The 55463-nt window shown below is 62.3% G+C and carries 55 protein-coding genes, 1 tRNA gene, 1 pseudogene and 1 riboswitch (2 of these 58 only partly in view); of the genes and pseudogenes, 32 read left to right on the forward strand and 25 right to left on the reverse strand.

All coding sequences use genetic code 11. The features are described from left to right. The 4 genes from J5M71_RS11880 to J5M71_RS11895 all read left to right on the forward strand — a co-directional run. Positions 1-1023, forward strand: partial view of an MFS transporter gene (locus tag J5M71_RS11880; RefSeq protein ID WP_207832404.1) — the 3' portion only. The gene continues 192 nt to the left of window position 1, outside the view; the window shows 1023 of its 1215 coding nt (coding positions 193-1215); the start codon falls outside the window, past its left edge; the stop codon is at positions 1021-1023. Positions 1024-1437: 414 nt separating this feature from the next. Then, positions 1438-2340 carry a LysR family transcriptional regulator gene (locus J5M71_RS11885; protein ID WP_207832406.1) on the forward strand — a complete coding sequence of 301 codons (903 nt, stop codon included), beginning with the start codon at positions 1438-1440 and terminating at the stop codon, positions 2338-2340. A 95-nt stretch (positions 2341-2435) separates the two neighbouring features. After that, positions 2436-3044, forward strand: coding sequence for a DsbA family protein (locus J5M71_RS11890; RefSeq protein WP_207832408.1), 609 nt, complete (start codon positions 2436-2438; stop codon positions 3042-3044). A gap of 166 nt (positions 3045-3210) precedes the next feature. Then, the gene (locus tag J5M71_RS11895) at positions 3211-3855 is read left to right on the forward strand and encodes a hydrolase (protein WP_207832410.1); all 645 of its coding nucleotides are present in this window, start codon (positions 3211-3213) and stop codon (positions 3853-3855) included. Between the two features lie 39 nt (positions 3856-3894). On the opposite strand, the pseudogene J5M71_RS11900 reads toward J5M71_RS11895, so the two are convergent. Then, a pseudogene (locus tag J5M71_RS11900) lies at positions 3895-4181 on the reverse strand (AraC family transcriptional regulator); the annotation flags it as partial. A gap of 57 nt (positions 4182-4238) precedes the next feature. On the opposite strand from J5M71_RS11900, the gene J5M71_RS11905 reads away from it, so the two are divergent. From J5M71_RS11905 to J5M71_RS11915, 3 genes are all read left to right on the forward strand, one after another. Next, a complete protein-coding gene (locus J5M71_RS11905) occupies positions 4239-4598 on the forward strand; it encodes a response regulator (RefSeq protein WP_207832527.1) in 360 nt (119 codons plus the stop codon). 101 nt (positions 4599-4699) lie between these two features. Beyond that, positions 4700-5680, forward strand: a complete 981-nt coding sequence (locus tag J5M71_RS11910) for an MBL fold metallo-hydrolase (protein ID WP_207832412.1) — start codon at positions 4700-4702, stop codon at positions 5678-5680. 290 nt (positions 5681-5970) lie between these two features. Beyond that, positions 5971-6876 (forward strand): LysR family transcriptional regulator, encoded by a 906-nt coding sequence (locus J5M71_RS11915; RefSeq protein ID WP_207832414.1) that lies wholly within the window; start codon positions 5971-5973, stop codon positions 6874-6876. A 39-nt stretch (positions 6877-6915) separates the two neighbouring features. Here the strand turns inward: J5M71_RS11915 and J5M71_RS11920 are convergent, their stop codons facing one another. From J5M71_RS11920 to J5M71_RS11970, 11 genes are all read right to left on the reverse strand, one after another. Beyond that, positions 6916-7356 carry a DoxX family protein gene (locus tag J5M71_RS11920; protein WP_207832416.1) on the reverse strand — a complete coding sequence of 147 codons (441 nt, stop codon included), beginning with the start codon at positions 7354-7356 and terminating at the stop codon, positions 6916-6918. 69 nt (positions 7357-7425) lie between these two features. Continuing rightward, the gene (locus tag J5M71_RS11925; protein WP_207832418.1) at positions 7426-8049 is read right to left on the reverse strand and encodes a DedA family protein; all 624 of its coding nucleotides are present in this window, start codon (positions 8047-8049) and stop codon (positions 7426-7428) included. 117 nt (positions 8050-8166) lie between these two features. Then, complete coding sequence (locus J5M71_RS11930; protein WP_207832420.1) at positions 8167-8811, reverse strand: hydrolase; 645 nt, start codon at positions 8809-8811, stop codon at positions 8167-8169. Positions 8812-9698: 887 nt separating this feature from the next. After that, positions 9699-10799 (reverse strand): redox-regulated ATPase YchF, encoded by a 1101-nt coding sequence (ychF, locus tag J5M71_RS11935; protein ID WP_063911218.1) that lies wholly within the window; start codon positions 10797-10799, stop codon positions 9699-9701. Between the two features lie 23 nt (positions 10800-10822). Continuing rightward, positions 10823-11407: an aminoacyl-tRNA hydrolase gene (pth, locus tag J5M71_RS11940; RefSeq protein ID WP_008099045.1), complete on the reverse strand. Its 585-nt coding sequence runs from the start codon at positions 11405-11407 to the stop codon at positions 10823-10825. Positions 11408-11486: 79 nt separating this feature from the next. Then, complete coding sequence (locus tag J5M71_RS11945) at positions 11487-12080, reverse strand: 50S ribosomal protein L25/general stress protein Ctc (protein ID WP_087502895.1); 594 nt, start codon at positions 12078-12080, stop codon at positions 11487-11489. Positions 12081-12201: 121 nt separating this feature from the next. After that, a complete protein-coding gene (locus tag J5M71_RS11950) occupies positions 12202-13143 on the reverse strand; it encodes a ribose-phosphate pyrophosphokinase (protein WP_016391678.1) in 942 nt (313 codons plus the stop codon). Positions 13144-13190: 47 nt separating this feature from the next. After that, positions 13191-13265: transfer RNA gene (locus J5M71_RS11955), tRNA-Gln, on the reverse strand. Positions 13266-13285: 20 nt separating this feature from the next. Next, entirely contained in the window at positions 13286-14146 is an 861-nt protein-coding gene (gene ispE / locus J5M71_RS11960; protein ID WP_207832422.1) for a 4-(cytidine 5'-diphospho)-2-C-methyl-D-erythritol kinase, read from the reverse strand. Between the two features lie 3 nt (positions 14147-14149). Beyond that, positions 14150-14767: a lipoprotein insertase outer membrane protein LolB gene (gene lolB, locus J5M71_RS11965; protein WP_207832423.1), complete on the reverse strand. Its 618-nt coding sequence runs from the start codon at positions 14765-14767 to the stop codon at positions 14150-14152. A 4-nt stretch (positions 14768-14771) separates the two neighbouring features. Further along, entirely contained in the window at positions 14772-16493 is a 1722-nt protein-coding gene (locus tag J5M71_RS11970; RefSeq protein WP_207832425.1) for a tetratricopeptide repeat protein, read from the reverse strand. Between the two features lie 519 nt (positions 16494-17012). Here J5M71_RS11970 and hemA point away from each other — a divergent pair. From hemA to J5M71_RS12000, 6 genes are all read left to right on the forward strand, one after another. Beyond that, complete coding sequence (gene hemA, locus J5M71_RS11975; RefSeq protein WP_063911223.1) at positions 17013-18290, forward strand: glutamyl-tRNA reductase; 1278 nt, start codon at positions 17013-17015, stop codon at positions 18288-18290. Further along, positions 18287-19369 carry a peptide chain release factor 1 gene (prfA, locus tag J5M71_RS11980; protein WP_013970909.1) on the forward strand — a complete coding sequence of 361 codons (1083 nt, stop codon included), beginning with the start codon at positions 18287-18289 and terminating at the stop codon, positions 19367-19369. The genes hemA and prfA overlap by 4 nt, the downstream gene beginning before the upstream one ends. After that, positions 19369-20199 (forward strand): peptide chain release factor N(5)-glutamine methyltransferase, encoded by an 831-nt coding sequence (gene prmC, locus J5M71_RS11985; protein WP_207832427.1) that lies wholly within the window; start codon positions 19369-19371, stop codon positions 20197-20199. The genes prfA and prmC overlap by 1 nt, the downstream gene beginning before the upstream one ends. Next, positions 20193-20948 carry a molybdopterin-synthase adenylyltransferase MoeB gene (locus J5M71_RS11990; protein WP_013970911.1) on the forward strand — a complete coding sequence of 252 codons (756 nt, stop codon included), beginning with the start codon at positions 20193-20195 and terminating at the stop codon, positions 20946-20948. The genes prmC and J5M71_RS11990 overlap by 7 nt, the downstream gene beginning before the upstream one ends. After that, positions 20941-21738 (forward strand): glutamate racemase, encoded by a 798-nt coding sequence (murI, locus tag J5M71_RS11995; RefSeq protein WP_207832429.1) that lies wholly within the window; start codon positions 20941-20943, stop codon positions 21736-21738. The genes J5M71_RS11990 and murI overlap by 8 nt, the downstream gene beginning before the upstream one ends. Positions 21739-21839: 101 nt before the next feature. Further along, positions 21840-22358 carry an acyloxyacyl hydrolase gene (locus J5M71_RS12000; protein WP_207832431.1) on the forward strand — a complete coding sequence of 173 codons (519 nt, stop codon included), beginning with the start codon at positions 21840-21842 and terminating at the stop codon, positions 22356-22358. 123 nt (positions 22359-22481) lie between these two features. Here the strand turns inward: J5M71_RS12000 and J5M71_RS12005 are convergent, their stop codons facing one another. The 5 genes from J5M71_RS12005 to J5M71_RS12025 all read right to left on the reverse strand — a co-directional run bounded on the left by J5M71_RS12005 (position 22482) and on the right by J5M71_RS12025 (position 27555). Beyond that, the gene (locus tag J5M71_RS12005; protein ID WP_207832433.1) at positions 22482-23180 is read right to left on the reverse strand and encodes an SDR family oxidoreductase; all 699 of its coding nucleotides are present in this window, start codon (positions 23178-23180) and stop codon (positions 22482-22484) included. Continuing rightward, entirely contained in the window at positions 23177-24619 is a 1443-nt protein-coding gene (gene phrB / locus J5M71_RS12010) for a deoxyribodipyrimidine photo-lyase (RefSeq protein ID WP_207832435.1), read from the reverse strand. Before phrB ends, J5M71_RS12005 begins: the two co-directional genes overlap by 4 nt. Further along, on the reverse strand, positions 24610-25509 hold the full coding sequence (locus J5M71_RS12015; RefSeq protein ID WP_207832437.1) for a MerR family transcriptional regulator: 900 nt from the start codon (positions 25507-25509) through the stop codon (positions 24610-24612). Before J5M71_RS12015 ends, phrB begins: the two co-directional genes overlap by 10 nt. After that, the gene (locus J5M71_RS12020) at positions 25499-26467 is read right to left on the reverse strand and encodes a DUF523 and DUF1722 domain-containing protein (RefSeq protein ID WP_207832439.1); all 969 of its coding nucleotides are present in this window, start codon (positions 26465-26467) and stop codon (positions 25499-25501) included. The genes J5M71_RS12015 and J5M71_RS12020 overlap by 11 nt, the downstream gene beginning before the upstream one ends. Before the next feature lie 101 nt (positions 26468-26568). Next, entirely contained in the window at positions 26569-27555 is a 987-nt protein-coding gene (locus J5M71_RS12025; RefSeq protein WP_063911231.1) for an NAD(P)/FAD-dependent oxidoreductase, read from the reverse strand. A gap of 187 nt (positions 27556-27742) precedes the next feature. Here J5M71_RS12025 and J5M71_RS12030 point away from each other — a divergent pair, with 187 nt between their 5' ends. Together J5M71_RS12030 and hemH are read left to right on the forward strand one after the other, a co-directional pair. Further along, a complete protein-coding gene (locus J5M71_RS12030; RefSeq protein WP_207832441.1) occupies positions 27743-28648 on the forward strand; it encodes a TIGR01777 family oxidoreductase in 906 nt (301 codons plus the stop codon). A gap of 13 nt (positions 28649-28661) precedes the next feature. Continuing rightward, on the forward strand, positions 28662-29675 hold the full coding sequence (hemH, locus tag J5M71_RS12035; protein ID WP_207832442.1) for a ferrochelatase: 1014 nt from the start codon (positions 28662-28664) through the stop codon (positions 29673-29675). Positions 29676-29807: 132 nt separating this feature from the next. Here the strand turns inward: hemH and J5M71_RS12040 are convergent, their stop codons facing one another. Both J5M71_RS12040 and upp read right to left on the reverse strand, forming a co-directional pair. Then, the gene (locus J5M71_RS12040; protein ID WP_046616023.1) at positions 29808-31082 is read right to left on the reverse strand and encodes a uracil-xanthine permease family protein; all 1275 of its coding nucleotides are present in this window, start codon (positions 31080-31082) and stop codon (positions 29808-29810) included. Positions 31083-31084: 2 nt separating this feature from the next. Then, positions 31085-31723: a uracil phosphoribosyltransferase gene (gene upp, locus J5M71_RS12045; protein WP_063911234.1), complete on the reverse strand. Its 639-nt coding sequence runs from the start codon at positions 31721-31723 to the stop codon at positions 31085-31087. Positions 31724-31883: 160 nt separating this feature from the next. Between upp and J5M71_RS12050 the strand changes: the two genes are divergently transcribed. From J5M71_RS12050 to J5M71_RS12065, 4 genes are all read left to right on the forward strand, one after another. After that, positions 31884-32441: a hypoxanthine-guanine phosphoribosyltransferase gene (locus J5M71_RS12050; protein WP_003256346.1), complete on the forward strand. Its 558-nt coding sequence runs from the start codon at positions 31884-31886 to the stop codon at positions 32439-32441. 2 nt (positions 32442-32443) lie between these two features. Further along, a complete protein-coding gene (locus J5M71_RS12055) occupies positions 32444-32917 on the forward strand; it encodes a WbuC family cupin fold metalloprotein (protein ID WP_207832444.1) in 474 nt (157 codons plus the stop codon). Positions 32918-32994: 77 nt separating this feature from the next. Beyond that, positions 32995-33465, forward strand: a complete 471-nt coding sequence (locus J5M71_RS12060) for a hypothetical protein (protein ID WP_013970925.1) — start codon at positions 32995-32997, stop codon at positions 33463-33465. A gap of 68 nt (positions 33466-33533) precedes the next feature. Further along, the gene (locus tag J5M71_RS12065) at positions 33534-33824 is read left to right on the forward strand and encodes a PA4642 family protein (protein ID WP_063911237.1); all 291 of its coding nucleotides are present in this window, start codon (positions 33534-33536) and stop codon (positions 33822-33824) included. A gap of 174 nt (positions 33825-33998) precedes the next feature. On the opposite strand, the gene mqo is transcribed toward J5M71_RS12065, so the two are convergent. Then, the gene (gene mqo / locus J5M71_RS12070) at positions 33999-35507 is read right to left on the reverse strand and encodes a malate dehydrogenase (quinone) (RefSeq protein WP_063911238.1); all 1509 of its coding nucleotides are present in this window, start codon (positions 35505-35507) and stop codon (positions 33999-34001) included. A 600-nt stretch (positions 35508-36107) separates the two neighbouring features. Beyond that, on the reverse strand, positions 36108-36341 hold the full coding sequence (locus J5M71_RS12075; protein WP_063911239.1) for a hypothetical protein: 234 nt from the start codon (positions 36339-36341) through the stop codon (positions 36108-36110). Between the two features lie 145 nt (positions 36342-36486). Between J5M71_RS12075 and J5M71_RS12080 the strand changes: the two genes are divergently transcribed. Both J5M71_RS12080 and J5M71_RS12085 read left to right on the forward strand, forming a co-directional pair. Beyond that, the gene (locus J5M71_RS12080; RefSeq protein ID WP_013970929.1) at positions 36487-37071 is read left to right on the forward strand and encodes a YajG family lipoprotein; all 585 of its coding nucleotides are present in this window, start codon (positions 36487-36489) and stop codon (positions 37069-37071) included. Positions 37072-37351: 280 nt separating this feature from the next. Beyond that, entirely contained in the window at positions 37352-37612 is a 261-nt protein-coding gene (locus J5M71_RS12085) for a hypothetical protein (RefSeq protein WP_207832446.1), read from the forward strand. A 34-nt stretch (positions 37613-37646) separates the two neighbouring features. Here the strand turns inward: J5M71_RS12085 and J5M71_RS12090 are convergent, their stop codons facing one another. Beyond that, positions 37647-38813: a 1-acyl-sn-glycerol-3-phosphate acyltransferase gene (locus tag J5M71_RS12090; protein WP_024086266.1), complete on the reverse strand. Its 1167-nt coding sequence runs from the start codon at positions 38811-38813 to the stop codon at positions 37647-37649. Positions 38814-38938: 125 nt separating this feature from the next. Between J5M71_RS12090 and J5M71_RS12095 the strand changes: the two genes are divergently transcribed. The 4 genes from J5M71_RS12095 (at position 38939) to J5M71_RS12110 (ending at position 41035) form a co-directional block, all read left to right on the forward strand. Further along, positions 38939-39124, forward strand: a complete 186-nt coding sequence (locus tag J5M71_RS12095) for a CPXCG motif-containing cysteine-rich protein (protein ID WP_063911241.1) — start codon at positions 38939-38941, stop codon at positions 39122-39124. Further along, the gene (locus J5M71_RS12100) at positions 39124-39384 is read left to right on the forward strand and encodes a DUF2007 domain-containing protein (protein ID WP_133970277.1); all 261 of its coding nucleotides are present in this window, start codon (positions 39124-39126) and stop codon (positions 39382-39384) included. Before J5M71_RS12095 ends, J5M71_RS12100 begins: the two co-directional genes overlap by 1 nt. Positions 39385-39399: 15 nt before the next feature. After that, on the forward strand, positions 39400-40020 hold the full coding sequence (locus J5M71_RS12105; RefSeq protein ID WP_207832449.1) for an SOS response-associated peptidase: 621 nt from the start codon (positions 39400-39402) through the stop codon (positions 40018-40020). Between the two features lie 199 nt (positions 40021-40219). Further along, on the forward strand, positions 40220-41035 hold the full coding sequence (locus J5M71_RS12110; protein ID WP_207832451.1) for a M48 family metallopeptidase: 816 nt from the start codon (positions 40220-40222) through the stop codon (positions 41033-41035). 36 nt (positions 41036-41071) lie between these two features. Here J5M71_RS12110 and J5M71_RS12115 read toward each other — a convergent pair whose 3' ends face one another. The 3 genes from J5M71_RS12115 to J5M71_RS12125 all read right to left on the reverse strand — a co-directional run bounded on the left by J5M71_RS12115 (position 41072) and on the right by J5M71_RS12125 (position 43941). After that, positions 41072-41656, reverse strand: a complete 585-nt coding sequence (locus tag J5M71_RS12115) for a TMEM165/GDT1 family protein (protein ID WP_207832452.1) — start codon at positions 41654-41656, stop codon at positions 41072-41074. 88 nt (positions 41657-41744) lie between these two features. After that, positions 41745-41884: riboswitch (yybP-ykoY riboswitch) on the reverse strand. 39 nt (positions 41885-41923) lie between these two features. Then, entirely contained in the window at positions 41924-42922 is a 999-nt protein-coding gene (locus J5M71_RS12120) for a class I SAM-dependent methyltransferase (RefSeq protein ID WP_207832454.1), read from the reverse strand. A gap of 53 nt (positions 42923-42975) precedes the next feature. Beyond that, entirely contained in the window at positions 42976-43941 is a 966-nt protein-coding gene (locus J5M71_RS12125; protein ID WP_063911246.1) for a 2-hydroxyacid dehydrogenase, read from the reverse strand. 312 nt (positions 43942-44253) lie between these two features. Between J5M71_RS12125 and J5M71_RS12130 the strand changes: the two genes are divergently transcribed. From J5M71_RS12130 to J5M71_RS12160, 7 genes are all read left to right on the forward strand, one after another. Further along, complete coding sequence (locus J5M71_RS12130; protein ID WP_207832456.1) at positions 44254-45936, forward strand: fatty acid--CoA ligase; 1683 nt, start codon at positions 44254-44256, stop codon at positions 45934-45936. Between the two features lie 332 nt (positions 45937-46268). Then, a complete protein-coding gene (locus tag J5M71_RS12135; protein WP_207832458.1) occupies positions 46269-48152 on the forward strand; it encodes a DUF1302 domain-containing protein in 1884 nt (627 codons plus the stop codon). Positions 48153-48177: 25 nt separating this feature from the next. Beyond that, positions 48178-49542, forward strand: coding sequence for a DUF1329 domain-containing protein (locus J5M71_RS12140; protein ID WP_207832460.1), 1365 nt, complete (start codon positions 48178-48180; stop codon positions 49540-49542). 338 nt (positions 49543-49880) lie between these two features. Then, entirely contained in the window at positions 49881-52592 is a 2712-nt protein-coding gene (locus J5M71_RS12145; RefSeq protein ID WP_207832462.1) for a LuxR C-terminal-related transcriptional regulator, read from the forward strand. A gap of 159 nt (positions 52593-52751) precedes the next feature. Further along, the gene (locus J5M71_RS12150) at positions 52752-54359 is read left to right on the forward strand and encodes a response regulator (protein WP_207832464.1); all 1608 of its coding nucleotides are present in this window, start codon (positions 52752-52754) and stop codon (positions 54357-54359) included. Next, positions 54356-55048, forward strand: a complete 693-nt coding sequence (locus tag J5M71_RS12155; protein ID WP_063911252.1) for a HAMP domain-containing sensor histidine kinase — start codon at positions 54356-54358, stop codon at positions 55046-55048. Before J5M71_RS12150 ends, J5M71_RS12155 begins: the two co-directional genes overlap by 4 nt. Before the next feature lie 146 nt (positions 55049-55194). Next, on the forward strand, positions 55195-55463 hold the 5' portion of the coding sequence (locus J5M71_RS12160; protein WP_063911253.1) for an MBL fold metallo-hydrolase. It continues 376 nt past the right edge of the window; 269 of the gene's 645 nt are visible here — the first part of the coding sequence; its start codon is at positions 55195-55197; its stop codon lies beyond the right edge, outside the window.

Here is a 55463-nt window from a genome sequence, read left to right on the forward strand (position 1 = left end):
ATCGTTTCGCTGACCCAGTTCGGCTATGCCGCTGGACTGCTGTTCTTGGTTCCACTGGCCGACCTGATGGAAAACAAGCGTCTGGTGATCGGCTTCACCCTGGTGGTAGGCGCATTCCTCGCAGCAGCAGGTTTCGCTGATTCGCCGTCGCTGTTCCTGATTGCCTCTCTGATGATCGGGCTTACTTCTGTCGCTGTGCAGATCCTGGTGCCGCTGGCCGCCCACATGGCGCCTGAGAGCAGTCGAGGCCGCGTGGTGGGCAACATCATGAGTGGTCTGTTGCTCGGAATCCTGCTGGCTCGCCCTGTTTCAAGCCTGGTGTCGGAGTATGTGGGCTGGAGGGGCGTGTTCTTCAGTGCCGCCGTGCTGATGGTCGTTATCGCGGCCCTGGTAGCGGCACTACTGCCTAAGCGCGTTCCGAATCATCACACTACCTACGCCCGCTTGATTGGTTCCGTCTTCGGCCTGGCTAAGCAATATGCTGTGCTTCGTGAGCGTTCTCTGTATCAGGGGTTACTGTTTGCAAGCTTCAGCTTCTTCTGGACTGTCGTACCGATCGAGTTGATCCGTCACTACGGCTTTACCCAGAACGGTGTAGCGCTCTTCGCTCTTGTGGGTGCCGTGGGCGCCATTGCAGCCCCGATCGCAGGCCGTCTGGCTGATGCAGGTCATGGTCACGTGAGTACACTGGTAGCCTTGGTTATGGCACCGGCTGCGTTGCTCATCGCCGGGATCCCTGGGCTGGGTTACCTAGGCTTGGTCGCTGCGGCGATCGCTCTGGATTTCGCCGTGCAAATGAACATGGTCCTTGGCCAGCGTGAAGTCTACGCCCTGGACCCCAACAGCCGTGCACGGCTGAACGCAGTGTTCATGACCAGCATCTTTGTCGGTGGTGCGTTGGGTTCGATGGTCGCGAGCCCACTCTACGAGAGCTTTGGCTGGGCGATTACCGCTTACGCTGCCGCAGCGATCCCCGCCTTGGCACTGGTGATTTTCTTCGCGAAGCACGTCGGTAAGCGTTGATCCGAACACATAGCTGCAAAAAAAACCGCGATCACCTGGAGCATCAATGCACTAGGTGTCGCGGCCCAAAGGGAGGACGTATCGGATTGACCAGGCGGACCTTAAATTGGGGAAGAATCTGCCCAGTCAGGCTTGGAGCCCAGGATTCATCACTATCGATTCGAAACCGTGGGAGGGTCGACAAAGGATAGCGAAGAGAGATCACACCTCTGTCCTCCAAGTGCAACAAAAAGCCTTAAGTTGCCTCAACAATGCTAATGGCATCTGCAACACGATTCTTGAATTTAGGTGCTCCTGCGACAGCACGCCTGTCATATCTCGAAGCCAGGCAAGTGGCTATGATCCAGATTGCCTGCCCCGTTGACCGGTGGCGACAATGGCTTCCCCTCATGGATCATCAGCTGAGTCGAATACATGGATAAGTTTCTCGCGTTGAGCATGTTCGTAGAGACCGTGCGTTGTGGAGGATACTCTGCAGCAGCGCGAAAGCTAGGCGTGGCAACATCGTCTGTAGCACGGCAGGTCGCTGCTCTGGAGGCGGATCTTGGCACTACACTCATTACACGTAGCACACGCCAGAACAGCCCGACCGATCTCGGCCAGGCCTATTTCGATCACGCCATCACCATCCTCGACGCTCTCGCTGCAGCAGATAGCATGGTTACCGACAGGGGAAGTGAAGCGAAAGGCAAGCTGCGGATTAGCGTTCCAGTGGAATTTGGTCGGCGCCTGATTTCGCCGCACCTTGGGCGGTTTCTTGCTGCCCATCCTGAACTGGAAGTGAGCCTGAACCTTAGCGATGAAATGGTCGATCTGTACAAGGATCGGATAGATTTAACGGTCCGACTCGGCTCAACCGTTTCCAGCGAAGAGGTGATCTGCACTACGGTTGGTCATTTTCAGCGTTGGTTAGTGGCTAGCCCTGCCTACTTGGAACAGCATGGCGCCCCAACGCAACCTGGTGATTTATTGGATCACTCGTGCATGCGCTTCGATTACGGAGGCCCCATGAGGGACTGGCATTTTGAAGTCGAAGACGAGACGGTATCCGTGGCGGTACAAGGCCGAATGCAAAGCAATAATGCCGACATCCTCAGGCATGCGGCAGTCGCTGGGCAGGGCGTGGCGCTGTTAGCTGATTGGTTGGTTGCAGAGGATGTGCAGCATGGACGGCTCACCCGCTTGATGCCTGAGTATGAGGTGAATCCAACGTCCGTGAATTCCTCTATCAATATTATTTACCTGCCTATAAATCGCGAGTCCACCCGCATTCGGGTCTTCGCGCAATTCATGAAAGAGTTACTGAATATTGCATAGCAGCTTACGCAATGCTCTATTGCGTGACGCGGGACTTCTGCTGTCTTGAGTAACTCCTTACCCTTAAGGTGAATAAATCCTTCAGGGTATCGAGCATGAATACTTCACCAATATTAGCGTTTGACTTTCTCGATCCCTGGGGTTGGATTGGGGTGCGTCGGCTTGCAATGGCGATGAATCAGGCCGGAAAGGCTTTCGACGTTACGTTCCAACCGTGTCGGTCTTCGCTGAGCCGGATAGCAGCAGGGATGTCATACGCTGAATTCTTGGAGCGCCGCTTCGGCACACAAGCTCTGATTCATCAGTCTCTCGTGACGACCGAGATGCAAAAGCTGGGCATGGAGCCTGCTTTTAGCCAAATCCGCAGCGTTCCTGATACCCGTCCCGCCCTTGCTGCTGTGCTGTGGCTGCAGCGAAATGAGAGATCTGCCGAGGCATTCGTGCAACGAGTGTACGAGGCTCTGTATTGCTACGGTGAGAACATCGGTGATGATGCCGTTCTGGAAAAGCTACTGAGCCAGGAGGCAGTGGCTTTTAGCGACATTAAGTCCTTCCTGCTTAGTGACTTGTTTAGTAGAGAGCTTCAGGAAACCGAAACCTCAGTCGCAGGTTGGGCCGGGCGTGTGATTCCTTCCTTTCGCATTAACGGCACTGTTGTCTTCGGCGCGCAGACTCCAGGTGTTCTGGCACCTATGTTTGCCTAGCGAATCACTGGTTCCATTTTGGAAACAGAGAAATCGAAATTGCTGTAATTGTGCACTTGGTTAGGTCGAAACAGAATGGCACCCATACCGCAGACAACGCCACCGGCATAGCGCGGTGACCCATTTAAAACCCATGGCTTTCAACCATTCTGAAGAGATCACGACCATGTCCAAACGCGAACTGCTGAACCCAACCAACTCCGCTCTGATCCTGATCGACCACCAGCCGCAGATGGCTTTCGGTGTCCAGTCGATCGACCGTCAGACCCTGAAGAACAACACCGTTGGCCTGGCCAAGGCCGCCAGGATCTTCAACGTGCCGACCATCTACACCTCGGTCGAAACCGAAAGCTTCAGCGGTTACATCTGGCCCGAACTGCTGGCAGTGAACCCGGGCGCCAAGCCGATCGAGCGCACCTCGATGAACAGCTGGGAAGACGCCAAGCTGGTTGAAGCCGTGAAGGCCACCGGCCGCAAGAAGCTGGTCATGGCCGCGCTGTGGACCGAGGTCTGCCTGACCTTCCCGGCTCTGGAAGCCATGGAAGCCGGCTACGAGGTGTACATCGTCACCGACGCCTCGGGTGGCACCACTCAGGAAGCACACGACATGTCGGTGCAGCGCATGATTCAGGCCGGTGCGATTCCGGTGACCTGGCAGCAGGTTCTGCTGGAGTACCAGCGTGACTGGGCACACAAGGACACCTACCAGGCGGTCATGGACCTGGTCGTGGAACACAGCGGTGCCTACGGCATGGGCGTTGATTACGCCTACACCATGGTGCACAAGGCGCCACAGCGAACCCTGGGCTGAGCCCTTTAATGAAAGGAACCCGCACACTGCGGGTTCTTTTCATTGTGATCCAAACTGCTGTCGATACTGGCTTGGGGTCACTCCGATACGCTCGCAGAACACCTTGCGCATGTAGCGAGCACTGCAAAAACCGCATCGCGAGGCGATGGTTTTGAGTGGCCAACGACCAGCAGCACCTTCGCCACTTCCAGGGCTAATTCTTTGCCGTGATCCTCTGCAACGATCGCTAGCGCCATGTCGATTTCAGCGGTGATACCGCTGCTGGTCACAAGATTGCGATCCATCACAAAGATCTGCTCTGCTTCGACCTTAGGATCAGGAACTGCATGAATAGATATACTGAGTGCAAAGCACTCAGTCCTGATCCGTCGGATGCAATCGTCATATGCATTGTCGATGACGATTCATCTGTGCGAAAGAGCCTCTCGAACCTATTGCGCTCAGCAGGATTTGATACCCTGGCATTCGCGTCAGGGGAGGACTTCCTTGCCTCGCCATCTGCTTTGAAGGCCGGTTGTGCCTTGCTCGACCTCAAAATGAAAGGCCTGTCGGGTGCGGATGTGCAGAAAGAGCTGTGCCGGCTGCAAAGCCGCTTGCCGGTTATCTGCATGTCAGCTCATTGGGACGATAGTGCTCTATCAGGGGCGATGTACCATGGTGCGATTGCATGCCTTTCAAAACCGTTCACGGAAGAAGCCTTGCTCGAAGCGGTCGACGAGGCGACTCAAGGTTCTGATCAGTGAGTACCAAACTCCTTTGAGCGCGGCCTCGGAGCACAGTTTTTCAAGAGTTCTGGCAGCTGGCTAAATACTCTCTAGGCTCACCCTTTCTCTGAGAGCCTGAAATGTCTAGCCTCCGAATCCTTCTCGTTTCTGCTGCGCTATTGAGCGCGAATGTCTCGTGGGCACAGCCGCCTGCGCCCATTCATACCCAAGTGCCAGGTTACTTCCGCCTAGCAGTGGGTGATTACGAGGTCACCGCACTCTTCGACGGATACAACGATCTGGGGCCGAGCCTGTTGGAAGGACTTGCCCCTGAAAAAATCCGTCAGCAACTGGTAGAGAATGCCGTTGACCCCGAGCGTATGCAGACCTCGTTCAACGCCTTTGTCGTGAATACCGGTAAGCACCTTGTGCTGGTAGATAGCGGTGCTGGGCATTGCCTACCTCAGACGGCCGGATCGCTGGAGTCGAACCTTCGCACCTCTGGTTACAAGCCAGAGCAAATCGATACCGTCCTCCTCACCCACATGCATTTGGATCACGTCTGCGGTTTGGTGACCGAATCGGGTAAGGCCCTGTTCCCGAATGCCCAGGTCTACGCCACCAAAGCTGAGGCGGATTATTGGTTGAGCCCGCAAGAGAAAGCCAAAGCGCCGGCAGGTGGCAAAGAGTACTTTGACATCGCAGTCAATTCGCTCAAGCCATACCGTGACGCTGGCCGCTTCAAGACATTCACCCCGCCTCAGCCGCCTATTCGTGAGGTGGAAGTCATAGCCAGAGCTGGCCATACACCCGGCAGCGTGACTTACCGGTTCGAATCGGGTGGCAAAGCCATCGTTTTCATTGGTGACCTGATCCACAGTGCTGCGGTGCAGTTCGATCATCCCGAAGTTTCTATTCACTTCGACACAAAACCTGAACAAGCGATTGCTTCCCGCAAAGAGGAATTCAACGATCTGGCCAAGCGGGGCGAATGGCTTGCAGCAGCGCATCTGCCGTTTCCAGGCATCGGCCATTTGACTATGAATGGCCAAGCATATCGTTGGGTACCTGCTTTGTTTGGACCTTATCAACGTGCCGCTGAAGTCCCGCTGCTCAAGTAGTCCAGATCGGCTGATGCTTGTCGGCCAGGGCACATCTCGCAAGTGAGTCGGGCAGTTTTGTGTCGCCGCATGTCTCCACACGCGAAAAGCCCGTGCATCACTGCACGGGCTCGGATGGGGATATTGTCGGATGAATCAGGACAGGATGGTTGAAAGCTATGGGTTTTAAACGGATCACCGTGCTGTGCCGGTGGCGTTGTCTGCGGTATGGATGCCATTCTGAAGTGCATATCGGATAGGGACAATCAGGCAAAAGCAAGAACTTTTGATTTAAAAAAAGGGACAATCAAGTGGACCGATTTGAATGCATGCGGACCTTCATAGCCACCGTTGACGCCAGCGGATTCACGGCGGCGGCGAGGATTCTGCATGTACCGCGCTCTAAGGTGAGTAAACAAATCCAGGCGCTGGAAGAAGCGCTTGGAGTACAGCTGCTGCATCGCACGACCCGCAGCCTGCACCTGACGGAAGCAGGCTGCGAATACTACGAAGCGTGTCGAGAAGTGGTGGCTTCGTTGGATGAGGCGGAGCAACGAGCACGGAGTGGATTGGCGCAAGTCCAAGGCGTATTACGAGTAAACGCTCCGATGTCCTTCGGTCTATGCCGTCTGGGTCCGCTGCTCCCTCAATTTCATGCGCTGTATCCGAAGGTAGAACTGCAGCTTGTTCTGAGTGATCAGCAGGTCGATCCTATCAAGGGCGGCTTCGACGTCACGATCCGCATCGCGAGTCTTGCTGACTCCTCGCTAGTAGCCAAGCATCTCTCTCCCGCACCGAGGGTCCTGGTTGCTTCACCAGGTTATTTGGCTCAGCACGGCTTTCCTGAAACGCCTAAGGACCTGGCCTGTCACAAATGCCTCAATTATGGGTATCTGCAGAGCGGCGCTAGCTTGCAACTGAGCAACGGAAAAGAAATCCAGCGTGTTCACGTGACCGGACCGCTGCACGCCAACAATGGCGATTTGCTTGCGCAGGGTGCAGAGGCGGACATGGGTATTGCCTTGTTGCCATTGTTTATCGTGGACAAGGCGTTGGCCGAGGGGAGGTTGGTTCAGGTGCTGAAAGATTGGGAGGCCCCGCCCATTTCAATTCATGCGGTTTATCCCACAGCTCGAAGGATCCCGCTCAAGACACGGGCCTTCCTGGACTTTCTCGCCGCTGAGCTCCGGATTCCGGAGACTGCAGCGGTATCTTAGGTATGATTCTTGTGACGCAAAGAGGGTTGCACCTGAGGGTCACACAACCTTGGGTTTCGGAGTAAAGGCCGGTGCCTTGAAAACCCAGGCACCTGGCCCGGTGATAGCCAAACCGGCAAACAATACAGCGAACAACCAGGCGAATTGTGCTTCCTCCAACGTCCATTCCGGATGCACTACTAATAGGGCAACACCGAGGACGGCCAAGACCGGGAGGCAAGCAAGGCGTGCAAATATGCCGAGTATGAGCAAGATGGGGCAGAGAACTTCAGCGAAGACTGCCATGGCCAACGTCAACGTCGGACCTAGGCCAAACGGATCCTCGATACGCTGTAGCTCTGTGCTCCAGTTCAGCAGCTTGGGCAACCCGTGGATCTGCAGAAGCAAAAGCGCGGCAGAGACGCGAAAAAAAAGTAGTCCCAGTGGCACCGAGATACCTGCGAGGGGGCTCTCTTTCTGCGGGAATTCAGACTTAGACATTGAGAATAAACCTCCTATCGTGACGATGACGCCTTGGATCACCGTTAAAAATGGTGCGATTGCCGCGAGCTATTTCGTAACCGGGCTTCGCATCGCATGTTTCAAAGCAGAAAGTGCTGCTCTGAAGACCATGAGGGTGAGCCCACCAATTCCCACTGCGGCCAGACCCAGCAGCAGGTAGTCTTTTAAGCTGTCAAAGGCATACAAGATTGGCCGACCAAAGCCTGCGCCGAGGGCCAGAGCGCTACAGCACCAAAGGAGCGAGCCGAGAATGCTGTAGGCGACGAAGTGCGATTTGGGCATAGCCATTTGGCCGGCCAACAACGTTGAGACGGCGCCTGCGCCAGGTACGAATTTGGCGAAGACTAAGACTACCGGTCCATACCTCAGGTAAGCCTTCCTGCCTTGAGCGAAGGCCGCCCCCATCTTGGGAGAACCCCGACAGATTCGTCTGGTGAGGACTTCGCCGAAACGGCTGCCCATCCAGTACCAGATACTGTCCGCCACCAAGCACACAACCACAGCCATGGCGATGACCAAGGCAGGATCGGGCGCGCCGTGCTCGCTAGCGAAGGCGCCTGCAAGCACGAGTGAAGGGTAGGACGGGATTGGTAATCCAATCTGGTCGCCAAACACATTCAATGCGAGCAGCGACAATGGGTGATTGACTGCGAAGCTCTCAATTGGACTCATGGCGGCACCTCTTCTGGGCTCGACTACCGTCGGATCGCTGAACGCAGGGTGCGACGAGTCAGCGCGAAACCAGCCGCTTGAGATATAGCCTCAAGCGGCTGGTTTCACGGCTAACGGTCAGGACACCTTACGTTGTGGGGCTTTGTGCACCATGGTGTAGGCGTAATCAACGCCCATGCCGTAGGCACCGCTGTGTTCCACGACCAGGTCCATGACCGCCTGGTAGGTGTCCTTGTGTGCCCAGTCACGCTGGTATTCCAGCAGAACCTGCTGCCAGGTCACCGGAATCGCACCGGCCTGAATCATGCGCTGCACCGACATGTCGTGTGCTTCCTGAGTGGTGCCACCCGAGGCGTCGGTGACGATGTACACCTCGTAGCCGGCTTCCATGGCTTCCAGAGCCGGGAAGGTCAGGCAGACCTCGGTCCACAGCGCGGCCATGACCAGCTTCTTGCGGCCGGTGGCCTTCACGGCTTCAACCAGCTTGGCGTCTTCCCAGCTGTTCATCGAGGTGCGCTCGATCGGCTTGGCGCCCGGGTTCACTGCCAGCAGTTCGGGCCAGATGTAGCCGCTGAAGCTTTCGGTTTCGACCGAGGTGTAGATGGTCGGCACGTTGAAGATCCTGGCGGCCTTGGCCAGGCCAACGGTGTTGTTCTTCAGGGTCTGACGGTCGATCGACTGGACACCGAAAGCCATCTGCGGCTGGTGGTCGATCAGGATCAGAGCGGAGTTGGTTGGGTTCAGCAGTTCGCGTTTGGACATGGTCGTGATCTCTTCAGAATGGTTGAAAGCCATGGGTTTTAAATGGGTCACCGCGCTGTGCCGGTGGCGTTGTCTGCGGTATGGATGCCATTCTGACGAAGGGTCTATTTCAAGACAATTAGGCTTAAACGGGAATGATTGTTCCTTTTTTGGGGACAATTAAGCTGCTCGCTTACGCAGACACTATCCATGCGGATAGTGCCTTTTAATGCTTCTAATGAACGGACGGGTGAATCTGGCACGCTGACTCAGCCCACCTCCACCCGTGGTCCCGACTCGATGCAAACATCCGAAATTCATTACATCCGCACTCTGTCAGGGTTGGTCCTGAGCGAGGCGGAGTGTTCGAGTTTCCGATTTGCCAGGCATTACCACTTGGATCACCACATTGGGCTGGTTACCGACGGCATTTTCCGCCAATGTCTGCAAGGCCTTTCATGCACGCAACAAGCTCGCCTCGATACTTATAGACCGATCTGTTTGAGATTCGAACTGGAAAATGGCGCCAGTCTAAGCCTGAACTTTCCAGGTGAGAGGCATAGGCGTGAAGGTGTTTAAGGAGAGCGTTTACCGTTTCAACATCTCGATGCTGAGTCTGGATTTTGTCTAACGTCCACAGATTCACCTCTGACCAGCTCGCACCCGTATCCCAGAAAATTTGCGGAAGGTGTTTGATGTCAGGTAGGCGTAGATGGGGGGGGTAAAGGAGGAGGGACCACAGGAGGTGGTGGAGGAGACAGGAGAAAGGTGAACGTATTCCAGACAAGTCATATGAGCCTCCTCTAAAGAGCTGCCCGAGATGAGCTCGAGCTAGCACTTTACAGATTGACAGCCAACCATCGTGTCCATAGGTTGGCACATGATGGTTGGCTGCCAATGAGCACTCACTATACGTTGAAGCGGAAGTGCATCACATCGCCGTCTTTGACGATGTAATCCTTGCCTTCCAAGCGCCATTTACCGGCTTCCTTGGCACCGCTCTCACCCTTGAACTGGATGAAGTCGTCATAGGCCACCACTTCAGCGCGGATGAAGCCTTTTTCGAAGTCGGTGTGGATCACGCCAGCGGCTTGTGGTGCGGTGGCACCGACGCGTACGGTCCAGGCACGTACTTCCTGCACGCCGGCAGTGAAGTAGGTTTGCAGGTTCAGCAGTTCGTAACCGGCGCGGATCACGCGGTTCAGGCCAGGCTCTTCCAGGCCCAGGGCCTCAAGGAACATGTCCTTCTCTTCACCGTCTTCCAGCTCGGCGATTTCCGCTTCGATCTTGTTGCACACCGGCACCACCACCGCGCCTTCTTCCTCGGCAATGGCCTTGACCACGTCCAGGTGCGGGTTGTTGTCGAAGCCGTCTTCGGCCACGTTGGCGATATACATCACCGGCTTGCTGGTCAGCAGGTGGAAGCCGCGGATGACCGCCTTGTCTTCGGCGCTCATGTTCTTCATCAGGCTGCGTGCAGGCTTGCCTTCGGTGAAGTGCGGGATCAGCTGCTCGAGGATGGCCTTCTGCGCCAGGGCGTCCTTGTCGCCGCCCTTGGCGTTGCGGGCAACCTTCTGCAACTGCTTCTCGCAGCTGTCGAGGTCGGCGAAGATCAGTTCGAGGTCGATGATCTCGATGTCACGCTTGGGGTCGACGCTGTTGGAAACGTGGATCACGTTCTCGTCTTCGAAGCAGCGCACCACGTGGGCAATGGCGTCGGTCTCGCGGATGTTGGCGAGGAACTTGTTGCCCAGGCCTTCGCCTTTCGAAGCACCAGCCACCAGGCCGGCGATGTCGACGAATTCCATGGTGGTCGGCAGGATGCGGTTTGGCTTGACGATTTCAGCCAGCGCATTCAGGCGCGCATCGGGCATTGGCACGATGCCGCTGTTTGGCTCGATGGTGCAGAAAGGGAAGTTCTCCGCCGCGATGCCAGACTTGGTCAGGGCGTTGAACAGGGTGGACTTGCCGACGTTGGGCAGGCCGACGATGCCGCAATTGAAACCCATGGGTATTCCCCTCTCTAAGGAAATCAGGCCTTCTGGCTGTGCAGCTCGCGCATCGCTTTGGCGAAGTCGCCGGCAAGCACGTCCGGCAGCACGCCGAGGGCAAAATCGATGCTGGCGTCGAGCTTCTCCTGCTCGGCGCGCGGCGCGCGGCCCAGGACGAAGTTGGAGACCAGTTTGGCGTCGCCCGGGTGGCCGATGCCAAGCCGCAGGCGGTGGAAGTCGTTCTGGTTGCCGAGCTGCGCGATGATGTCGCGCAGGCCGTTGTGCCCACCATGGCCACCGCCGCGCTTGAGCTTGGCGACGCCCGGGGGCAGGTCGAGTTCGTCATGCGCCACCAGGATCGCTTCCGGCTTGATGCGGAAGAAATTGGCCAAGGCCGCCACGGACTGGCCGCTACGGTTCATGTAGGTGGTGGGGATGAGCAGACGAACGTCGTTGCCCTGATGGCTGAATTTAGCCGTCAGGCCGAAATATTTGCGGTCAGCGGTCAACGAGACGCGCTGGGCGCTGGCAATGCGTTCAACGAAAAGAGCCCCTGCGTTATGCCGGGTCTGTTCGTATTCGGGGCCGGGGTTACCCAGGCCGACGATCAACTGGATGGCGGTCACGTCAGGGGCTCTTCCTTGGAGTTGGTGGGTTACAGGGCGCGCGGCACTGTAACCCGATCAACGCCGGCGCGCGAGTGGATTACTCGGCAGCGCCTTCTGCTTCTGGAGCAACGCGTGGAGCGTGAACGTTGGCAACAGCTTTGTCATCACCGTGGGCCAGAGCTACGAACTCTACGCCTTTCGGAGCTTTCAGGTCCGACAGGTGGATGATGGTGCCGATTTCAGCGTTGGCCAGGTCAACTTCGATGAACTCAGGCAGGTCTTTGGCTTCGCAGGAAACTTCGATCTCGGCTTCTACGTGGGAGATCTCGCCGCCTTTCTTGACCGGGGCTTCTTCGTTGACGAAGTGAACCGGTACCTTGGCGGTCAGTTTCTGGCCAGCAACGACGCGAACGAAGTCGGCGTGCATGATGAAGCCTTTGGCCGGGTGACGCTGCAGGGCCTTGACCACGACGTTTTGCTTGGCGCCGTCGACGTTCAGTTCCAGAACGTGGCTGAAGGCAGCCTCGTTTTCGAACAGCTTGGTGATTTCCTTGGCCAGGATGGTCAGGGACTGGGCGTCCTGGTTACCACCGTAGACAACGGCTGGGATGTTGGCGGAGTGACGCAGGCGGCGGCTCGCACCTTTCCCCAGGTCAGTACGCGCTTGGGCGTTCAGAGTGAATTCGGTCATTTTGTTTCTCCAAAATAGCCCCCCGAGGGCGTTTGCGACCAGCGCCAACGGGGATGGCAAAAAAGCCCCGCCCCAACAACCAGTGTTGGGGCGGGGCGCTTTTCGTCAGCGTGTGTTCCGCTTAGCGGAACATCGCGCTGATCGATTCTTCGTTGCTGATGCGGCGGACCGCTTCAGCGACAACCGGTGCGATATCCAGCTGACGGATACGGTCACAGGCTTGAGCAGCGGCGGACAGCGGAACGGTGTTGGTCACCACCAGCTCGTCCAGTACCGACTTCTCGATGTTCTCGATCGCGCGGCCCGACAGGACAGGGTGCGTGCAGTAGGCGTAAACCTTGGCAGCGCCGTGTTCTTTCAGGGCTTTGGCCGCGTGGCACAGGGTGCCGGCGGTGTCGACCATGTCGTCTACCAGGATGCAGGTGCGCCCTTCGACGTCGCCGATGATGTGCATGACCTCGGAGTGGTTAGCCTTCTCGCGGCGCTTGTCGATGATACCCAGGTCGACGCCCAGGGACTTGGCGACGGCACGTGCGCGCACGACACCACCGATGTCCGGGGAGACGATCATCAGGTTCTCGAAACGCTGGTCTTCGATATCGTCGACCAGTACGGGCGAGCCGTAGATGTTGTCGACCGGGATATCGAAGAAACCCTGGATCTGGTCAGCGTGCAGGTCGACGGTGAGTACACGGTCGATACCGACGACAGTGAGCATGTCAGCGACGACTTTGGCGCTGATGGCTACACGTGCCGAACGCGGACGGCGGTCCTGGCGGGCGTATCCGAAGTAAGGAATCACGGCGGTGATTCGGGATGCTGAGGAGCGGCGGAAGGCGTCGGCCATCACTACCAGTTCCATCAGGTTATCGTTGGTCGGGGCACAGGTCGGCTGAATAATGAAGACGTCTTTACCACGAACGTTTTCATTGATCTCGGCACTGATCTCGCCGTCGGAGAACTTACCGACAGAGACATCACCGAGAGGGATATGCAGCTGACGTACTACACGCCGAGCCAGATCGGGGTTGGCATTCCCCGTAAAGACCATCATCTTGGACACGCGCAGTACCTGAAGGCTGAGGGTAACCTGGATGAGTATAAGGAAAATGGCAGGGGCGGCTGGATTCGAACCAACGCATGGCAGGATCAAAACCTGCTGCCTTACCGCTTGGCGACGCCCCTGTATCTGTTGCTGCGAACGCTTATGCGCTCGACTTCTTGACCAGACTTTGCAGCTTGCGATGCAACATCGAAACGTTGCTTCCTTTCGCCACAAACCCTGTTTGGGTCGCTGAAAGAAGGGCCAGTACTTTATCAGCTTCGGCTTTGCTTGGGAAGGCCCCAAACACACAACTTCCAGTACCGGTTAATCGAGCCTCAGTGAATTTGCCCAGTGAATTCAACGCATTGCGAACTTCCGGGTAACTCTGCTCTACCACCGGTTGGCAGTCATTTCGACTGTTTCCCTCGGGAACGGGGCGCATCTTAAGGGGGAGCGAATCACGTGTCAACTGTGGATGTGAAAAAATTTCTACTGTGCTGACAGACACTTGCGGCACCAGCACGACATACCACGGCTCCTCCGGGTCGACCGGGGTCAGTTGTTCACCCACGCCCTGGGCGAATGCCGCGTGGCCGCGCACGAATACCGGTACGTCGGCGCCCAGGCTCAGGCCCAGTGCGGCCAGGCGGTCTTCGTCCCAGTCCAGTTGCCACAGGTGGGTGAGGGCCAACAGGGTAGTGGCGGCATCCGAGCTGCCGCCGCCGATGCCACCGCCCATGGGCAGCACCTTGCTCAGCCAGATGTCGGCGCCCAACGTCGTGCCGGATTGCTCCTGCAGCTTGCGCGCGGCACGCACGATCAGGTTGCTGTCGTGCGGTACCGCCTCGATCTCGGTATGCAGGCGGATCACGCCGTCGTCACGCAAGGCAAAGTGCAGTTCGTCGCCGTGATCGAGAAACTGGAACACGGTTTCCAGCTCGTGATAGCCGTCGGCGCGGCGGCCGATGATGTGCAGCCACAGGTTGAGCTTGGCCGGGGCGGGCAGGGTAAGGGTTTGCATGTATCAGTGTCCCAGCTGGCGCGGCTGCCAGTCCTTGACCACCAGGGTCACGTCGATGTCCTTGCCGTGCAGCTTGAGGCGCTCGGGCAGCCAGTAGCCGTTCTGTTCGGTGTAGCTCAGGTACTGCACCTGCCAGCCATCCTGGTCGAGGCTGGCCAGGCGGCTGTCGCTGTCCAGGGTCAGCTTGCTCTTGCTGTCGGGGGCGGGCAGGCCGCGTACCCACCAGACCAGGTGCGAGACCGGCAGCTGCCAGCCCAGCTGTTCTTCCAGCAGGGCTTCGGGGCTGGGGGCCTCGTAGCGGCCCTGGTTGGCCACTTCCAGCACCACGCCGCCGGGGCGCCCGGTCAGACGTGCGGCGCCACGGCCCAGCGGGCCGGCCAGGCGAATGTCGTAGTAGTCCTGGCGTTGCAGCCAGAACAGCGTGCCGCTACCGGAGTCGCGTGGGGCACGGATGCCGACCTTGCCGTTGATCTGCCAGCCATCGAGGCTGCTCAGCTGCTCTTTATGGGCGCGCCACTGCTGCGGGTTGCCGTGGCCCTGCAGGGCCTCGCGGCTACCGAAGCCGGCACAGCCGGCCAGCAGGGCGATCAGGGTGAAGGTAATGCAATGGCGCAGGAACATGGCGTTAGAGAGTCTCGGATCCGGTCAGGCGCAGGAGGGTCTTGCGCAGGATGGGGCTGTCGGCCTGGGCTTCGAAGCCCTTGGCCCAGACCTGGCGGGCTTCGCGGCGCTTGCCGTTGGCCCATAGCACTTCGCCCAGGTGGGCGGCCACTTCGTGGTCGGGGAAGCTGGCAAAGGCCTTGCGCAAGTAGGTTTCAGCCTCGTCGAGGTTGCCCAGGCGGTAGTTGACCCAGCCCAGGCTGTCGAGCACCGCCGGGTCGTCCGGGGTCAGCTGATGGGCCTTGTCGATCAGCGCCTTGGCTTCGCTGTAGCGGGTGGTGCGGTCGGCCAGGGTGTAGCCGAGGGCGTTCAGGGCCATGGCATTTTCCGGCTCGCGGGCGATGATGGCGCGCAGGTCTTTTTCCATCTGCGGCAGGTCGTCACGCTTTTCGGCCAGCATGGCGCGGGTGTACAGCAGGTTGAGGTCGTCCGGGTAGCGCTGGATGGCTTGCTGCAGCACCTGGCTGGCCTGGGCGTCCTTGTTGTTGTTGCTGTAGCTTTCCGATTCGATCAGGAACAGCTGGATGGCGTAATCCGGCTGGGCTTCGCGGGCGTCGGCGAGCAGGCGGGAGGCCTCGGTACCACGGCCGTTGGCGATCAGGATGTCGGCCTGGCGCAATTGCGCCGGCAGGTAGTCGGGGCCCGGGCCGACCAGGGCGTATTCACGCAGGGCGCCAGCGGGGTCGTGGCGCTCCTCGCGGATGCGGCCCAGGTTCAGGTGCGCGGCGTCGACGTTGCTGTCGCGCTCGATCAGCTCCTGCAGGTAGCCCTCGGCTTCATCCCAGTCCTTGTTTTCCAGGCACACCAGGGCCAGCGAATAGCGCAGTTCGTCGTCGTCGGGGTATTGCTGGACCAGGCTGAGGAACTCGCCCTTGGCATCGGCGATGCGGTCCTGTTCGACCAGGGTGCGGGCATAGGTCAGGCGCAGGCGCTTGTCGTCCGGGTTGTCGCGAATCGCGCCGCGCAGCAGTGGCAGGGCCTCCGGGCCGCGGTTCAGGGCTTGCAGCAGGCGCGCGCGCAGCAGGATCGGGGCGACTTCGTCGTTTTGCGGCGGGTGCGACTCGAGCAGCTCCAGAGCTTCTTCGGCCTTGCCGTCCTGGTTCAGCAGCAGGGCCTTGCCGAACACCAGCTGGCTGTTGTCCGGGTACTTCACCAGCAGGCGCTCGAAGCTTTGCAGCAGGCCGTCGCGGGTGCCCTGGTCGGTTTCGGCGGCGGACAGGGCGAGGAAGTCGAAATGGGTGTCGCCTTGGCCCTGCAGCACCTTTTCCATGTACGCCATGGAGTCGTCATAGCGGCCGGCGCGGGCCAGCTGGATGGCGGCGGCGCGCTGGGCGTCGAGGTTCTGCGGGTCGTTGCGGGCCCAGACCAGGGCGTTGTCCAGCGCCGGTTCGTCGGCGCCGAGGTATTCGGCAATGCGGTAGGCGCGCTCGGAAACCCCCGGGTCCTGGGTTTTCGCGGCCTGGTCGGTGTAGTTGGCCAGGGCGATGTCGAAGCGGTTGCGTTGGCCGGCCAGCTCCGCCACCAGCAGGCTATAGAGCGTGTCCTGCTTGAACGAGCCATACACCACGGGCTTTTCCGCCTCGGGTTTGCCGGCCTCGGCGACGGGAGGCTCGGCCTTTTGCGGGGCCAGGCTCTGGCAGCCCTGGAGCAGGGCGAAGGCAAGCAGCAATGCGTATGGTTTGTTCATAGAAGGCTTATTGGAGGACTCACCGGCGGTCGGAGCATGATGACACAAGCGCGGGGGCAAACCCACCTGTGCTGTGGCTGGTTAACTGCGACCTTTGAGGGGGGGGAAGGGTTCCGGACAGGTTGGTTGTGCCGGGTGTATGGCTTGATTGGTGTGGTGGTGCGGAGATCGAGCGCCGCCCGCGCGGCGCTTCGCGGGACAAGCCCGCTCCCACATTTGTTGCAACGTGGCCATGTCTGTTGGAGAGGCGTTGCCAGCCTTGGTGCATGTCTTCAGACAAGTGGGGCTGCGGATGTGTCCACCTCGAAATAGAGTCGAGCCAACAAGGCGTGCAACCATGGCCTGACAGGTTCGGCACGTTGCAACAAATGTGGGAGCGGGCTTGTCCCGCGAAGCGCCGCGCGGGCGGCGCTCGATTTTACAGGCGCAGAAAGTGTCAAGGCGAACACCAACGGTGGTTGTCCTGAAACCTGCGAAAGAGGACAATTATCGGCTTCTCGTCACAACCAGCGACCTTGCATGGCCTTTCTTGCACTTGGTATCAACCATAAGACTGCCTCGGTAGACGTACGCGAGCGCGTGGCGTTTACCCCAGAGCAGCTGGTAGACGCCCTGCAGCAGCTCTGCCGACTGACATCCAGCCGCGAAGCGGCGATCCTGTCGACCTGCAACCGTAGCGAGCTCTATATAGAGCAGGACCACCTGTCCGCCGATGCCGTGCTGCAATGGCTGGCCGACTATCACCGCCTCAGCCTGGACGAGCTGCGCGCCAGCGCCTACGTGCACGAAGAGCACGAGGCGGTGAAGCACATGATGCGGGTGGCCTCCGGCCTGGACTCGCTGGTGCTCGGCGAGCCGCAGATCCTCGGCCAGATGAAGTCCGCCTACGCCGTGGCGCGTGAGGCCGGCACCGTCGGCCCGCTGCTCGGGCGCCTGTTCCAGGCCACCTTCAGCGCCGCCAAGCAGGTGCGCACCGACACCGCCATCGGCGAAAACCCGGTGTCGGTGGCGTTTGCCGCAGTCAGCCTGGCCAAGCAGATCTTCAGCGACCTGGGCCGTAGCCAGGCCCTGCTGATCGGCGCCGGCGAAACCATCACCCTGGTCGCCCGCCATCTGCATGAGCAGGGCGTGCGCCGCATCGTCGTGGCCAACCGTACCCTGGAGCGGGCCAGCATCCTGGCCGAGCAGTTCGGTGCGCACGCGGTACTGCTGGCCGACATCCCCCAGGAACTGGCCAACAGCGACATCGTCATCAGCTCCACCGCCAGCCAGCTGCCAATCCTCGGCAAGGGCGCGGTCGAGAGCGCGCTGAAGCAGCGCCGGCACAAGCCGATCTTCATGGTCGACATCGCCGTACCGCGCGATATCGAAACCGAAGTCGGCGAACTGGACGACGTCTACCTGTACACTGTCGATGACCTGCACGACGTGGTGGCGGAAAACCTCAAGAGCCGCCAGGGCGCGGCCCAGGCCGCCGAGGAACTGGTGTCGGTGGGGGCCGAAGATTTCATGCTGCGCCTGCGCGAGCTGGCCGCGGTGGACGTGCTCAAGGCCTATCGCCAGCAAAGCGAGCGCCTGCGCGACGAAGAACTGCAAAAGGCCCAGCGCCTGCTGGCCAACGGCGGCAACCCCGAAGACGTATTGGCCCAACTGGCCCGGGGGCTGACCAACAAACTCCTGCATGCGCCAAGCGTGCAACTGAAAAGGCTCTCGGCCGAGGGCCGCCTCGATGCGCTGGCCATGGCCCAGGAACTCTTTGCCCTCAACGAGGGCTCGACGGACAAATCCCCGCAATGAAAGCGTCGCTGCTGAACAAACTGGAAATCCTCCAGGACCGCTTCGAAGAACTCACCGCACTGCTCGGTGATGCCGAGGTCATTTCCGACCAGACGCGCTTTCGCGCCTATTCCCGTGAGTACGCCGAAGTCGAGCCGGTCTACGCTGCTTATAAAGAGTGGCGCAAAGTCCAGGACGACCTCGAAGGTGCCCAGGCGCTGCTCAAGGACAGTGACCCGGACCTGCGCGAAATGGCCGTGGAAGAAGTGCGTGAAGCCAAGGAACAACTGCTGACGCTGGAGTCGCAGCTGCAACGCATGCTGTTGCCCAAGGACCCCAACGACGGCCGCAACGTGTTCCTCGAAATCCGTGCCGGCACCGGTGGCGACGAGGCAGCGATCTTCTCCGGCGACCTGTTCCGCATGTATTCGCGCTACGCCGAAAAGCGTGGCTGGCGCCTGGAAATCCTCTCCGAGAACGAAGGCGAACACGGCGGCTACAAGGAAATCATCGCTCGCGTCGAGGGGGAGAGCGTGTACGGCAAGCTCAAGTTCGAGTCCGGCGCGCACCGCGTACAGCGCGTGCCCGAGACCGAATCCCAGGGCCGTATCCACACCTCCGCGTGCACCGTGGCGGTACTGCCCGAGCCGGACGAACAGGCGGCCATCGAGATCAACCCGGCCGACCTGCGCGTGGACACCTACCGCGCATCCGGTGCCGGTGGCCAGCACGTCAACAAGACCGATTCGGCGATCCGTATCACCCACTTGCCAACCGGTATCGTGGTCGAGTGCCAGGAAGAGCGTTCGCAGCACAAGAACCGTGCCCGCGCCATGTCCTGGCTGTCGGCCAAGCTCAACGACATGCAGACCAGCGCGGCGCAGAACGCCATCGCCACCGAGCGCAAGCTGCTGGTCGGCTCTGGCGACCGTTCCGAGCGCATCCGCACGTACAATTATCCGCAGGGCCGGGTGACCGACCACCGTATCAACCTGACCCTGTACTCGCTGGACGACATCCTCGCCGGCGGCGTGGAGGCGGTGATCGAACCGCTGCTGGCCGAGTACCAGGCCGATCAACTGGCCGCCCTGGGGGACTGATGACCATCATCGCCAGCCTGCTGCGCAACGCGCAGTTGCCAGAATCGCCCACCGAGCGGCTGGATGCCGAGCTGCTGTTGGCTGCGGCCATCGGCAAGTCGCGCAGCTACCTGCATACCTGGCCCGAGCGAATCGTCAGCAGCGAAGACGCCGAGACCTATGCCGGTTACCTGCAGCGCCGCCGTGGCGGCGAGCCGGTCGCCTACATTCTCGGGCTGCAGGGCTTCTGGAAGATCGACCTGGAAGTGGCGCCGCATACCCTGATCCCGCGGCCGGATACCGAGCTGCTGGTCGAAGCCGCCCTTGAGCTGCAACCTGCCACGCCGGCCAAGGTCCTTGACCTGGGCACCGGCACCGGCGCGATTGCCCTGGCCCTGGCCAGTGATCGCCCGGCCTGGCAGGTAACCGCAGTGGACCGAGTGGAGGAGGCCGTCGCCCTGGCCGAGCGCAATCGCCAGCGCCTGGGCCTGGAAAACGTCCAGGTACGCCTCAGCCACTGGTTCGACAGCCTGGCCGGCGAGCGTTTCGACCTGATTGTCAGCAACCCGCCCTACATCGCCGCCGCAGACCCGCACCTGGTTGCCGGTGATGTGCGCTTCGAGCCCAGCAGCGCGCTGGTGGCCGGGGCCGATGGCCTGGACGACCTGCGCGTAATCGCCGCCCAGGCCCCCGCGCACCTGTTGCCGGGTGGCTGGTTGTTGCTGGAACACGGCTACGATCAGGCAGCGGCGGTGCGCGCCCTGCTGGCTGAACAAGGTTTCATCGAGGTCGCCAGCCGCATGGATCTGGGCGGTCATGAACGCATTACCCTGGGGCGCCTGCCATGTTGAGTGATCAGGAACTGCTGCGTTACAGCCGGCAGGTATTGCTGGCCCAGATCGATATTGACGGCCAGTTGCGGCTCAAGCAGAGCAAGGCGCTGATCGTCGGGCTCGGTGGCCTTGGCTCGCCAGTTGCCCTGTACCTGGCCGCCGCCGGGGTGGGGGAGCTGCACCTGGCCGACTTCGACACCGTCGACCTGACCAACCTGCAACGCCAGGTCATCCACGACAGTGCCAGCGTCGGCATGAGCAAGGTCGATTCGGCCTTGCAGCGCTTGCAGGCGATCAACCCGGAAATCAGCCTGGTCGCCCATCGCCAGGCGCTGGACGAGGATTCGCTGGCGGCCGCCGTGGCGGCGGTCGACCTGGTGCTGGACTGCTCCGACAACTTCGGTACCCGTGAGGCGGTCAACGCCGCCTGTGTCGCGGCTGGCAAGCCGCTGGTCAGCGGTGCGGCGATCCGCCTGGAAGGGCAGTTGTCGGTGTTCGACCCACGGCGTGACTACAGCCCTTGCTACCACTGCCTGTACGGCCATGGCAGCGAAGCCGAACTGACCTGCAGCGAAGCCGGCGTGATCGGCCCACTGGTGGGCCTGGTAGGCAGCCTGCAGGCGCTGGAGGCGATGAAGCTGCTGGCCGGGTTCGGCGAGCCGCTGGTCGGCCGCCTGCTGTTGATCGATGCGCTCGGCACTCGTATCCGCGAATTGCGGGTCAAGCGCGACCCGGCTTGTGCGGTCTGCGGCAAGCGCGATGGCTGAGCGTTCGGCGCCGGTCGGCGTGATGGACTCCGGGGTTGGCGGCTTGTCGGTACTCGCCGAGATCCAGCGCCTGCTGCCCAACGAGACGCTGCTGTACGTGGGTGATTGCGGCCACATACCCTACGGCGAGAAGTCGCCGGACTATATCCGTGAGCGTCTCCGGCGCATTGCTGCGTTCTTCCATGAACAGGGCGCCAAGGCCATGGTACTGGCCTGCAATACCGCCACGGTGGCGGCGGTGGCCGACCTGCGCGAGTTGTACCCGAACTGGCCGCTGGTGGGCATGGAGCCGGCGGTGAAGCCCGCTGCCGCCGCCACGCGCTCTGGCGTGGTCGGTGTGCTGGCCACCACCGGTACCCTGCAGAGCGCCAAGTTCGCCGCCTTGCTCGACCGTTTTGCCAATGACGTACAGGTCATCACCCAACCTTGCCCGGGGCTGGTCGAGTTGATCGAGGCCGGCGACCTGGCCAGCCCGGCGCTGCGCCAGTTGCTGCAAGGTTATGTTCAGCCGTTGCTGGCCGCTGGCTGCGACACGCTGATCCTCGGCTGCACCCATTACCCCTTCTTGCGCCCGTTGCTGGCCGGCATGGTGCCAGCCGACGTGGCCATCATCGACACTGGCGCCGCGGTGGCGCGCCAACTGCAGAGGCTGCTGGGCGCGGATGACCTGTTGGCTGAAGGACCGGCTCGGGATACCCGTTTCTGGACCAGTGCTGATCCGCAATCTCTCAGGAAAATCCTACCTTTGCTGTGGCATAAGTCTGGCAGTGTGCAAAGCTTTTCATTGTAAAGAAAACCTGAAAAGCAACTGAACTACCGTACCGCTGCCGTTTTCTACCGCCTTGCCTGATATGAGGCGGACACTAATAACAGCAAAGAAGGATGTTGCTCATGAAGAAGCTGCTCGGCTTGGCGGCGGCTGCCGTCTTCACCCTGGGGCATTCATTGTCGGCGCAGGCTGCCGATGTTTCGTTTTCGGTGGGGCAGACCGGTGACTCGACCATGGTCTACCGGTTGGGGCTGCAATCGAATTGGGAGGCGAGCTGGTGGCAGACCAGCGTGGGGCGCCTTACGGGGTACTGGGATGGGGCCTACACCTATTGGGATGGCGACAAGACCGCGAGCAACCACAGCCTGTCGTTCGCGCCGGTGTTCGTTTATGAGTTTGCCGGGGAGTCGGTGAAGCCTTACATCGAGGCGGGGATCGGTGTGGCGGCATTCTCCAGCACCGAACTGGAAGACAACGAACTGGGCTCGGCGTTCCAGTTCGAGGACCGCATCGGCTTTGGTTTGCGCTTTGCCGGTGGGCATGAGATTGGCGTGCGGGCGATTCACTATTCCAACGCGGGCATCAAACAGCCCAACGATGGCGTGGAGAGCTACAGCCTGCATTACCGCATGGCGCTCTGAGCGCTCCTGTGCCGGCCTCTTCGCGGGTAAACCCGCTCCCACAGGGTGGACTGTATCTTGAGTGCAGTGGTGTACCTGTGGGAGCGGGTTTACCCGCGAAGAAGGCAGTGCCGATGCCAGACTCTACCGCGTCAACGGCCACAGGCCATTGAGGTCCAAAGCCTCCAGCACAAGCTCAGGTTCCCTCTGTGGCCACCGCCGCAGCAGTTCTTCTGCCGCATTCTGCGGCGTCCACACCTCTGGTATTGCCTGCGCCGGGGTTACAGGTGTCTTCAACGACTGCGGCCCAACCACTGTTAGCTCAACCCCCAGAGCCTTCAATGCCTGACGCTGCTCGCGCACCCACTGCGGCAAGTTGTTCCAGCCCGCAGTCACCTGCGTCGGCGCATATAACTGCAAGGCCGAATACCGGTTGAACACCGCCATCACCTGCGGCGAGTCACCCTTCGCCAGCAAGGGCAGCGCATTGGCCAGGCAATGCTCGCTGGCCAACTGGTTGCCAGTGACGAGCGCCTCGAACAACTCGCTGTCCGCCACATCGTCCACCAGGTAATCGCTGGTACCGGCGTTGATGATCAAGCCATCCAGCGAGCACCAGGCATGGCAGATCTGTTGGCTGGCCTGGGCCGCCTGCTGTTCTTCATGCAACTGCCAGGGCAAGCGCAACAATTGGCTGCCATAACGCGCCGCCAAGGCATCCAGTGCCTCGCTGTCCTTGCCGCTGGCGGCTACCCGGTGTCCTTCCGCGAGCAACTCTTCCACCAGCGCCAGGCCTAGTCCATTGCCGGCGCCCGTTACCCAGATACTGCGTGCATTGTTCAAGATAGCGCCCTCTGATCCTGCCGGCGCGGGAGGCCCTTGAACGCCTCCAGCGCGCGCTGGCGACTGCTGTCAAGATCGACGATTGGACTGTAGTAGGATTGTCTGGCAAAAAGATCGGCTGATCTTACGGGAAGATGAATGGTTTTTTCATCCAGCCCCTGCAATTCCGGCAGCCAGTGCCGAATGAAACGCCCCTGCGGGTCGAAACGCTGCGACTGTGAAACCGGGTTGAAGATGCGGAAATAGGGCACTGCGTCGGTGCCGGTGGACGCGCTCCACTGCCAGCCGCCGTTGTTGGCGGCCAGGTCGCCGTCTATCAGGTGGCGCATGAAATGCCGCTCGCCCTTGCGCCAGTCGATCAGCAGGTTCTTGCTGAGGAACATGGCCACGATCATGCGCAGGCGGTTGTGCATCCACCCAGTGTGCAGCAGTTGGCGCATGGCGGCGTCGATGATCGGGAAGCCGGTACGCCCCTGTTCCCAGGCTTCAAGGTCGGCCGGTGCGTCGCGCCAGGGCAGGGCTTCGGTCTGGGCGCGGAAGGCGCGGTGACGCGAGACCTGTGGATAACCGGTCAGGATGTGTTTGTAGAATTCGCGCCAGAGCAGCTCGTTGATCCAGGTTTGCACGCCGCTGCTACCGCTGTCGAACTCGCCGCGGTTGCTGGCCAGGGCGCCGTGCAGGCACTGGCGCGGCGAGATCACGCCAGCGGCCAGGTAGGCGGAGAGCTGGCTGGTGCCGGGCCTGGCAGGCAAGTCGCGCAGTTGTTGGTAGTCGTCGATGGTCTCGTCGAGAAAGCGGGTCAGCCGCGCTTGTGCCTCGGCTTCACCGGCCGGCCAGTGGTCGCGCAGGGCCTGAGCGGGTTTTTCGAAGCCGTCCACGTGCTGGGGGATCGGGTCGCTGCTGATCTGCAGCGGTGCCTGGCGTTTGACTCGGTGGGCCAGGGCGGGGAGGCCGCGGTGCAAGTGCTCCAGGCAGCTCTTCTTGAACTGGCTGAACACCTGGAAGTAGTCGCCGCTGCGGGTAAGGATGGTGCCCGGGCGGAACAACAGCTGGTCGAGGTGGCTGTGGGCCTGGATGGCCGCCTTTTCCAGCAGCGCCCGGGTGGCGGTGTCGCGACGTTGTTCGTTGATGCCGTACTCCTCGTTCCAGTGCACGCTTTGCACCTGGTGTTGGCGGCAGACATCGAGCACCGCCTGTGGCGCCTGGTCCCAGGTGTCGATCTTGCGGATCAGCAGGGGAATGTTCAGGCGTCCCAGCGACTGGCGCAGGTCGCGCAGGTTGCGCAGCCAGAAGTCGACTTTGCAGGTAGCGTCGTCGTGGGCCTGCCATTGTCCGGGGCTGACCAGCCACAGGGCGACGGTCGGGCCGCGCTCGCTGGCGGCGCTGAGCGCGGTGTTGTCATCGATGCGCAGGTCACTGCGCAGCCAGGTCAGGTGCATGGTGCGGTCATCTCTACGGGCTGGCGGTCATGGGCTTGCAGCAAACGCAATGCCGCCTGTGGGGTATCGAACAGGGCGAGGTTGGGCAGCCGGAGGGCTCGCAGCCGGGCTTCGTGCAGCGCCAGCGTTGGCCCACCGAGCAAGGTCGGTACGGGCAGGTTGGGCAGGGTGCGTTGCAGCGCCTTTTCATCGATGCGTGGCCCCAGGTGCAGGAGCACGGCGCGCGGTTTGAGCATGGTGACGGCGCATTGCAGGTGCGCGCCGGCAATGGCGTGCTCCAGCACTTCGACTGGCAGGCCGTTGCTGGTGAACAGCCAGGCGCACAACCACAAATCGGGGTTGAAGGTGCGTTCGCTGTCTTCAGCCAGCAAGATGGCAGGGCCTTGCAGCAACTGGTTGTCGTGGTAGACCCGGGCGCCCAGCTTGCTGCGCAGCCAGCTGTGGAAAAACACCTGCTCCAGCCGTGCATTGAAGTAGTTGCGCCAGCGCAGCTCCAGGAGGTCGAGCAGCGGCAACAGCAACTGCTCGCACAGGGTGACGGCCGGGTACAAGGCCATCGCCTGGTTGAGCTGCTGGTCGAGGGCGCGCTGCGACAGCGTGGCAATGGCCTCGATCAGCTGGAACTGCCGGGCTTGCCAGTCGCCTTTCGGCGCCGTGCTGGCCGGTTTGTCGAGCAGCTCACGTACCTGGCTGACGGAGGCACCGCGCTGCAGCCAGGCGAGGATCGCCTCGACGCGTGCGACCTGCTCCAGCGGATACAGGCGATGGCCCTTGGCAGTGCGCTGGGGCTTGAGCAGGCCGTAGCGGCGCTCCCAGGCGCGCAGGGTGACGGGGTTGACGCCCGTGCGGCGAGCCAGTTCGCCGATGGGCAACAGGATTTCAGACGGCATTGCGCAGGCCCAGGCGCTCTGGGTGCGGCTGCAGGTAGGCCTGTTGCTGCAGATACGGGTCGGGGTGCTTGCGCAAGTGGTGCTTGAGCAGGGTCAGCGGCACCACCAGCGGCACAACGCCTTGCTGGTATTGGCCGATGACGGTCTGCAGCTCGGCTTTGTCCTGCTGAGTGAGCGCGTCCTTGAAGTAGCCGCTCAGATGCTGCAGCACGTTGCCATGGGTGCCACGGCTGGCGCAGCGGCGCAGGGCCTGCATCAGCTGGCTGAAGTAGCGCGGGCCGATGCTTTGCGGGTCGTCTTCCTTGCTCATGCTGCCAAGCAGGCGCCCCAGGCTGCGGTAGGCTTGGGGGTTGTTGGCCATCAGCAGGTACTTGTAGCGTGAGTGGAAGTGCACCAGGGCGCCCCGGCTCAGGCCTTCGGCCAGCAGGCGCTGCCAGTCGGCGTAGGCGTACACGCGGCTGATGAAATTCTCGCGCAGCACCGGGTCGTGCAGGCGGCCTTCTTCTTCCACCGGCAGGTCTGGGCGCCTTGCGCAGAACGCCTGGGCATACACGCCCCGCCCGCTGTTGAAGGCCGGATGGCCATTGTCCTGGTACACCTTGACCCGCTCCAGGCCACAGGAGGGCGATTTCTGCATGAAAATGTAGCCGCAGATATCGTCGAGTTCGGCGGCCATTTGCTCGCCGTAGCTGCGCAGCGGGCCGGTCAGGTCCATCCCGGGGTTGCGGGTTCCGACCACTTCCGGTTGCTCGGGGTCGCCGACCAGGCGGATCGGGTCGCGCGGTACGCCCAGGCCGATGGCCACCTCCGGGCACACCGGCAACCAGTCGAAGTGTTCCTCGAGCTGCGTGCGGCACAGGTCGGAGGCCTTGTGGCCGCCGTTATAGCGCACGCTGTGCCCGGTCAGACAGGCGCTGATGGCGATACGCGGCTTGCTGTGGGCGGATGAGTCGTGCATGGGCTGTCTCCAGATAACCTGTACGAAACCAAAAACTTGTACAGGTTTATTCCAGCACAGCCCTGAAGTTATGCAAACCAGTTTTTTTGTATAGCTCTACATCATTCGAGGTGTTCGAGCAGCCGGCGCGCAGCTTCCTGGCCGCTGAGCCAGGCGCCCTCGACCCGCCCGGACAGGCACCAGTCGCCGCAGGCGTACAAGCCTTGGTCTGCATCGGCCAGCGCGCCCCATTCATGGTTGCTGCTCGGGCGGGCATACAGCCAGCGGTGGGCCAAGGCAAAAGTAGGTGGCGGCACCACGCAGCCGACCAGTTCGGCGAACTCGCCCCTCAGCTGTTCGATCACCTCTTCCTTGGGCAGGTCGATGTGTTGCCGGCTCCAGTTCGAGGTAGCGTGCAGTACCCAGGTGTCGAACTTCTCGTCACGCCCGGGTTTGCTACGGTTGCGCGCCAGCCACTCGAGCGGGTTGTCCTGCACGAAGCAGCCTTGCATCGGCGTGTCCAGCGGGGTCTGGAAGGCCAGGGCGACGGCCCAGGTGGGCTCCATCTGCACGCCGGCGGCCACGGCGGCGAGCTTGGGGGTGGAGGCCAGCAGCGGGGTGGCCTGCGGTGCCGGCACGGCGATCACCACGCGGCTGTAGGGGCCGTGGCTGCAGCCTTCGGTGTCCTGCAGGTGCCAGTATTGCTTGCCGCGGAACACCTCGGCGATGCGGCAGCCGAAGTTGACCGTCACGTCCTTGAGCAGGCCGCGGGTGATTGCACTCATGCGCGGCACACCCACCCAGCGCGTCTGCTCGTCGGGGGAGGGGGTGAGCTCACCATCGCGGTAGTTGTACAGCTGCGGTTTCCATTGTTCGGCCCAACCGGCGGCGACCCACTGCTGCACCTGCTCGACGAAGCGCCGGTCACGGGCGGTGAAGTACTGGGCACCCAGGTCCAGCGCGCCGACTTCGCTGCGCTTGCTGGCCATGCGCCCGCCACTGCCGTGGCCCTTGTCGAACAAATGCACGGATTGCCCGGCCTTTTGCAAGGCCTGGGCGGCTGACAAGCCGGCTATACCGGCCCCGATGATGGCGATAGGTACTGTCATGATGGCCTCTTCAAACCTTGCTGTAAGCAGACTACGCTGTCAGGTAAACCTGTACAATGCACAAAATTTGTATAAGGTTATTCCGCGTTGGCAGACAGGTTGACCTATGTTTATCCGAGAGCGTCGGGTCAAAAAAGTGCCTTGATGTTAAAAATAGACCACCGCCGCATTCTGCGAGGACACAGCCATGCATATATTGCTGACAGGTGGCACCGGGTTGATTGGCAAGCACCTGTGCCAGTACTGGCTCGGCCAGGGTCATCGCCTGACGGTGTGGAGCCGGCGACCTGAGCAGGTGCCGAAAATTTGTGGCACCGGCGTGCGTGGCATCGCCCGCCTGGAGCAACTGGAGGCGGATGATCAGTTGGACGCGGTGATCAACCTGGCCGGCGCGCCGATTGCCGACCGGCCCTGGACAGCCGCCCGGCGCAACCTGCTGTGGGCCAGCCGCGTCAGCCTCACCGAGCAGTTGCTGGCCTGGCTGGGCACCCGTGAACAGCGCCCGCAAGTGCTGATCTCCGGCTCTGCGGTGGGCTGGTACGGAGACGGTGGCGAACGCGAGCTGACCGAGGCTTCACCGCCGGTGCGCGAAGATTTCGCCAGCCAGCTGTGCATTGCCTGGGAAGAGACGGCCCTGCGTTCCCAGGCCCAGGGTATTCGCGTGGTGCTGGTGCGTACCGGGTTGGTGCTGGCCAGTGATGGCGGCTTTTTGTCGCGCCTGCGCGTGCCCTTCAAACTGGGGCTGGGCGGGCCTTTGGGCGACGGGCGGCAGTGGATGCCCTGGATCCATATAGACGACCAGGTCGCCCTGATTGATTTTCTCTTGCAGCACAAGGATGCCAGCGGTCCTTATAATGCCTGCGCCCCGGAGCCGGTGCGCAACCGCGAGTTTGCCAGGCGCCTGGGGCGCACCCTGCACCGGCCGGCGTTGCTGCCGGTGCCGGCACTGCTGCTCAAGGCCGGCCTGGGTGAGCTGTCGACGCTGCTGCTCGGCGGCCAGCGCGCGCGCCCGGTACGTTTGCTGGCGGCAGGCTTCACCTTCCGCTTCAACGATTTGCAATCGGCCCTGGACAACCTGTCCAGCCGCCTCTGACATAGGACGCTGCATGACCGATCACGCTCTGCTGCTGGTCAACCTGGGTTCCCCGGCCTCCACCTCGGTGGCCGATGTGCGCCGCTACCTCAACCAGTTCCTCATGGACCCTTACGTGATCGACCTGCCTTGGCCGGTACGGCGCCTGCTGGTGTCGCTGATCCTGGTCAAGCGCCCGGAGCAGTCGGCACACGCCTATGGCTCGATCTGGTGGGACGAGGGCTCGCCACTGGTGGTGCTGACCCGTCGCCTGCAGGCGGCGATGGTCGAGCACTGGCCCCATGGCCCGGTGGAGATTGCCATGCGCTATGGCCAGCCAGCCTTGCCCGAGGTTCTTGAGCGCCTGGTGGCCCAGGGTGTGCGCAAGGTGACCCTGGCGCCGCTGTACCCACAGTTCGCCGATAGCACGGTAACCACTGTAGTAGAGCTGGCCAGGCAGACGGTCAGTGAACGCCAGTTGCCGTTGCAGATGCGCGTGCTGCAGCCGTTCTACGAGCACCCGGACTACATCGAGGCACTGGGCGCCAGCGCCAGGCCTTACCTGGAGCAGGATTACGATCACCTGTTGCTGAGCTTCCACGGCTTGCCGGAACGGCATCTGAAAAAGCTGGACCCGACTGGCAAACATGACTTCCAGGCGGCCGATTGCTGCAAGGATGCCAGTGCCGATATGCGTGCGGTGTGTTATCGCGGGCAGTGCCTGGCCACGGCCAGGGCCTTTGCGCAGAAAATGGGCATACCCGATGGCAAATGGTCGGTGTCTTTCCAGTCGCGGCTGGGGCGGGCCAAGTGGATCGAACCCTATACCGAGGCGCGGCTGGACGAACTGGCCAAGGCCGGGGTGAAGAAGCTGCTGGTGATGTGCCCGGCGTTCGTGGCCGATTGCATCGAGACGCTGGAGGAGATCGGCATGCGCGGCAGCGAGCAGTTTGTCGAGGCGGGCGGGCAGGAGCTGGTGCTGGTGCCTTGCCTGAATGATCACCCGGAGTGGGTGAAGGTGCTGGCGGGAATGTGCGAAAAAGCCTGAGTCCAAGGTTGCCTGTTCTGGCCTCTTCGCGGGTAAACCCGCTCCCACAGGTTTTGCACAAGGCCTGAGGGCAGCGGGGTACCTGTGGGAGCGGGTTTATCCGCGAAGTGGCCGGGTCAGGCTAAAGCCGAATCAAGGCAACTGATCATCCAGTTTCTTGTGCTTCCAGCCATCATTGCCCGGCAAGATCAGGTTCAGGGCAATAGCCACGATGGCGCACAGGGCGATGCCCTTCAGGCCCCAGTCATCCGGGCCGTCACCGCTGCCGATCAGCACGCCGCCGATACCGAACACCAGGGTTACCGACACGATCACCAGGTTGCGCGCTTCGGCCAGGTCGATCTTGTGGCGGATCATGGTGTTCATGCCCACCGCCGCGATCGAGCCGAACAGCAGGCACAGGATGCCGCCCATCACCGGTACCGGGATGCTCTGCAGCAGCGCGCCGAACTTGCCGATGAAGGCCAAGGTGATGGCGAAGACCGCCGCCCAGGTCATGATCTTCGGGTTGTAGTTCTTGGTCAGCATCACCGCGCCGGTCACTTCGGCATAGGTGGTGTTGGGCGGGCCGCCGAACAGGCCGGCTGCGGTGGTGGCCAGGCCGTCACCCAGCAGGGTGCGGTGCAGGCCAGGCTTCTTCAGGTAGTCACGGCCGGTCACGCTGCCGACCGCGATAACCCCGCCGATGTGTTCGATCGCCGGTGCCAGGGCAACCGGGACGATGAACAGGATGGCCTGCCAGTTGAACGCTGGCGCGGTGAAGTTGGGCAGCTCCAGCCACGGTGCGGCGGCGATCCTGGCAGTGTCGACCACGCCAAAGGCGAAGGACAGGGCAAAGCCTACCAGCACGCCGGCAATGATCGGCACCAGACGGAAGATGCCCTTGCCGAACACGGCGACGATCAGCGTGGTCAGCAGGGCCGGCATCGAGATCATCATGGCGGTCTTGTACGGCAGCAGCACGCTGCCGTCACCGGCCTTGCCCATCGCCATGTTGGCGGCGATCGGCGCCATGGCCAGGCCGATGGAGATGATCACCGGGCCGATCACCACCGGTGGCAGCATGCGGTCGATGAAACCGGTGCCTTTGATTTTCACCATCAGGCCCATGAAGGTGTACACGAAGCCTGCGGCCATCACGCCGCCCATGGTCTCGGCCAGGCCGAACTGGCCCTTGGCGAGGATGATCGGGGTGATGAAGGCAAAGCTCGAGGCCAGGAACACCGGTACCTGGCGGCCGGTGACCAGCTGGAACAGCAGGGTGCCGATGCCGGCGGTGAACAGCGCGACGTTCGGGTCGAGGCCGGTGATCAGTGGCATCAGCACCAGCGCGCCGAATGCCACGAAGAGCATCTGCGCGCCCGAAACGACCTGGCGCCAGAGCGGGTCGTTGAAGCCGTCCTGCATGGTCAGGCGTCCTTTTGCTTGGTGCCGAAGATCTTGTCACCGGCGTCGCCCAGGCCCGGCACGATGTAGCCGTGTTCGTTCAGGCGCTGGTCGATCGAAGCGGTGTAGATCTGCACGTCCGGGTGGGCTTTTTCCACCGCTTCGATGCCTTCAGGCGCGGCGACCAGGACCATGGCGCGGATCTCCTTGCAGCCGGCCTTCTTCAGCAGGTCGATGGTGGCGACCATCGAACCGCCGGTGGCCAGCATCGGGTCGATGATCAGGGCCAGGCGCTGGTTGATGTCCGGTGCGAGCTTTTCCAGGTAGGTGTGGGCTTCGAGGGTTTCCTCGTTGCGGGCAACGCCGACGGCGCTGACCTTGGCTCCCGGGATCAGGCTGAGCACGCCATCGAGCATGCCGATACCGGCGCGCAGGATCGGCACCACGGTAATCTTCTTGCCGGCGATTTTTTCAACCTGCACCTTGCCGCACCAGCCGTCGATCTCGTAGGTTTCGAGCGGCAGGTCCTGGGTGGCTTCGTAGGTCAGGAGCGCGCCGACTTCCTGGGCAAGTTCGCGAAAATTCTTGGTGCTGATATCGGCACGGCGCATCAGGCCGAGCTTGTGGCGGATCAGCGGATGGCGGATCTCACGAGTGGGCATAGGGGGGCTCCGAAAGGCGGGCAAAAAAACCGCGCTAGATTAATCTATTCAGCCTGTGCTGTCGTCTGGTCATTCTGGACGTTAGTCCATAAATGCTTGATCTGTGACGAGCGGATGCGTACCTTTGCCCGCTTTTCCAAAATGCCCCCCGGAGAGCGCCATGTCCGCCGATCTCGAGCATATCCGTCAAGTCATGCGTGAAGCTGACTGCCTGTACACCGAAGCCGAAGTCGAAGCGGCCATCGCCAAAGTCGGCGAGCAGATCTGCAAAGACCTGCACGACAAGAACCCGGTGGTGTTCTGCGTGATGAACGGCGGCCTGATCTTCTCCGGCAAACTGCTGACCCACCTGCAGTTCCCGCTGGAAGCCAGCTATCTGCACGCCACCCGCTACCGCAACCAGACCAGTGGCGGCGAGCTGTTCTGGAAGGCCAAGCCGGAAGTGTCGTTCATCGACCGTGACGTGCTGATCGTCGACGACATCCTCGACGAAGGCCACACCCTCAGCGCCATCATCGAGTTCTGCAAGCATGCCGGCGCGCGCTCGGTGCACACGGCGGTACTGATCGACAAGGACCATGACCGCAAGGCCAGCCCGGAGCTCAAGGCCAACTACGTGGGCCTGCCCTGCGTCGACCGCTACATCTTCGGTTACGGCATGGACTACAAAGGCTACTGGCGCAACGCCAACGGCATCTTCGCCGTCAAGGGGTTGTGATCATGCGCCAGCCTGCGTTCATCGACCAATCGCTGTTCGCCGGGCTGGCCGCACAGGCCGCCGCCAACCCGCGCGGGCGGCAGCATCACACCTTCCATGAGATGGAAGAACCCTGCCACCGCATGGCGGTCGGCCTGCAGCCGGGCACCTACATCCCGCCGCACCGCCACCTGAGCGCCGACAAGGCCGAAACGCTGATTGCACTCAAGGGGCGCTTCGGTCTGTTGCTTTTCGATGAGCAGGGGGCGGTGACCGACAAGCGGGTGCTGCAGGCAGGCGGCAATTGCCTGGGGGTGGACCTGGCCCCCGGCATTTACCATGGGCTGGTGGTGCTGGAGCCGGACAGCATCCTGTTCGAGTGCAAGGCTGGGCCATACCGGCCGGTGGGCGAGGGTGAGCATGCGCACTGGGCACCGCGCGAAGGAGAAGAGGGCGTGGCCGAGTACCAGGCCTGGATGCTCGCGCAGTTCGATTGATGTTGCCTGCATCGGCCTCATCGCCGGCAAGCCCAGACACAGCATGCTAGAGTGCTCCTTCATTCAAGGAGCCTCACATGCGTGCGTTTCTTCCCCTCCTGCTGGCGGTCAGCCTGCCACTCGCCGCCGCACCGCTGCACAGCCAGTTCCTGCCACCTGACGACCAGTCCCTGCGCCAGGAAGCGCCGACCGGCCAGCAATTGCTGCAAGTGACCGACTACTCGGTGGTCGTGGGCACCCAGCGCCAGTCCGACCAGCAGCCGATCCCGATCACCTCGTCGTTGCAGGTGCGCCTCAAAGGCAAGCCGCTAAGCAAGGGTGCGACCATCGCCCAGGTGCTGCTGACCTTCGACGGTGAGGCTGCCAAGAGCTTGAAGAAGCCTGTGTACGACGAGAAAACCCGCACCCTGAGCCTGAATTACCCGCTCAGCGACTACCGGGTGATCATGGACCTGCTGCGCAACGAGACGCTGTATGTGCAGTTTCTCACGTACGGCAACGGCCACGTCTGGGCCGACCTGCACACCGGTACCGTACGTACGCGTTGAGGCGCCCGGCCTGCGGGGGGTACACTGCCGGCCTTCGAAATTTCGTGATGGTCCAGTTGGAGTCGGCAATGCGTAAAGACAAGAAACAGGTAATCGGTGACGAGATCAGCGACGACTACATCAAGACGTTCCTTCAGTTCGAGCCTGCCGATGGCGTGACCTCGCCGTCGCTGCACAAGCTGGTCAAGGCCTACCGTGGCCTGCGCATCGACGATTTCGAGCGTTTTGTCGGCTTCTTCGTCGAGGCCGGGCTGGACCTGGATGGCAAGGACGAACACGGCAAGACCTTTGTCGAACAGATTGCCGACCAGCGCAATGCGGCGGATTACATCGAGATCATCGCCAAGGCCCGTGGTTGATTTGTAAACCTGCTCCGGCCTCTTCGCGGGTAAACCCGCTCCCACAGGTACAGCGCAGCCCTAAGCTGTGGTGCTGTCCTTGTGGGAGCGGGTTTACCCGCGAAAGGGCAGGAACAGGCTGACATCCAGGCACAAAAAAACGCCCCGAGGGGCGTTTTTTCGTTACCGGGCGAATCAGGCGTAGTGCTTGGCTGCCGGGCTGCTTTCCACCAGTTCCAGTGCCACGTCGTTGTCGGCACTGATCTTGTGGTACAGGGCGGCATCGGTCGCCAAGGTCTTCTCGCGAGCCGGGAAGATTTCCTTGAGCTTGGCAGCCCAGGCACCTTTGGCCTGCTCGGGGAAGCAGCGTTCGATCAGTTCCAGCATGATCGACACGGTGACCGAAGCACCCGGCGATGCGCCGAGCAGTGCAGCCAGGCTGCCGTCCTGGGCCGAAACCAGCTCGGTACCGAACTGCAGCACGCCGCCTTTCTTCGGGTCTTTCTTGATGATCTGCACACGCTGACCAGCCACTTCCAGGCGCCAGTCTTCGGCCTTGGCCTGTGGGTAGAAGCGACGCAGGGCTTCCAGGCGCTGCTCCATCGACTGCATCACTTCGCTGACCAGGTACTTGGTCAGGTCCATGTTGTCACGGGCCACGGCCAGCATCGGGCCGATGTTGCCCATGCGCACCGACAGCGGCAGGTCCATCAGCGAGCCGTGCTTGAGGAACTTGGTGGTGAAGCCGGCATAGGGGCCGAACAGCAGCGATTTCTTGCCATCGACCACGCGGGTATCCAGGTGCGGTACCGACATCGGCGGGGCGCCAACTGCGGCCTGGCTGTAGACCTTGGCCTGGTGCTGCTTGACGATTTCCGGGTTGTCGCAACGCAGCCACTGGCCGCTGACCGGGAAGCCGCCGAAGCCTTTGCTTTCCGGGATGCCCGACAGCTGCAGCAGCGGCAGGGCTGCGCCACCGGCGCCGAGGAAGACGAAGCGGGCGTCCACTTCACGGCTGCCGCCGCTGTTGACGTCCTTGATGCTCACGGTCCAGCCCTTGCCGTTACGGCGCAGGCCGACGACCTTCTTGCTGTACTTCACCTGGGCGTCCTGCGAGTCGCCCAGCAGCTTCAGCAGCTTGTTGGTCAGGGCGCCGAAGTTGACGTCGGTGCCCTTGAGCACGCGGGTGGCGGCGATGTGCTGGTCGGCCGGGCGGCCTGGCATCATCAGCGGCATCCAGTCGTTCATCACGGCCTTGTCTTCGGTGTATTCCATATCGGCGAAGGCATGGTGCTGCTTGAGCAGCTCATAGCGCTTCTTGAGGAAGGAAACACCCTTGTCACCCTCGACGTAGCTCAGGTGCGGGACAGGGTTGATGAAGGCACGCGCCGAGCCGAAGTTGCCCTTCTTGCTCAGGTAGGCCCAGAACTGGCGCGAAACCTCGAACTGGGTGTTGATGTGCACGGCCTTCTTGATGTCGATGCTGCCATCGGCGGCCTGGGGCGTGTAGTTAAGCTCGCACAGGCCGGCGTGGCCGGTGCCTGCGTTGTTCCAGGGGTTGGAGCTTTCCGCGGCTCCGGAGTCCATCGCCTCCACGACCTCAAGCTTCAGGGTCGGGTCGAGCTCCTTGAGCAGTACGGCCAGGGTGGCACTCATGATGCCCGCGCCTACCAGTACCACATCAACCGATTCGTTCTGCGCCATTTAACGCGTCTCCACAATCTACAGCTACCTAATTGACAGCATAGGACCTGGGTTTGCCAGGTTCGCCATGTCCGACTTTTCGCAGTTCTTGCAACTTCCGCGGACACCGCCAATCAGTCTTCGGGTTCAGGTATTGAACGCGGCTTGCCACGGGTGCGGCAATTCGACTTATGGTCAAGGTGTCGTGCGTGCGTTATGGAACGGCTCAGACACTCATACGGGATGAGCGCATTTGCCGCCTGTTCAGGGCTGTTCGGGACACATCTGCCGCTTTTGCACATGCCAGACTGTTCATTTGCTCGCCACACTCTTGTGAAGTTGTGAAAACCGTTTTTTCACGCTCTTTTGGAGACGTGAACCTCAAAAGGGGACTGCGCGATGGCAACCCGCAGGTTCATGCAGTGTGAAGGGCCGGAAAAGCAGGCACGACAGCCGATGCAAGACCTGAGTGGAAGGCTCTCTGTGGGCGAAGCGTTGAAGTTGCCGGGGTCAATCGGCGAGTGCGGGGCCCGATCAGGAGACGTCCTTATAATCGGGGGGAGATTATAGCGATGTCGCGGGCAGAAATGTCGCCATTCGTGGTTTTTATTGCAGCGTTTGTCAGGCCGCGAGGATGCGCTGGTGCCAGCGGCGGCTTGCGCGGGCGCAAACCCGGGCGCTGGCGGGCAGTTCGCGGCCCAGCCAGGCAAGCTGGATTTCGCCGACCTGGACCCAGCCGCTGCCGCTGGGCGCCTGGCTGCATTGCTTGAAGGCCAGGCATTTGCCGTCGGCGTCGAGGCGGGCATAGGCGTTGTGGCGCGGGCGTTGGAAGAGCAGGGTCCAGAGCGAGGCCATGGCGACGAGTCCTTTGCGTTAGGGCTTGGCGCAAGGATAAGGGCGTGGCGATGAAACGATTGTGACAAGCGGGTCGGACCGATGACTGGTCGATGCGTGGCTAGGTATACTGTGGGCCTTCGCCGCTTTTTCTGGAGTAACGCGCATGTTGCAACGTCTGTTGTTCGGTTTGATCGCCGTGGCCAGCCTCAGCCTGGTCGGTTGTGCCCACAGCCCGCAACAACTCAACCCGCAACCCACGCTCAAGGCCCAGCTCGCCCCGGTCGGCCATGGCCAGCCGGTCGTGGTCCGGGTGGTTGACGGGCGGGCTTCGCAGTCCCTGGGCACTCGCGGTGGCATGTATCCCGAGACCAGCACCATCAGCGTCAGCGGTAACGACATCGTGCCCAAGCTGCAGGCCCAGGCCGAAGCCGCCGTGCGCCTGCTCGGCTTCACCCCGACGCCGAACGCCTACAACGCACCGCAGCTGACCGTGACCCTGGCCGAGCTGAAGTACCAGTCGCCGAAAGACAACCTGTACGTGACCGAGGCTACCATCGGCGCCACCTTCCGTGCCGACGTGTCCAATGGCGGCCGCCGCTACAGTGGTCGTTATGGCGCTTCGCTGGACCAGCGTTTCGGCATGGCGCCGAACCAGGAAACCAACACCCAGCTGGTGGGCGATGTGCTGAGCGATGCCCTGACCCGCATGTTCAAGGACCCGACCATCGGGCAGGTGCTGGGGCAGTAAGCCTTCATCAGGTAAAACTAAACCCGCTGCCTGTGATCCGGGCAGCGGGTTTTTTGTTGTCTGTACCGGCCCTTTCGCGGGCACGCCCGCTCCTACAGGGATATCACTGGACCTGAACATAGTGATGTTCCTGTGGGAGCGGGCGTGCCCGCGAAGAGACCGGCAAATCCTCATGCCATGCCAGATGAAACTTGATGACACTTTGTCGCCTGGGCCGGGCGTCAGGTAGCGACTTGGGTAAAATGCAGGCCTTTGCCGTCGCTCATACCGAGGTTGCGTGATGTCCTTGCAAGTACTCTGGGGGTTCCTGGCCGCCCACCCGATCAAGCTGATCAATCTGCTGGCGCTGCTGCTGACCTGCCCGGGCGGGTGGTTGCTGCACAGTGCACGGCGGCGCGAGGCCGAAACCCGCGAATACATGACAATGTGCGAGGGGGTAGTGGACGCATTCGACCTTCGGGTGCCGCGCTATTTCTACATTCTCGGTTTTTCGTGCCTGGCGATGGCGTTGCTGTTGTCCTGGTTCAGTACCTGGGTCTGAAAGCCTGGGGCTGCAAAGCAGCCCCGGCATTCGTTCAGGCAACCGGCGCCTGCTGCCTGACCTGGTACTGGTTACGCACCGGCGTCGCATACTGCAGCACCAGGTACGGCCGCTGCTCCTCAGGGCAGGCATCCAGGCGGCGTTGCCATTCCTCCTTGGCCCGGGCCAGCTCATCAGCCGGGAACACCTTCTCGGCGCTGGGCACCTGCAGCGCCTCATCCTTGCCATCCCACATCGCATAGGCCAGGTAGTGCACCGGGAACAGCCGGTAGCCACCGAGGATCTGCCGGTCGATTTCCGCTGCCAGCTGCTTGGTGTCCTCGTGGTACTCGGTCACCGGCGGGGCGAAGTTGATGTGCACCCGGCCCTTGTAGCCGGTAATGCCCTTGGCGATGCTGTTGTCGTCCTCGCCCGGCGCCTTCTTGTAGGTACCGGTGGTGGCGCGGATGTACAGCTCGCGGGCCTTGGCCTGGTCGCACGGGTCGTATTCGTAGCTGATCGACACCGGCGTCAGGTTCAGGCTCTGGATCACCGCGCCGAACGGCTCGTCCTTGCGGCTCATGTGGAACATCTTGAGGATTGCCGAATCGGTGCGGTCGTCACCGTCCTTGGCCCGGCCTTCGGCCTGGGCGATCCAGATCGACGTGGCGTCGTTGCGGATCGAGTGGTTGATGTAGGCCGAGAGCAGCTGGTAGGCCGCCAGCTTCTCGCGGCGCCCACTGATCGAGCGGTGCACGATGAAGCTCTTGTTCAGGCGCATCATGTCGCTGACAAACGGCTTTTGCAGCAGGTTGTCGCCAATGGCGATGCGCGGCGTGGGCAGGCCGGCGTGGTACACCGCATAGTTGACGAAGGCCGGGTCCATGACGATGTCACGGTGGTTGGCCAGGAACAGGTAGGCGGTACCGGCCTTGAGCTGCTCCACGCCCGAATAGGTGACGCCGTCGGTGGCGCGGTCGATGGTCTGGTCGACGTAGTACTCGACTTTGTCCTGCAAGGTCGAGACACAGGTGACGCCGGCGAACTCCTTGCGCAGGCGGCGAGCGATCAGCGGTTTGAGCAACCAGCCGAGAGCACCGGCCGCACGCGGGAAGCGGAAGTGGGTGAGGATATCGAGGAATGCCGGGTCGCTGAGCAGGCGTGCCAGAACGGCAGGGACCTCAGCGTCGTCGTACGGTCGGATGGCATCGAATTCGCCCATCATGCTCTCTTGTTGGAAACGGCTAGGGTAATAAGGTAGGGACGGGTTCCGAAAAACGGCTCGGACACACACAGGCCCTGTAAATAGACCGGCAATTATACGCATAAGTCACTGCGGAGACCTCGATGCTGGAAACCGACTTCTATGATTGCCCTTATTGTGGCGAACGTGTGGAAACCACTGTTGACCTGTCAGGTGGTGACCAGGTCTACACCGAGGACTGCCAGGTGTGCTGCCAGCCTGTGGTGTTCATTCTGCAGGTGCATGGTGACGAATGGATGCTCGAAGTCCGCCGCGAGGACGATACCTGATGCAACGCATCTACGAACCGGAAAGCCTGCTTGAGGCGGAAATGCTGGCGGGCATGCTCGCCAGCGAGGGGGTCGAGGCGCACCTGGTCGGCCGTGACCTGGTCGGTGCTGCCGGCGAGCTGCCGCTGCAGGGCCTGCTGGGGCTTGCCGTGGCTGATGAGCAGGCCGAATACGCACGGCAACTGATCGATGCGTACAATGACGCCCAGCCACTGGTTGGCGACGAACCGGAGAGTTTCCCCGGTACCTTGATCTGCTAGGTTCTGAAATCGCCCATGTGTGGACGTTACGCCCTGTTTCGCTGGCCCCAGGCCCTTGCCAGTCTGCCTGGCTTTCCCGCCGGCCAGCCACCTCAATGGAACATCTCGCCAGGCGGCACGGTGCTGATCCAGCGCCAGCTCGACGGCCAGCTGCAACTGGCCAAGGCGCGCTGGGGGCTGACCCCGGCCTGGCTCACCGACCTTTCGCGTACCCCCGCCCATGCCCGCGCCGAGACCCTGGCCGAGCAGCCGATGTTTCGTGACGCGTTTCGCCAGCGCCGCTGCCTGATGCCGGCCAACGGCTTTTACGAATGGCGTGGCAGCGTGCGCAAGCGCCCGTACTGGCTGACCCCGGGGGAGGGCGCGTCGCTGTACTTCGCTGCCGTGTGGGAGGCCTATCCGGTGCAGGATCAGGTGTGGCTCAGTTGCGCAGTGGTGACCCAGGCGGCGATGAACCAGCGTCGGCCGCTGATACTGGACGAGGCAGGGCAGGCGGCCTGGCTTGACCCGGACACGCCGCTGACCCGCCTGCATGAATTGCTGGCCAGCCCGTCGGCGACGTTGCGCGAGCGGGCCCTGGCGCATTTCGTCAATGACCCGAAGCTAGATGCACCGGAGTGCCTGACCCCGGCTTGATGGGTTGCCTGTACCGGCCTCTTCGCGGGCGCGCCCGCTCCCACAGGTATTACACTGACCTTAGGCTGACGGCATTCCCTGTGGGAGCGGGCATGCCCGCGAAGAGGCCAGTGCAGGCGAAGAAAATCTTCCGTGCGGCTATGGCGGCCCACCGACGAGTCAGCCTACGATACGGCGCATGTAAAAAGGGAGTGTTTTCATGCGTAAGTCTTTTGTCGTCAGTCTGTTGAGTGCCGGCATTCTGCTAGCCGGCTGCCAGGCGGTGAACACCACCAGCGGCGGTGCTGTCGGCGTCGAGCGCCAGCAGTACATGTTCAGCATGCTCTCGACCGATGAGGTCAACCAGATGTACGCCCAGTCGTACCAGCAGACCCTGGGCGAGGCATCGAACAAAGGCGTGCTCGACAAATCCAGCGCTGATGCCAAGCGTGTCCAGGTAATTGCCAACCGCCTGATCGCCCAGGCGCCCAAGTTCCGCCCGGATGCCGCGCAATGGAACTGGGAAGTCAACGTGATCAAGAGCGACGAGCTCAACGCCAACTGCGGCCCGGGTGGCAAGATCATCGTCTACACCGGGCTGATCGACCAGCTCAAGCTCACCGATGCGGAAATTGCGGCGGTGGTGGGCCACGAGATCGCCCATGCCTTGCGTGAGCACAGCCGCGAGGCGATGTCCAAGGCGTACGGTGTGGAAATGGCCCGCCAGGGTGCCGGCGCCCTCTTTGGCCTGGGCCAGAGCAGCATGGCCTTGGCCGACACCGTGGTGAACTACGCCATGACCCTGCCCAACAGCCGGGCCAACGAGAACGAAGCCGACCTGATCGGCCTGGAGCTCTCGGCGCGTGCCGGTTACGACCCGAATGCCGCGATCACCTTGTGGAACAAGATGAGCCAGGCTTCCGAAGGCGCACCGCCTGAGTTCATGAGCACTCACCCGGCATCCCAGAGCCGCATTGCTTCGCTGCAGGCGGCGATTCCGAAGGTGATGCCACTGTATCAGGCGGCCAGGAAGTAAGACCGTAAGGGGCCGCAGAGCGGCCCCCGTCAGCAGTCAACCCACCCAGCCACTGGCTTTCATCGCCGAGTACACGGCCACGATCGCCAGCACGAAGAACGCCGTGGCCGCCAGGCGACGGATCAGCGTCAGCGGCAGTTTGTCCGCCGCGAAGTTACCCGCCAGTACCACCGGCACGTTGGCAATCAGCATGCCCAGGGTGGTGCCGATAATGACCATGATCAGGTACGGATACTGTGCAGCCAGCATCACCGTGGCGACCTGGGTCTTGTCACCGATTTCAGCCAGGAAGAACGCGATCAGCGTGGTCAGGAACGGCCCGAAGCGGCGTGCCGGGTTCTCGTCGTCATCCATCTTGTCCGGTACCAGGGTCCACAGTGCAGTGGCGGTGAAGCTCGCAGCCAGAACCCAGTGCAGGGCCGAGTCACTGAAGAAACTACCGACCCACGCACCCACGGCACCGGCCGCGGCATGGTTGGCCAGGGTGGCGGCGATGATACCGGCGATGATCGGCCAGGGCTTGCGGAAGCGGGCAGCGAGAATGAGCGCGAGCAATTGCGTCTTGTCGCCGATTTCGGCGAGGGCAACGATGGCGGTGGGGACCAACAGAGATTCCAGCATCAGGATTCCTACGGGGGCGGGTCGACACGGCTATGACACGTACAGCCTTCCCGCCCCGGGTAAGGTGTGCGTGTCATAGGTCTTGTCAAACCCTGGATCCGTCTATGCGGATCTCGCCATGCAGGCTGGCATGGTGGGTCGCACGCGCCATGGTCTGTGGACCAAGTATGTTGACGCGTACCGGGCGAGCTGGGTGCTCGCGGGAGACTACTCCCCTAGGACGGTGCGGATTCTGCCTAGGCAGAACGCTTTCGGCAAGCGCTGTTTTTATCCGTGTGTTGCCTGGTAGATGCGGAAACCGTCCGCCTCGTCGCGTATCTGGCAGTTGCCCAGCGCCCCTTCGATCAGCGGCTGGTAGCGCAGGAAGCTGTTGGCAACCAGGCGCATTTCGCCACCTTTTCGCAGATGAACGGCCGATTTTTTCAGCAAGTTTTCCGATGCCTGGTAGTTGGTGTGCACCCCGGTGTGGAACGGCGGGTTGCTCAGTATCAGGCTCAGCCCGGTCGGCGCCGCGTCGATGCCATCGCCGCTGATCACTTCGCCTTCCAGACCATTGGCGGCCAGGGTCAGGCGGCTGGCGGCCACGGCGAAGGCATCAACGTCCAGCAGGGTCACCTGGCTTTGTGGATAACGGCGCTTGACCGTGGCGCCCAGCACCCCGGCGCCGCAGCCGAAGTCCAGTACATGGCCGCTCGGCAGGCCATCGAGGTGCTTGAGCAGCAGGGCGGTGCCGCGATCGAGGCGACCATGGCTGAACACACCGGGCAGGCTGACCACCTGCAACGGGCCATCTTCCAGGCAGAGCTCGAAGCGTTCGGCCAGGCTTTCCAGGGGTTTGGCTTCTGGCGCGTGTTCGATGGTCACCTGCCACAGCTGGCAATGGCGGGCACTGTCGAGCTTGCGCGGCTTGCCAAAGGCCTGCAGCTGCTTGGCCGCGCCTTCGATGCCACCACGTTTTTCGCCGACCAGGTACAGCTCGCGGCCGGCCAGGCGCGAGGCCAGGGCGTTGAGCAGGTAGGCGGCCAGTTCGCGGGACTTGGGCAGGAACAGCACGGCGCTGTCGAACGCCACTTCAGGGGGCTCGACTGCATAGTGGCTGCGGCCGGCGAAGCGGCTTTCGAGCATGGCCTGATCGCCCGCATGCCAGGTCCAGGCCTGGGCCTGGGGCAACTGAGCGAGCAGGCTGTCGGCGGGGGCGCCGGCGAGCAGCAGCGGCCCCTGGAACAGCTCTGCCTGGCGGAGCAACACTTCACTGCGCGGGTCCATGGACGACGCCTCCTGGAAAAAGTGGCGCAGTGTAGCAGAGCTAGGCGCCGGGCTCAGCTGACCACGCGGCGTGGCTGCCCGGCGAAGAAGGCCTGGGCATTCTCGCTGAGCTGGCCGACGATGCGCTGGCGCGACTCCACCGCACCCCAGGCGCTGTGCGGGGTGATGATCAGGCGCGGGATGCCGGGCTCCAGCAGCGGGTTGCCGTTGACCGGCGGCTCCACGCTCAGCACATCGGTAGCGGCGCCGCCCAGGTGGCCACTGCGCAGGGCGTCGGCCAGCGCTTGCTCATCGATCAGGCCGCCACGGGCGGTGTTGACTACCAGCGCGTTGGGCTTGAGCAGGGCCAGCTCGCGGGCGCCGAGCATGTGCCGGGTGTGCTCGTTCAGCGGGCAGTGCAGGGTCAGGGCGTCGACTTGCGGCAGCAGCTCGTCCAGTGGCAGCCGGTCGGCGCGATCCGGGCGGCCGGGGATCTGCCCGCTGAGCACGCGCATGCCGAAGGCTTCGGCCAGCCGCGCCACCGCGCCGCCCAGTTCACCATGGCCGAGCAAGCCAAGGGTCTTGCCTTCCAGTTCGACGATGGGGAAGTCCAGCAGGCAGAACTGGCTGGCCTTGGCCCACTGGCCGTCGGCTACCGCCTGGTTGTAGTCGCACAGGCGGGTGGCCAGGGCCAGCAGCAGGGCGAGGGTGTGTTGGGCGACGGACGGTGTGCCGTAGCCCTGGCAGTTGCACACGGTGATGCCCTGGGCGCGCGCTGCCGCCAGGTCGACATTGTTGGTGCCGGTGGCGGCCACCAGGATCAGCTTCAGTTGCGGGTTGGCGGCCAGGGTCGCGGCGTCGAGCATGACCTTGTTGCTGACCACCGCCACCGCGCCCTGCAGGCGTTCGGCGACTTGCTCCGGGCGGGTGGCGGCGAACAGCTCGAACTCGTCGAACTGCTGCTTCAGGGGCGAGAGGTCGAGATCGCCCAGGTCCAGGGACTGGTGATCGAGAAACACGGCGCGACGCGGGCTGGGCATGAAGTTCTCCGAGGCTGGGCGGAATTTCGGTGTCACGGCCATTCGCGGGTAAACCCGCTCCCACAGATATTGCACAATTGCAGAGGCTGGTGCAGTACCTGTGGGAGCGGGTTTACCCGCGAACAGGCCCTCAGCTTCACCACATGACCTGAAGCTGCCGCCGCAGTGTCTAGCTCAACCTTGCCGCCCGTCAACGCCCGCCACTCATACCTTTGCCACGCAAATCATTCCTTCGGCTGATTTAGCCGTCACATTGGCGAACTACAGTAGTTCCCAGACTTGTCCGGCCCGCTTTTCAGAAAAGGGATACCCATGTTGCAGACCCGCATCATCAAGCCCGCCGAGGGCGCCTACGCCTACCCGCTGCTGATCAAGCGCCTGCTGATGTCCGGCAGCCGCTATGAAAAGACCCGCGAAATCGTCTACCGCGACCAGTTGCGGTTGACCTACCCACAACTCAACGAACGCATCGCGCGCCTGGCCAACGTGCTGACCGAAGCCGGGGTAAAGGCCGGTGACACCGTGGCGGTGATGGACTGGGACAGCCACCGCTACCTGGAATGCATGTTCGCCATCCCGATGATCGGCGCGGTGGTGCACACCATCAACGTGCGCCTGTCGCCCGAGCAGATTCTCTACACCATGAACCACGCCGAAGACCGTGTGGTGCTGGTCAACAGCGACTTCGTCGGCCTGTACCAGGCCATCGCCGGGCAACTGACCACCGTCGACAAGACCCTGTTGCTGACCGACGGCCCGGACAAGACTGCCGAGCTGCCCAACCTGGTCGGCGAGTACGAGCAACTGCTGGCCGCCGCCAGCCCGCGCTACGACTTCCCGGACTTCGACGAGAACTCGGTGGCCACCACCTTCTACACCACCGGTACCACCGGCAACCCCAAGGGGGTGTACTTCACCCACCGGCAACTGGTGCTGCATACCCTGGCCGAAGCCTCGGTGACCGGCAGCATCGACAGCGTGCGCCTGCTGGGCAGCAACGATGTGTACATGCCCATTACCCCGATGTTCCACGTGCATGCCTGGGGCATTCCCTACGCCGCCACCATGCTCGGCATGAAGCAGGTGTACCCGGGGCGCTACGAGCCGGACATGCTGGTCAAGCTGTGGCGCGAAGAGAAGGTCACCTTCTCCCATTGCGTGCCAACCATCCTGCAGATGCTGCTCAACTGCCCGAACGCTCAAAGGCAGGACTTCGGCGGCTGGAAGATCATCATCGGCGGCAGCGCGCTCAACCGCTCGCTGTACCAGGCCGCCCTGGCGCGCGGCATCCAGTTGACCGCCGCGTATGGCATGTCCGAGACCTGCCCGCTGATTTCCGCCGCCCACCTGAACGACGAGCTGCAGGCCGGCAGCGAGGATGAGCGCATCACTTACCGCATCAAGGCCGGCGTGCCGGTACCGCTGGTCGAGGCGGCCATCGTCGACGGCGACGGCAACTTCCTGCCCGCCGACGGTGAAACCCAGGGCGAGCTGGTGCTGCGTGCGCCGTGGCTGACCTTGGGCTACTTCAAGGAGCCGGAAAAGAGCGAGGAGCTGTGGCAGGGTGGCTGGCTGCACACCGGTGATGTCGCCACGCTGGACGGTATGGGCTACATCGACATCCGTGACCGCATCAAGGATGTGATCAAGACCGGTGGCGAGTGGATTTCCTCGCTCGACCTCGAAGACCTGATCAGCCGCCATCCGGCCGTGCGCGAAGTGGCGGTAGTGGGGGTGGCCGACCCGCAGTGGGGCGAGCGCCCGTTTGCCCTGCTGGTGGTGCGCGAAGGCCAGGTCATCGACGCCAAGGCGCTGAAGGAACACCTCAAGCCGTTCGTCGAGCAAGGGCACATCAACAAGTGGGCCATTCCAAGCCAGATCGCCGTTGTTACTGAAATTCCCAAGACCAGTGTCGGCAAGCTCGACAAGAAACGCATCCGCCAGGACATCGTCCAGTGGCAGGCCAGCAACAGCGCGTTCCTTTCCACGCTGTAACCGCCATGCGGGTCGCTTACCGCAGTACGCGATCCGCATGCTAGAGCGGGTGAGCCTTGCCAAACGGCAGAAATACGCCATCCTTTAGCACTGCCAGCGCGCAACCGGGACAACATTACAGCGAGTTGGCAGCACGGAGCGCAAATCACACTTTAGAGGGATCAAGCGCCTGTGCCTTGCTGGCTATAGTCGGGGCCAGGGGATTTTCAGGAATGGGGGAAGGCGACATGCGCAAGCCGTGTCGCCGCGGGCGCAAGCCTGTACACCGGTCGCTCGGGCCGTTCTTGAAAGGACTCACTGCCATAACAAAAAAAGTACATGGAGTAGCGTCGATGAAATCTGCAAACCTGTTCTGGCGCCGGGCCAAGTTGCCCCTGGCCGTCAGCCTTGCTTCCACGCTCGCAAGTCCTGCTTTCGCTGTCAGTTTCAACATTGGTGAAATCGAAGGCCAGTTCGACTCGTCGCTCTCCATCGGCGCCAGCTGGTCGACGGCCAACCCCAACAAGAACCTGATCGGGGTGAACAACGGCGGCAAGGGCCTGTCGCAGACATCCGACGATGGCCACCTGAACTTCAAGAAGGGCGAAACCTTCTCCAAGATCTTCAAGGGCATCCATGACCTGGAGCTCAAGTACGGCGATACCGGCGTGTTCGTTCGTGGCAAGTACTGGTATGACTTCGAACTGAAGGACGAAGGCCGCGAGTTCAAGGACATCAGCGACTCCAACCGCAAGGAAGGCGCCAAATCGTCCGGTGCCGAGCTGCTCGACGCATTCGTCTACCACAATTACGCCATCGGCGATCAGCCTGGCTCGGTGCGCCTGGGCAAGCAGGTGGTGAGCTGGGGTGAAAGTACCTTCATCGGTGGCGGCATCAACTCGATCAACCCGATCGACGTGTCGGCGTTCCGCCGCCCGGGGGCCGAGATCAAGGAAGGCCTGATTCCGGTCAACATGTTCTACGTTTCGCAGAGCCTGACCGACAACCTGTCGGCCGAGGCCTTCTACCAGATCGAATGGGACCAGACTGTCGTCGACAACTGCGGCACCTTCTTCTCCCAGCCGGACATTATTGCCGATGGCTGTACCGATAACCTGCGTGTGCTCAACAGCAGCCGGGCATTGTCGCCCCAGGCGCTCGCCGGCCTGTCGGCTTTTGGCGTGGACGTCAACAGCGAGGGCGTCAAGGTACGCCGAGGTGCCGACCGCGATGCCCGTGATAGCGGCCAGTTCGGGGTGGCGTTCCGCTACATGTTCGAGCCGCTGGATACTGAGTTTGGCGCCTACTTCATGAACTACCACAGCCGGGCACCGATCTTCAGTGCTACCGGGGCGCCGCAGGGGCTGTTCAATCTGGTGAACAACCCACTTGCGCCACCAGCGGTGCGTGCGTTAGCGCCTTTGATCATCGCGGGCAACTCCGAGTACTTCGTCGAGTATCCGGAAGACATTCGCCTGTATGGCCTGAGCTTCTCCACCACGTTGCCCACCGGCACGGCCTGGAGCGGCGAGCTCAGCTACCGCCCCAATGCTCCGGTGCAGCTCAACACTACGGACATTCTGTTTGCAGGGGTAACACCGATCGATCGAGCCCCCTTCAATAACGCTTCGGTGTTGACCGGCACGCCCGGGCAGGACCTGCATGGCTACCGGCGCAAGGAAATCACCCAGTTCCAGACCACCTTTACCCACTTCTTCGACCAGGTCATGGGGGCCAGTCGCCTCACCGTGGTCGGTGAAGTCGGTGTCACCCATGTGGGCGGACTGGAAAGCACCAGCAAGGCGCGTTACGGGCGTGATCCGGTCTACGGTCCCGGCCCGCTGCCGAGCGGTACCTGCGCCATTCTCAACGGCAACACCATCATCGGCTCGGGGCTTGGTTCGTCGACCGCAAACCTGACCCGCAACTGCGAAAACGACGGTTTCACCACCTCGACCTCCTGGGGTTACCGCGCTCGTGCCATCTGGGACTACAACGACGTGTTCGCCGGGGTCAACCTGAAACCCAGCGTGGCCTGGTCGCATGACGTCTCCGGCTATTCGCCGGGCCCTGGCGCCAACTTCGAGGAAGGCCGCAAGGCCGTCAGCCTGGGCCTCGACGCCGAGTACCAGAACACCTACACGGCAAGCCTGTCGTACACCAACTTCTTCGATGGCAAGTACACCACCGTGGATGACCGCGACTTCGTCGCGCTCAGCTTCGGCGTGAACTTCTAAGCATTCAGATCCAGGACGACACGACATGAACAAGACCAGAAGTCTGCTGCAAGCCGGTGTGCTGGGCCTGTCCCTGCTGGCGACCAGCGTCATGGCTGCAGTATCCGCCGACGAGGCGGCCAAGCTGGGCAGTACCCTGACCCCGATGGGCGCCGAAAAGGCCGGTAACGCCGATGGCTCGATCGGCCCGTGGGAGCCGCTGTCGAAGAGTGCTGGCAGTGCCGACGCCAAGGGCTTCCTGTCCGACCCGTATGGCAGTGAAAAGCCGCTGTTCACCATCACCGCGCAGAACGCCGACCAGTACAAGGACAAGCTTTCGCCGGGCCAGCTGGCCATGCTCAAGCGCTATCCGGAAACCTTCAAGATCCCGGTGTTCAAGACCCATCGCGGTGCCACGGTACCGGCTGATGTATTCGCCGCCATCAAGGAAAACGCCACCAAGACCACCCTGGTGGAAGGCGGCAACGGCTTGAACAACTTCCGCACAGCCGTGCCGTTCCCCATCCCGAAAAGCGGCCTGGAAGTGATCTGGAACCATATCACCCGCTACCGCGGTGGCAGTGTCAGCCGCCTGGTGACCCAGGCCACGCCACAGCAGAACGGCTCCTTCAACCCAGTGTACTTCTCCGACCAGTTCGTCTTCCGCGAGCGCATGAAGGACTACGACCCGAACAACCCAGGCAATATCCTGTTCTACTTCAAGCAGGAAGTGACCGCGCCTGCACGCCTGGCCGGGACCGTGCTGCTGGTGCACGAAACCCTCGACCAGGTGAAGGAACCGCGCAAGGCGTGGATCTACAACGCCGGCCAGCGCCGCGTGCGCCAGGCACCGCAAGTGTCGTACGATGGCCCGGGTACCGCTGCCGACGGTTTGCGCACCTCGGACAACCTGGACATGTTCAACGGTGCGCCAGACCGCTATGACTGGAAGCTGGAAGGCAAGAAGGAGCTGTACATCGCCTCCAACGCCTTCAAGCTCGACGACCCCAAGCTCAAGTACACCGACATCATCAAGGCCGGGCACATCAACCAGGACCTGGCCCGTTACGAGCTGCGCCGCGTGTGGCACGTGGTCGCGACCCTCAAGCCGGGCCAGCGACACATCTATGCCAAGCGTGACTTCTACATCGACGAAGACACCTGGCAGGCCGCGGTGATCGACCAGTACGACGGCCGTGGCCAGCTGTGGCGCGTGTCCGAGGCGCATGCCCAGCCGTACTACAACGTGGAGGTGCCGTGGTACACCCTGGAGGCCATCTACGACCTGCAGTCGGGCCGTTACCTGGCCCTGGGCATGAAGAACGAAGAGAAGCGCGCCTACGACTTCGGCTTCAGCGCCAGCAAGGCTGACTTCCAGCCAGCGGCACTGCGCCAGTCGGGTATTCGCTAGATATCGCGCAACCCCCGAGCGCCCCGGCTTGTCCGGGGCGTTTCATTTTCCTGTATCGGCCTCTTCGCGGGTGAACCCGCTCCCACAGGGATCGCACAGGTTTCAAGTCCAGTGCAGTAACTGTGGGAGCGGGTTCACCCGCGAAGAGGCCGGTACAGCAATAAAGCTGGTGAATACCTCAGCAAACCCCCGTCCCAGCCGCTGTCCATCGGCCATGTTGCTTTTTGTCGCAGTCTTTTCCAGGCCAATTGCGCCCATCATCTTCAAATGCGCAGCGTTACCCGCTAGTCTCGCAAGCATCCATACCGCCGTAGTCTTCCAACCAGAACGAGCCGGCCATGACAGATCTGTCCCGTACGCATGGATTCACCAGCCAGGCCCTGGGCCTGCTGGACGGGCGTTTCTTCCGGCCGCCCTTGCCGGACGGCCATGTGCCGCGCCTGCGCCTGTGCCAGCGGCTGCAGGCCGGCCTCGGCGGGCGGCTGTTGCTGGTCAATGCCCCGGCGGGTTTCGGCAAAAGCTCCCTGGCCATCGAATTTTGTGAAGCGCTGCCCGAGCACTGGCGTAGCCTGTGGCTGGGCCTGAGCCAACGGGATGCCGACCCGGGCCGCTTCCTCGAACGCCTGCTCGAAGGCCTGCAGCAGTACTGCCCGGCGTTGGGCGGCCAGGCCATGGGCCTGCTGAAAATGCGCCAGCGCCACCAGCCGTTCGCCTTCGAGGAATGGCTCGACGGCCTGCTCGACGAGCTGGCGCTGTACCTGCAAGCCGATACGCCCTTGTTGCTGGTGCTGGACGACTATCACCTGGCCCAGGGGCCAGTGCTCGACCGTTGCCTGCAGTTCTTCCTCAATCACCTGCCCCCCGGGCTGGTGCTGCTGGTCACCAGCCGCCAGCGCCCGGACTGGCACCTGGCGCGCCTGCGCCTGTCGCGGCAACTGGTCGAACTCAACGAGCAGGACTTGCGCCTGACCGCCGAGGAGTCGCTGGCGGTGATCGGTCGCCAGCCCACCGGCCTGCGTGGCCAGGCCCTGGACAATCTGATCCAGCGCAGTGACGGTTGGGTGGCCGGGTTGCGTTTCTGGCAACTGGCGGCCAGCGAGTCCGCTGACGAGCATGCCTTGCCCCAGGCCTTGCATGGCGGTGAGGGCCTGATCCGCGATTATCTGCTGGAAGAAGTCATCGACATGCTGCCCGCCGACGTGCAGGCCTTCCTGTACGACACGGCCTGCCAGGAACGGTTCTGTGCCCCGTTGTGCGATGCCATACGCGGCCGCCATGACAGTGCCGCGATACTGCGTTTCCTGCAGGCGCACCAGGTGTTCCTGGTGCCGCTGGACGAGCATGGCCACTGGTTCCGCTATCACCACCTGTTCTCCGACCTGCTGCGCAGCCGCCAGGCCAGCGAGCCGCTGGCCGGCCTGCAGTTGCGCGCCTGCCGCTGGTTCGAAAGCCAAGGCTTGCTGGACGAAGCGGTGGAGCAGGCGCTGCGTGCCGGGCATCTGGATGTCGCCGCCGGCCTGGTGCAGAGCCTGTCCGAGGAACAACTGCTGGCTGAACAGAACGTCGGCATGTTGCTGCGCTGGAAGATGGACCTGCCCGACAGCCTGCTCATCAGCACGCCACGGCTGATCGTGCTGTACAGCTGGGCATTGGGCCTGGCGTGCCAGCTGGATGCGGCCGAGGAGCTGGCGGGTTACCTCAGCCGCTTCCTGCCCGCACCTTCGGCAACCGCGCAAAAGTCCATGCTGGCCCAGTGGCTGGCGCTGAGTGGTGTGATCGCCCGTGGCCGTGGCGACCGCGAGCGTACCCTGGCCTATTGCAGCGAAGCGCTGCAGAGCCTGCCGAGCAAGCGTTATGGCCAACGCCTGGTATGCCTGTCGACGCTGTCCAACCTGGCGATTGCCGATGGCGATTTCTGGCGGGCCCGTGGCTGGAACCGCGAGGCCCTGGAACTGGCCCAGCGTGTCGGCAACCCATTGTTCGAGGCCCTGGCCCATTACGACCGGGCGCGGGTGCTGCATGCCCGTGGCGAGGTGTTGCGCGCGCTGGACGAAGTGCGCCAGGGGCTGCAGCGACTGCAAGGGCTGTCGGCACAGCGCCTGTATGCCGTGCGCGCCCGTCTGACGCTTTACGAAGGCTACCTGCTGGTCTCGCGCCTGCAGCCGGCCCAGGGCCGTGCCCGTTTGCGTGCGGGGCTGGGCGAGGCGCGGGCCTGCCGCGACATCAGCGTGCTCATCGGCCACTGCGTGATCGCTACGCTCGATGGCCGGGAAGGGCACTTTGCCGAAGCCTTTGCCGAACTGGCCGAGGCCGAGCGGTTGATGCACATCTGGGATGTGCCGCCGGTCTACTACCTGGCCATGATCACCCTGGTCAAATGCGAGTTGTGGCTGGCCCAGGGGCGCATTGACCTGGCCGAGTCCTGGCTGCTGCGCCTGGGCCAGACCTATGGTGGCGAGCAACCCGCGGCGGCCCCGGAGTTCCACCCGTTGCTGCCGTTGCACATCGCCTTGCAGCAGGCATTGCTCGAGCGTATCCAGTCGCGCAGCGACGACGCGGCGCAACGCCTGGCCGGCCTGGTCGAGCGCGGCCAGGCCAGTGGCGGCATGATGCTCTGCGTCAGTGCCCTGTGCCAGTGGCTTGGCTTGTTGCTGGGCGAAGGCCGGGAAGGGCAGGCCGCCCAGTTGTTGCCAAGGTTGCTGGAAGCAGCCCATGGCGGCGTGCTGCAACCCTTTCAGCCTTTGCTGGAGCAACACCCGCAGTGGCTTCTTGAACAGTTGCAGGCAGTTGCCGCTTGCCCGGTACAGGCCGAACTGCTCAAGCGCTTGCCGCAAATACCAAGCGCCAGCACCGGCGAGGCCCTGAGTGGCCGCGAGCTGGCCGTGCTCGAGTTGATTGCCCAGGGTTGTTCCAACCAGCAGATCAGCGAGCGGTTGTTCATTTCCCTGCACACGGTGAAAACCCACGCCAGCCATATCAACAGCAAGCTGGGTGTGGAGCGGCGTACCCAGGCGGTGGCCAAGGCCAAATCCCTGGGGTTGCTGGCATGATTCTGGCCCTGCAGGGCATTGCCCGCTAAAGTAATGGCCCGAGGCCATGGTTCGTGGCCGCCAATGCTCTACCCTCATCTTTCCCGACCAGCTGCCGATACAGCGATCGGTGGCATCGCCTCGCGCGATTTTTCAATTATTCCAAGGCAGGTCGTGTTGATGCTGCAGTACGGGCAAAAGAGCTTTCTGATCGTCGACGACTTTACCGACTTTCGCACGTCGACCCGTTCCATGCTGCGCGAGCTGGGCGTGCGTGACGTGGACACCGCCGACAGCGGCGAGCAGGCGCTGCGCATGTGCGCGCAAAAGCGCTATGACGTCATCCTGCAGGACTTCCACCTGGGCGACGGCAAGAAGAACGGCCAGCAGGTGCTCGAAGACCTGATTCTCGACAAGCACATCAGTCATGAGTGCATATTCATCATGGTCACGGCCGAGAGCAGCCAGGCCATTGTCCTGAGCGCCATCGAGCATGAGCCTGATGCCTACCTGACCAAACCGTTCAACCGGGTTGGCCTGGCCCAGCGCGTCGAGAAGCTGTACCAGCGCAAGACCCTGCTCAAGCCGATCCTGCAGGCCCTGGACCGCAATCGCCCGGCCGAAGTGCTGGCGGCCTGCGCCGAGCTGTGCAAGCGTGACCCGCGCCTGGCCCCGCTGTGCCTGCGCTATCGGGCCGATGCCTTGCGCAACCTCAACCGTTTCGAGGAGCTGGAGAAGTTCCTCAAGGCCATCCTGGCCAGCCGCCCGCAGCCGTGGGTGTATTCGGCGTTGGGCAGCCTGATGCACAAGCGTGGCCAGAATGCCCAGGCCCAGGGTGTGTACGAGCAGGCGCTGAAGGCCTTCCCGATCATGCCAGGCCTGTACGATGGCATGGCCGAGGTGCTGGTGGCCCAAGGCGAAACCAGGCGTGCGCAGAACATGCTTGAGGAAGCCGTGCGCCTGTCGCCATTGTCGGTGCGTCGGCAGTCAACGTTGGGCAAGCTGGCGTTGGAAAACGAAGACTTCGAGAGTGCCTCGAAGGCGTTCCGCCATGCGGTAAACCAGGGCCAGAGCTCACGCTACAAGGACCCCGAGAACAACCTGGGCCTGGTGCAGGCGCTGATGAGCAAGAATGCCGGCTTTGGCCTGGATGCGCGCACCCGGGTCGAGATCAACAGTACGCTCAGCGAAGTGGCCAAGGACAACCCCGAGGACCAGGGTCTGCAGGTGCGTGCCCGCATGATGAAGGCCGCCAGCCTGCAGCAGGCCGGCGACCCTGAAACGGCTGCCAAGCTGACCGAACAGGCGATCCAGCGCCTGGACAAGATGAACCAGTTCTTCTCGGTCGATTCGGCCCTGACCGTTGCCGCGCAGCTGCAGGCCATGGGGCAGGAAGCCGCCGCCATCGGCGTGCTGAAGAGCTGTGTGGAAAGTTATGGCGATGACCCCAAGGTCATGGAGAGGGTCGGCAAGCTGACGGACGACCCCAGCGTGCTCAACGCCATCACCGAAGCGGTCACGCTCAATCGCCAGGGGGTGCGCAGTTACCAGGGCGGGCAGCTCGGCGAGGCGTTGCAACTGTTCCGCAAGGCGCTGGGTTTGCAACCGAAGAACATCAGCATCGCCCTCAATACTGCCCAGGCGCTGCTGCGCATCGGCGGTGACAGCCCTCAGCCGGCGATCATGCAGGAGTGTCGCGACGCCCTGAGCAGCGTGGCCGGCATCCCCGCCAGCGACAACCGCTACGACCGCTACCGCAAACTGCACATCCGAGTGTTCGGCGCATGAATCAAGACAATCAGGGGCTGGATTTTTCCACGGTGATCGCCTCCACCGTGCACGACCTGAAGAATTCCCTGTCGGCGCTGATCCAGTCCCACAACCAGTGGGTGCAGCGCTTGCCCGAGGAGCTGCGCGGTGGTGCCGAGCAGGGGGTGATGGAGCATGAGTTTCGCCACCTCAACGGCATGCTGGTGCAGTTGCTGGGGTTGTACAAACTGGGCGTGAACCAGCTGCCGGTGTGCCCGGACTACCACGAACTGGACGACTTCATCGAAGCCCAGCTGGCCGCGCACGAGGAAGTGCTCAAGCACAAGGATATCCTTGCTACCTGGCGCATCGATACCGACAACCCACTGGGCTTCTTCGACCGCGAGCTGGTGGCCTCGGTAATCGCCAACGTGATCACCAACGCCACCCGCTTTGCCGCGCATGCCTTGCTGATCACCATCGAAGAGGCAGACAACCAGCTGGCCATCTGCGTCAACGATGACGGCCCGGGTTATCCACAGCGCATGCTCGAGCGCCAGGAGGAATTCATCCAGGGTATCGACTCGACCAGCGGCAGTACTGGCCTGGGCCTGTATTTTGCGGCGCGGATCGCGGCACTGCATGAAAGCGGCGGGGTACGCGGGCGGATCGAGATCTCCAATGGCGGGGCGCTTGGGGGAGGGTTGTTCAGGTTGTTCTTGCCTTAGGATGTGTGGTGCCTTTGAGATCGAGCGCCGCGTGGGCGGCGCTCGATCTCAAAGGCGCCACACATCTCAAGACATGAACCTCGTGCACCCACCCCAATTTCCTGTCAGGCTCTCAGCAGAATTCCAGCTTTGCCATCGAGAACACCATGACCCAAGCCCCGCCTGCGCTCATCCGCGAAACCTTCCCCGTAGGCCCCCTGCAATGCAACTGCACCCTGATCGGCGACCCGCTGACCAGGAAGGCCATCGTCGTCGACCCGGGGGGTGACCCGGACAAGATCCTTGCACGCCTGCAGGCCCACGGCCTGACGCTGGTGAGCATCATCCACACCCACGCGCATTTCGATCACTTCCTCGCCTCGGGCAAGCTCAAGGAACTGACCGGCGCTACGCTGCACTTGCACAAGGATGACCA

This window comes from Pseudomonas sp. 43(2021) (genome assembly GCF_017490805.1).
Taxonomy (GTDB): domain Bacteria; phylum Pseudomonadota; class Gammaproteobacteria; order Pseudomonadales; family Pseudomonadaceae; genus Aquipseudomonas.

What these genes read in the sequence shown, in the direction of transcription:
- J5M71_RS12030 (WP_207832441.1), top strand. Translation starts at nt 27,743, where the DNA reads ATGCATATATTGCTGACAGGTGGCACCGGGTTGATTGGCAAGCACCTG.
- upp (WP_063911234.1), bottom strand. Translation starts at nt 31,723, where the DNA reads ATGCCCACTCGTGAGATCCGCCATCCGCTGATCCGCCACAAGCTCGGC.
- J5M71_RS12120 (WP_207832454.1), bottom strand. Translation starts at nt 42,922, where the DNA reads ATGGACCCGCGCAGTGAAGTGTTGCTCCGCCAGGCAGAGCTGTTCCAG.
- J5M71_RS11890 (WP_207832408.1), top strand. Translation starts at nt 2,436, where the DNA reads ATGAATACTTCACCAATATTAGCGTTTGACTTTCTCGATCCCTGGGGT.
- prmC (WP_207832427.1), top strand. Translation starts at nt 19,369, where the DNA reads ATGACCATCATCGCCAGCCTGCTGCGCAACGCGCAGTTGCCAGAATCG.
- J5M71_RS12020 (WP_207832439.1), bottom strand. Translation starts at nt 26,467, where the DNA reads ATGCACGACTCATCCGCCCACAGCAAGCCGCGTATCGCCATCAGCGCC.
- J5M71_RS12150 (WP_207832464.1), top strand. Translation starts at nt 52,752, where the DNA reads ATGCTGCAGTACGGGCAAAAGAGCTTTCTGATCGTCGACGACTTTACC.
- J5M71_RS12025 (WP_063911231.1), bottom strand. Translation starts at nt 27,555, where the DNA reads ATGACAGTACCTATCGCCATCATCGGGGCCGGTATAGCCGGCTTGTCA.
- J5M71_RS12000 (WP_207832431.1), top strand. Translation starts at nt 21,840, where the DNA reads ATGAAGAAGCTGCTCGGCTTGGCGGCGGCTGCCGTCTTCACCCTGGGG.
- J5M71_RS12125 (WP_063911246.1), bottom strand. Translation starts at nt 43,941, where the DNA reads ATGCCCAGCCCGCGTCGCGCCGTGTTTCTCGATCACCAGTCCCTGGAC.
- J5M71_RS11925 (WP_207832418.1), bottom strand. Translation starts at nt 8,049, where the DNA reads ATGAGTCCAATTGAGAGCTTCGCAGTCAATCACCCATTGTCGCTGCTC.
- ychF (WP_063911218.1), bottom strand. Translation starts at nt 10,799, where the DNA reads ATGGGTTTCAATTGCGGCATCGTCGGCCTGCCCAACGTCGGCAAGTCC.
- J5M71_RS11895 (WP_207832410.1), top strand. Translation starts at nt 3,211, where the DNA reads ATGTCCAAACGCGAACTGCTGAACCCAACCAACTCCGCTCTGATCCTG.
- prfA (WP_013970909.1), top strand. Translation starts at nt 18,287, where the DNA reads ATGAAAGCGTCGCTGCTGAACAAACTGGAAATCCTCCAGGACCGCTTC.
- J5M71_RS12090 (WP_024086266.1), bottom strand. Translation starts at nt 38,813, where the DNA reads ATGGGCGAATTCGATGCCATCCGACCGTACGACGACGCTGAGGTCCCT.
- J5M71_RS11920 (WP_207832416.1), bottom strand. Translation starts at nt 7,356, where the DNA reads ATGTCTAAGTCTGAATTCCCGCAGAAAGAGAGCCCCCTCGCAGGTATC.
- lolB (WP_207832423.1), bottom strand. Translation starts at nt 14,767, where the DNA reads ATGTTCCTGCGCCATTGCATTACCTTCACCCTGATCGCCCTGCTGGCC.
- J5M71_RS12080 (WP_013970929.1), top strand. Translation starts at nt 36,487, where the DNA reads ATGTTGCAACGTCTGTTGTTCGGTTTGATCGCCGTGGCCAGCCTCAGC.
- J5M71_RS12100 (WP_133970277.1), top strand. Translation starts at nt 39,124, where the DNA reads ATGCAACGCATCTACGAACCGGAAAGCCTGCTTGAGGCGGAAATGCTG.
- hemH (WP_207832442.1), top strand. Translation starts at nt 28,662, where the DNA reads ATGACCGATCACGCTCTGCTGCTGGTCAACCTGGGTTCCCCGGCCTCC.
- J5M71_RS12065 (WP_063911237.1), top strand. Translation starts at nt 33,534, where the DNA reads ATGCGTAAAGACAAGAAACAGGTAATCGGTGACGAGATCAGCGACGAC.
- J5M71_RS12075 (WP_063911239.1), bottom strand. Translation starts at nt 36,341, where the DNA reads ATGGCCTCGCTCTGGACCCTGCTCTTCCAACGCCCGCGCCACAACGCC.
- J5M71_RS11910 (WP_207832412.1), top strand. Translation starts at nt 4,700, where the DNA reads ATGTCTAGCCTCCGAATCCTTCTCGTTTCTGCTGCGCTATTGAGCGCG.
- J5M71_RS12115 (WP_207832452.1), bottom strand. Translation starts at nt 41,656, where the DNA reads ATGCTGGAATCTCTGTTGGTCCCCACCGCCATCGTTGCCCTCGCCGAA.
- murI (WP_207832429.1), top strand. Translation starts at nt 20,941, where the DNA reads ATGGCTGAGCGTTCGGCGCCGGTCGGCGTGATGGACTCCGGGGTTGGC.
- J5M71_RS11945 (WP_087502895.1), bottom strand. Translation starts at nt 12,080, where the DNA reads ATGACCGAATTCACTCTGAACGCCCAAGCGCGTACTGACCTGGGGAAA.
- J5M71_RS12085 (WP_207832446.1), top strand. Translation starts at nt 37,352, where the DNA reads ATGTCCTTGCAAGTACTCTGGGGGTTCCTGGCCGCCCACCCGATCAAG.
- J5M71_RS12055 (WP_207832444.1), top strand. Translation starts at nt 32,444, where the DNA reads ATGCGCCAGCCTGCGTTCATCGACCAATCGCTGTTCGCCGGGCTGGCC.
- J5M71_RS12140 (WP_207832460.1), top strand. Translation starts at nt 48,178, where the DNA reads ATGAACAAGACCAGAAGTCTGCTGCAAGCCGGTGTGCTGGGCCTGTCC.
- J5M71_RS12105 (WP_207832449.1), top strand. Translation starts at nt 39,400, where the DNA reads ATGTGTGGACGTTACGCCCTGTTTCGCTGGCCCCAGGCCCTTGCCAGT.
- J5M71_RS12145 (WP_207832462.1), top strand. Translation starts at nt 49,881, where the DNA reads ATGACAGATCTGTCCCGTACGCATGGATTCACCAGCCAGGCCCTGGGC.
- J5M71_RS12050 (WP_003256346.1), top strand. Translation starts at nt 31,884, where the DNA reads ATGTCCGCCGATCTCGAGCATATCCGTCAAGTCATGCGTGAAGCTGAC.
- J5M71_RS12095 (WP_063911241.1), top strand. Translation starts at nt 38,939, where the DNA reads ATGCTGGAAACCGACTTCTATGATTGCCCTTATTGTGGCGAACGTGTG.
- J5M71_RS12135 (WP_207832458.1), top strand. Translation starts at nt 46,269, where the DNA reads ATGAAATCTGCAAACCTGTTCTGGCGCCGGGCCAAGTTGCCCCTGGCC.
- hemA (WP_063911223.1), top strand. Translation starts at nt 17,013, where the DNA reads ATGGCCTTTCTTGCACTTGGTATCAACCATAAGACTGCCTCGGTAGAC.
- J5M71_RS12015 (WP_207832437.1), bottom strand. Translation starts at nt 25,509, where the DNA reads ATGCCGTCTGAAATCCTGTTGCCCATCGGCGAACTGGCTCGCCGCACG.
- J5M71_RS11885 (WP_207832406.1), top strand. Translation starts at nt 1,438, where the DNA reads ATGGATAAGTTTCTCGCGTTGAGCATGTTCGTAGAGACCGTGCGTTGT.
- J5M71_RS12110 (WP_207832451.1), top strand. Translation starts at nt 40,220, where the DNA reads ATGCGTAAGTCTTTTGTCGTCAGTCTGTTGAGTGCCGGCATTCTGCTA.
- J5M71_RS11970 (WP_207832425.1), bottom strand. Translation starts at nt 16,493, where the DNA reads ATGAACAAACCATACGCATTGCTGCTTGCCTTCGCCCTGCTCCAGGGC.
- J5M71_RS12040 (WP_046616023.1), bottom strand. Translation starts at nt 31,082, where the DNA reads ATGCAGGACGGCTTCAACGACCCGCTCTGGCGCCAGGTCGTTTCGGGC.
- ispE (WP_207832422.1), bottom strand. Translation starts at nt 14,146, where the DNA reads ATGCAAACCCTTACCCTGCCCGCCCCGGCCAAGCTCAACCTGTGGCTG.
- mqo (WP_063911238.1), bottom strand. Translation starts at nt 35,507, where the DNA reads ATGGCGCAGAACGAATCGGTTGATGTGGTACTGGTAGGCGCGGGCATC.
- J5M71_RS12130 (WP_207832456.1), top strand. Translation starts at nt 44,254, where the DNA reads ATGTTGCAGACCCGCATCATCAAGCCCGCCGAGGGCGCCTACGCCTAC.
- J5M71_RS12060 (WP_013970925.1), top strand. Translation starts at nt 32,995, where the DNA reads ATGCGTGCGTTTCTTCCCCTCCTGCTGGCGGTCAGCCTGCCACTCGCC.
- J5M71_RS12155 (WP_063911252.1), top strand. Translation starts at nt 54,356, where the DNA reads ATGAATCAAGACAATCAGGGGCTGGATTTTTCCACGGTGATCGCCTCC.
- J5M71_RS11990 (WP_013970911.1), top strand. Translation starts at nt 20,193, where the DNA reads ATGTTGAGTGATCAGGAACTGCTGCGTTACAGCCGGCAGGTATTGCTG.
- phrB (WP_207832435.1), bottom strand. Translation starts at nt 24,619, where the DNA reads ATGCACCTGACCTGGCTGCGCAGTGACCTGCGCATCGATGACAACACC.
- J5M71_RS11930 (WP_207832420.1), bottom strand. Translation starts at nt 8,811, where the DNA reads ATGTCCAAACGCGAACTGCTGAACCCAACCAACTCCGCTCTGATCCTG.